The sequence below is a fragment of the Marinovum algicola genome, assembly GCF_900109145.1.
GTDB classification, from domain to species: Bacteria; Pseudomonadota; Alphaproteobacteria; order Rhodobacterales; family Rhodobacteraceae; genus Marinovum; species Marinovum algicola.
The window spans coordinates 111,373-166,368 of the sequence record NZ_FNYY01000001.1; the positions used below are offsets into that span (position 1 = coordinate 111,373).

Annotated in this window: 57 protein-coding genes (2 of these 57 cut by a window edge); 34 read left to right on the forward strand and 23 right to left on the reverse strand. The window is 65.8% G+C overall.

The window, feature by feature from the left end:
- On the forward strand, window positions 1–107 hold the 3' end of the coding sequence (locus BMW90_RS00560) for a lytic transglycosylase domain-containing protein (protein WP_074834284.1). 703 nt of this gene lie to the left of the window's left edge; 107 of the gene's 810 nt are visible here — the last part of the coding sequence; the start codon falls outside the window, past its left edge; it ends in the stop codon at window positions 105–107.
- A gap of 151 nt (window positions 108–258) precedes the next feature.
- Here BMW90_RS00560 and BMW90_RS00565 read toward each other — a convergent pair whose 3' ends face one another.
- Both BMW90_RS00565 and BMW90_RS00570 read right to left on the reverse strand, forming a co-directional pair.
- A complete protein-coding gene (locus BMW90_RS00565) occupies window positions 259–882 on the reverse strand; it encodes a 3-oxoacid CoA-transferase subunit B (RefSeq protein ID WP_074834285.1) in 624 nt (207 codons plus the stop codon).
- A complete protein-coding gene (locus tag BMW90_RS00570) occupies window positions 882–1,586 on the reverse strand; it encodes a CoA transferase subunit A (protein ID WP_074834287.1) in 705 nt (234 codons plus the stop codon). The genes BMW90_RS00565 and BMW90_RS00570 overlap by 1 nt, the downstream gene beginning before the upstream one ends.
- A gap of 163 nt (window positions 1,587–1,749) precedes the next feature.
- On the opposite strand from BMW90_RS00570, the gene BMW90_RS00575 reads away from it, so the two are divergent.
- Entirely contained in the window at window positions 1,750–2,112 is a 363-nt protein-coding gene (locus BMW90_RS00575) for an ArsR/SmtB family transcription factor (protein WP_048529737.1), read from the forward strand.
- Window positions 2,087–2,512: an SRPBCC family protein gene (locus tag BMW90_RS00580; RefSeq protein ID WP_048529739.1), complete on the forward strand. Its 426-nt coding sequence runs from the start codon at window positions 2,087–2,089 to the stop codon at window positions 2,510–2,512. The genes BMW90_RS00575 and BMW90_RS00580 overlap by 26 nt, the downstream gene beginning before the upstream one ends.
- Window positions 2,513–2,566: 54 nt before the next feature.
- Here BMW90_RS00580 and BMW90_RS00585 read toward each other — a convergent pair whose 3' ends face one another.
- A complete protein-coding gene (locus BMW90_RS00585; RefSeq protein ID WP_074834288.1) occupies window positions 2,567–3,118 on the reverse strand; it encodes a L,D-transpeptidase in 552 nt (183 codons plus the stop codon).
- A gap of 437 nt (window positions 3,119–3,555) precedes the next feature.
- Entirely contained in the window at window positions 3,556–6,273 is a 2,718-nt protein-coding gene (gene topA / locus BMW90_RS00590; RefSeq protein WP_074834290.1) for a type I DNA topoisomerase, read from the reverse strand.
- Between the two features lie 138 nt (window positions 6,274–6,411).
- Here topA and BMW90_RS00595 point away from each other — a divergent pair, with 138 nt between their 5' ends.
- The gene (locus BMW90_RS00595) at window positions 6,412–6,864 is read left to right on the forward strand and encodes a hypothetical protein (protein ID WP_139211145.1); all 453 of its coding nucleotides are present in this window, start codon (window positions 6,412–6,414) and stop codon (window positions 6,862–6,864) included.
- A gap of 106 nt (window positions 6,865–6,970) precedes the next feature.
- Here BMW90_RS00595 and dprA read toward each other — a convergent pair whose 3' ends face one another.
- Both dprA and tldD read right to left on the reverse strand, forming a co-directional pair.
- The gene (gene dprA, locus BMW90_RS00600; protein ID WP_074834291.1) at window positions 6,971–8,116 is read right to left on the reverse strand and encodes a DNA-processing protein DprA; all 1,146 of its coding nucleotides are present in this window, start codon (window positions 8,114–8,116) and stop codon (window positions 6,971–6,973) included.
- A 171-nt stretch (window positions 8,117–8,287) separates the two neighbouring features.
- Window positions 8,288–9,709, reverse strand: a complete 1,422-nt coding sequence (gene tldD, locus BMW90_RS00605; RefSeq protein ID WP_074834830.1) for a metalloprotease TldD — start codon at window positions 9,707–9,709, stop codon at window positions 8,288–8,290.
- 197 nt (window positions 9,710–9,906) lie between these two features.
- Here tldD and coxB point away from each other — a divergent pair, with 197 nt between their 5' ends.
- The 15 genes from coxB to BMW90_RS00680 all read left to right on the forward strand — a co-directional run bounded on the left by coxB (window position 9,907) and on the right by BMW90_RS00680 (window position 22,181).
- Window positions 9,907–10,770, forward strand: a complete 864-nt coding sequence (coxB, locus tag BMW90_RS00610; RefSeq protein ID WP_048533666.1) for a cytochrome c oxidase subunit II — start codon at window positions 9,907–9,909, stop codon at window positions 10,768–10,770.
- 76 nt (window positions 10,771–10,846) lie between these two features.
- Window positions 10,847–11,800 carry a heme o synthase gene (cyoE, locus tag BMW90_RS00615; protein ID WP_074834293.1) on the forward strand — a complete coding sequence of 318 codons (954 nt, stop codon included), beginning with the start codon at window positions 10,847–10,849 and terminating at the stop codon, window positions 11,798–11,800.
- Window positions 11,797–11,961 carry a cytochrome c oxidase assembly protein gene (locus tag BMW90_RS00620; protein ID WP_048529747.1) on the forward strand — a complete coding sequence of 55 codons (165 nt, stop codon included), beginning with the start codon at window positions 11,797–11,799 and terminating at the stop codon, window positions 11,959–11,961. Before cyoE ends, BMW90_RS00620 begins: the two co-directional genes overlap by 4 nt.
- Entirely contained in the window at window positions 11,961–12,536 is a 576-nt protein-coding gene (locus BMW90_RS00625; RefSeq protein ID WP_048529749.1) for a cytochrome c oxidase assembly protein, read from the forward strand. Before BMW90_RS00620 ends, BMW90_RS00625 begins: the two co-directional genes overlap by 1 nt.
- A 27-nt stretch (window positions 12,537–12,563) precedes the next feature.
- The gene (locus tag BMW90_RS00630) at window positions 12,564–13,370 is read left to right on the forward strand and encodes a cytochrome c oxidase subunit 3 (protein ID WP_048529751.1); all 807 of its coding nucleotides are present in this window, start codon (window positions 12,564–12,566) and stop codon (window positions 13,368–13,370) included.
- A gap of 198 nt (window positions 13,371–13,568) precedes the next feature.
- Window positions 13,569–14,246 carry an SURF1 family protein gene (locus BMW90_RS00635; RefSeq protein ID WP_048529752.1) on the forward strand — a complete coding sequence of 226 codons (678 nt, stop codon included), beginning with the start codon at window positions 13,569–13,571 and terminating at the stop codon, window positions 14,244–14,246.
- 3 nt (window positions 14,247–14,249) lie between these two features.
- Window positions 14,250–15,638, forward strand: coding sequence for a threonine synthase (thrC, locus tag BMW90_RS00640; RefSeq protein ID WP_074834295.1), 1,389 nt, complete (start codon window positions 14,250–14,252; stop codon window positions 15,636–15,638).
- A complete protein-coding gene (locus BMW90_RS00645) occupies window positions 15,635–16,897 on the forward strand; it encodes a M16 family metallopeptidase (protein WP_074834297.1) in 1,263 nt (420 codons plus the stop codon). Before thrC ends, BMW90_RS00645 begins: the two co-directional genes overlap by 4 nt.
- On the forward strand, window positions 16,897–17,484 hold the full coding sequence (locus BMW90_RS00650; protein WP_048529758.1) for a GNAT family N-acetyltransferase: 588 nt from the start codon (window positions 16,897–16,899) through the stop codon (window positions 17,482–17,484). The genes BMW90_RS00645 and BMW90_RS00650 overlap by 1 nt, the downstream gene beginning before the upstream one ends.
- Before the next feature lie 101 nt (window positions 17,485–17,585).
- Window positions 17,586–18,413: an MBL fold metallo-hydrolase gene (locus BMW90_RS00655; RefSeq protein ID WP_074834298.1), complete on the forward strand. Its 828-nt coding sequence runs from the start codon at window positions 17,586–17,588 to the stop codon at window positions 18,411–18,413.
- Window positions 18,414–18,457: 44 nt separating this feature from the next.
- Complete coding sequence (locus BMW90_RS00660) at window positions 18,458–19,876, forward strand: FAD-binding oxidoreductase (RefSeq protein WP_074834300.1); 1,419 nt, start codon at window positions 18,458–18,460, stop codon at window positions 19,874–19,876.
- Between the two features lie 40 nt (window positions 19,877–19,916).
- The gene (def, locus tag BMW90_RS00665) at window positions 19,917–20,438 is read left to right on the forward strand and encodes a peptide deformylase (protein ID WP_048529763.1); all 522 of its coding nucleotides are present in this window, start codon (window positions 19,917–19,919) and stop codon (window positions 20,436–20,438) included.
- A gap of 104 nt (window positions 20,439–20,542) precedes the next feature.
- Complete coding sequence (def, locus tag BMW90_RS00670; protein WP_048529766.1) at window positions 20,543–21,034, forward strand: peptide deformylase; 492 nt, start codon at window positions 20,543–20,545, stop codon at window positions 21,032–21,034.
- Entirely contained in the window at window positions 21,031–21,945 is a 915-nt protein-coding gene (gene fmt / locus BMW90_RS00675) for a methionyl-tRNA formyltransferase (RefSeq protein WP_074834302.1), read from the forward strand. Before def (BMW90_RS00670) ends, fmt begins: the two co-directional genes overlap by 4 nt.
- A complete protein-coding gene (locus tag BMW90_RS00680; RefSeq protein WP_048529770.1) occupies window positions 21,945–22,181 on the forward strand; it encodes a hypothetical protein in 237 nt (78 codons plus the stop codon). The genes fmt and BMW90_RS00680 overlap by 1 nt, the downstream gene beginning before the upstream one ends.
- Window positions 22,182–22,252: 71 nt before the next feature.
- On the opposite strand, the gene pdxR is transcribed toward BMW90_RS00680, so the two are convergent.
- Window positions 22,253–23,719 carry a MocR-like pyridoxine biosynthesis transcription factor PdxR gene (gene pdxR, locus BMW90_RS00685; RefSeq protein ID WP_074834303.1) on the reverse strand — a complete coding sequence of 489 codons (1,467 nt, stop codon included), beginning with the start codon at window positions 23,717–23,719 and terminating at the stop codon, window positions 22,253–22,255.
- 267 nt (window positions 23,720–23,986) lie between these two features.
- Window positions 23,987–25,381, reverse strand: coding sequence for an aminotransferase family protein (locus BMW90_RS00690; protein WP_074834305.1), 1,395 nt, complete (start codon window positions 25,379–25,381; stop codon window positions 23,987–23,989).
- Window positions 25,382–25,756: 375 nt separating this feature from the next.
- Between BMW90_RS00690 and BMW90_RS00695 the strand changes: the two genes are divergently transcribed.
- The 3 genes from BMW90_RS00695 to BMW90_RS00705 all read left to right on the forward strand — a co-directional run bounded on the left by BMW90_RS00695 (window position 25,757) and on the right by BMW90_RS00705 (window position 28,946).
- Window positions 25,757–26,767, forward strand: coding sequence for a taurine ABC transporter substrate-binding protein (locus BMW90_RS00695; protein ID WP_074834306.1), 1,011 nt, complete (start codon window positions 25,757–25,759; stop codon window positions 26,765–26,767).
- A gap of 110 nt (window positions 26,768–26,877) precedes the next feature.
- Window positions 26,878–27,684 (forward strand): taurine ABC transporter ATP-binding protein, encoded by an 807-nt coding sequence (locus BMW90_RS00700; RefSeq protein ID WP_048529778.1) that lies wholly within the window; start codon window positions 26,878–26,880, stop codon window positions 27,682–27,684.
- On the forward strand, window positions 27,681–28,946 hold the full coding sequence (locus BMW90_RS00705; RefSeq protein WP_074834308.1) for an ABC transporter permease: 1,266 nt from the start codon (window positions 27,681–27,683) through the stop codon (window positions 28,944–28,946). The genes BMW90_RS00700 and BMW90_RS00705 overlap by 4 nt, the downstream gene beginning before the upstream one ends.
- Window positions 28,947–29,046: 100 nt before the next feature.
- Here BMW90_RS00705 and BMW90_RS00710 read toward each other — a convergent pair whose 3' ends face one another.
- The gene (locus BMW90_RS00710) at window positions 29,047–30,618 is read right to left on the reverse strand and encodes a 2-isopropylmalate synthase (protein ID WP_048529783.1); all 1,572 of its coding nucleotides are present in this window, start codon (window positions 30,616–30,618) and stop codon (window positions 29,047–29,049) included.
- A gap of 348 nt (window positions 30,619–30,966) precedes the next feature.
- A complete protein-coding gene (locus BMW90_RS00715) occupies window positions 30,967–32,424 on the reverse strand; it encodes an MORN repeat-containing protein (protein ID WP_074834309.1) in 1,458 nt (485 codons plus the stop codon).
- Between the two features lie 277 nt (window positions 32,425–32,701).
- Between BMW90_RS00715 and BMW90_RS00720 the strand changes: the two genes are divergently transcribed.
- Window positions 32,702–34,360, forward strand: a complete 1,659-nt coding sequence (locus BMW90_RS00720) for an NAD+ synthase (RefSeq protein ID WP_074834311.1) — start codon at window positions 32,702–32,704, stop codon at window positions 34,358–34,360.
- 18 nt (window positions 34,361–34,378) lie between these two features.
- Here the strand turns inward: BMW90_RS00720 and BMW90_RS00725 are convergent, their stop codons facing one another.
- The 3 genes from BMW90_RS00725 to BMW90_RS00735 are packed head-to-tail and all read right to left on the reverse strand — an operon-like array spanning window position 34,379 to window position 36,403.
- Entirely contained in the window at window positions 34,379–35,029 is a 651-nt protein-coding gene (locus BMW90_RS00725; RefSeq protein ID WP_170850483.1) for an SGNH/GDSL hydrolase family protein, read from the reverse strand.
- Window positions 35,030–35,069: 40 nt separating this feature from the next.
- Window positions 35,070–35,456 carry a metallopeptidase family protein gene (locus BMW90_RS00730; protein WP_074834314.1) on the reverse strand — a complete coding sequence of 129 codons (387 nt, stop codon included), beginning with the start codon at window positions 35,454–35,456 and terminating at the stop codon, window positions 35,070–35,072.
- Window positions 35,453–36,403 (reverse strand): 1-phosphofructokinase family hexose kinase, encoded by a 951-nt coding sequence (locus BMW90_RS00735; protein ID WP_048529790.1) that lies wholly within the window; start codon window positions 36,401–36,403, stop codon window positions 35,453–35,455. The genes BMW90_RS00730 and BMW90_RS00735 overlap by 4 nt, the downstream gene beginning before the upstream one ends.
- 181 nt (window positions 36,404–36,584) lie before the next feature.
- Here BMW90_RS00735 and BMW90_RS00740 point away from each other — a divergent pair, with 181 nt between their 5' ends.
- Complete coding sequence (locus BMW90_RS00740) at window positions 36,585–37,136, forward strand: 2OG-Fe(II) oxygenase (protein ID WP_074834316.1); 552 nt, start codon at window positions 36,585–36,587, stop codon at window positions 37,134–37,136.
- 63 nt (window positions 37,137–37,199) lie between these two features.
- On the opposite strand, the gene BMW90_RS00745 is transcribed toward BMW90_RS00740, so the two are convergent.
- Window positions 37,200–38,123, reverse strand: coding sequence for an MBL fold metallo-hydrolase (locus BMW90_RS00745; protein ID WP_074834317.1), 924 nt, complete (start codon window positions 38,121–38,123; stop codon window positions 37,200–37,202).
- Between the two features lie 91 nt (window positions 38,124–38,214).
- Here BMW90_RS00745 and BMW90_RS00750 point away from each other — a divergent pair, with 91 nt between their 5' ends.
- On the forward strand, window positions 38,215–38,649 hold the full coding sequence (locus BMW90_RS00750; RefSeq protein WP_074834319.1) for a DUF1801 domain-containing protein: 435 nt from the start codon (window positions 38,215–38,217) through the stop codon (window positions 38,647–38,649).
- Between the two features lie 122 nt (window positions 38,650–38,771).
- Window positions 38,772–40,094, forward strand: coding sequence for a glutamate--tRNA ligase (gene gltX / locus BMW90_RS00755; protein WP_074834321.1), 1,323 nt, complete (start codon window positions 38,772–38,774; stop codon window positions 40,092–40,094).
- Window positions 40,095–40,213: 119 nt separating this feature from the next.
- On the opposite strand, the gene BMW90_RS00760 is transcribed toward gltX, so the two are convergent.
- From BMW90_RS00760 to BMW90_RS00785, 6 genes are all read right to left on the reverse strand, one after another.
- The gene (locus BMW90_RS00760) at window positions 40,214–40,552 is read right to left on the reverse strand and encodes a tRNA-binding protein (RefSeq protein ID WP_048529799.1); all 339 of its coding nucleotides are present in this window, start codon (window positions 40,550–40,552) and stop codon (window positions 40,214–40,216) included.
- Window positions 40,545–41,360: a pyrroline-5-carboxylate reductase gene (gene proC / locus BMW90_RS00765; RefSeq protein WP_074834322.1), complete on the reverse strand. Its 816-nt coding sequence runs from the start codon at window positions 41,358–41,360 to the stop codon at window positions 40,545–40,547. The genes BMW90_RS00760 and proC overlap by 8 nt, the downstream gene beginning before the upstream one ends.
- Window positions 41,361–41,394: 34 nt before the next feature.
- Window positions 41,395–41,895: a type III secretion system chaperone family protein gene (locus tag BMW90_RS00770; RefSeq protein WP_074834323.1), complete on the reverse strand. Its 501-nt coding sequence runs from the start codon at window positions 41,893–41,895 to the stop codon at window positions 41,395–41,397.
- 331 nt (window positions 41,896–42,226) lie between these two features.
- Window positions 42,227–43,879, reverse strand: coding sequence for a BCCT family transporter (locus BMW90_RS00775; protein ID WP_048529802.1), 1,653 nt, complete (start codon window positions 43,877–43,879; stop codon window positions 42,227–42,229).
- Window positions 43,880–43,930: 51 nt separating this feature from the next.
- Entirely contained in the window at window positions 43,931–44,347 is a 417-nt protein-coding gene (locus BMW90_RS00780) for a universal stress protein (RefSeq protein WP_074834326.1), read from the reverse strand.
- A gap of 230 nt (window positions 44,348–44,577) precedes the next feature.
- On the reverse strand, window positions 44,578–44,823 hold the full coding sequence (locus BMW90_RS00785) for an accessory factor UbiK family protein (RefSeq protein WP_048529805.1): 246 nt from the start codon (window positions 44,821–44,823) through the stop codon (window positions 44,578–44,580).
- Between the two features lie 92 nt (window positions 44,824–44,915).
- Here BMW90_RS00785 and lgt point away from each other — a divergent pair, with 92 nt between their 5' ends.
- The 5 genes from lgt (at window position 44,916) to BMW90_RS00805 (ending at window position 49,088) form a co-directional block, all read left to right on the forward strand.
- Window positions 44,916–45,800 (forward strand): prolipoprotein diacylglyceryl transferase, encoded by an 885-nt coding sequence (gene lgt, locus BMW90_RS00790; RefSeq protein WP_074834328.1) that lies wholly within the window; start codon window positions 44,916–44,918, stop codon window positions 45,798–45,800.
- Window positions 45,797–46,855 (forward strand): class I SAM-dependent methyltransferase, encoded by a 1,059-nt coding sequence (locus BMW90_RS00795; RefSeq protein ID WP_074834329.1) that lies wholly within the window; start codon window positions 45,797–45,799, stop codon window positions 46,853–46,855. The genes lgt and BMW90_RS00795 overlap by 4 nt, the downstream gene beginning before the upstream one ends.
- Entirely contained in the window at window positions 46,852–47,607 is a 756-nt protein-coding gene (pgeF, locus tag BMW90_RS00800; protein ID WP_074834331.1) for a peptidoglycan editing factor PgeF, read from the forward strand. The genes BMW90_RS00795 and pgeF overlap by 4 nt, the downstream gene beginning before the upstream one ends.
- A gap of 251 nt (window positions 47,608–47,858) precedes the next feature.
- Entirely contained in the window at window positions 47,859–47,996 is a 138-nt protein-coding gene (locus tag BMW90_RS26565; protein ID WP_158499006.1) for a hypothetical protein, read from the forward strand.
- 294 nt (window positions 47,997–48,290) lie between these two features.
- Window positions 48,291–49,088, forward strand: coding sequence for a Hint domain-containing protein (locus BMW90_RS00805; protein WP_083415902.1), 798 nt, complete (start codon window positions 48,291–48,293; stop codon window positions 49,086–49,088).
- Here BMW90_RS00805 and BMW90_RS00810 read toward each other — a convergent pair.
- The 3 genes from BMW90_RS00810 to gloB form a co-directional block, all read right to left on the reverse strand.
- On the reverse strand, window positions 49,085–50,032 hold the full coding sequence (locus BMW90_RS00810; protein ID WP_074834333.1) for a M23 family metallopeptidase: 948 nt from the start codon (window positions 50,030–50,032) through the stop codon (window positions 49,085–49,087). The genes BMW90_RS00805 and BMW90_RS00810 overlap by 4 nt on opposite strands.
- Entirely contained in the window at window positions 50,029–52,359 is a 2,331-nt protein-coding gene (clpA, locus tag BMW90_RS00815; protein ID WP_048529814.1) for an ATP-dependent Clp protease ATP-binding subunit ClpA, read from the reverse strand. Before clpA ends, BMW90_RS00810 begins: the two co-directional genes overlap by 4 nt.
- Before the next feature lie 176 nt (window positions 52,360–52,535).
- Window positions 52,536–53,306: a hydroxyacylglutathione hydrolase gene (gloB, locus tag BMW90_RS00820; protein WP_048529816.1), complete on the reverse strand. Its 771-nt coding sequence runs from the start codon at window positions 53,304–53,306 to the stop codon at window positions 52,536–52,538.
- A gap of 63 nt (window positions 53,307–53,369) precedes the next feature.
- Between gloB and BMW90_RS00825 the strand changes: the two genes are divergently transcribed.
- From BMW90_RS00825 to atpA, 3 genes are all read left to right on the forward strand, one after another.
- Entirely contained in the window at window positions 53,370–54,116 is a 747-nt protein-coding gene (locus BMW90_RS00825; RefSeq protein WP_048529818.1) for a methyltransferase domain-containing protein, read from the forward strand.
- 273 nt (window positions 54,117–54,389) lie between these two features.
- Window positions 54,390–54,956, forward strand: a complete 567-nt coding sequence (locus BMW90_RS00830; RefSeq protein ID WP_048529820.1) for a F0F1 ATP synthase subunit delta — start codon at window positions 54,390–54,392, stop codon at window positions 54,954–54,956.
- Window positions 54,957–54,996: the 5' portion of a F0F1 ATP synthase subunit alpha gene (gene atpA / locus BMW90_RS00835; protein WP_048529822.1), read on the forward strand. Its footprint extends 1,499 nt past the window's final position; the window shows 40 of its 1,539 coding nt (coding positions 1–40); it begins with the start codon at window positions 54,957–54,959; its stop codon lies beyond the right edge, outside the window. It abuts the gene before it with no gap.

Sequence of the window (54,996 nt, forward strand, 5' to 3'; positions counted from 1 at the left end):
GCGATTATATTCCCAAGGTGCTGGCGGCCTGGAAGGTGGCGCAGGGCCTGTGCAAGACCCCGCCGATGTTCATCTCTGACGGCTGCGTCTTTGTCACCATGAACTGAGCCGCCTCAATATGGCATGGAGGCCCCTCTGGGGCGGCCTGCTCAGCACCTGCGGGGCCGGATGGGGGCTCTACCGCCGGCCTGCGGCCTCCCCGCGGTATTTTCGAACAGAAGAAGGATCGGGGCGGCGCGGGGCCGCCCCGGTCGGGTGTCAGACGACCGTCGCCTCGGTGGCGGCGCGGATCTCGTCTTCGGTCACGCCGTCGGCGCATTCGACGATCTTCAGCCCGCCGTCGACCACGTCGAGCACGCCGAGATTGGTAATGATCCGGTCGACCACGCCGGTGCCAGTCAGCGGCAGGGTGCATTGCTTGAGCAACTTGCTGTCGCCGTGCTTGTTCTGGTGGTCCATCACCACCACCACGCGGCCGACGCCGGCCACCAGATCCATCGCGCCGCCCATGCCCTTGACGAGCTTGCCGGGGATCATCCAGTTTGCCAGATCACCGTTCTCGGCCACTTCCATCGCGCCGAGGATCGCGGCCGCGATCTTGCCGCCACGGATCATGCCGAAGGAGGTCGCGCTGTCGAAATAGGAGGTGCGCGCCAGTTCGGTGATGGTCTGCTTGCCGGCGTTGATCAGGTCCGGATCCTCTTCACCTTCGATCGGGAAGGGGCCCATGCCGAGCATGCCGTTTTCCGATTGCAGGGTGATGTCCTTGTCGCCGACGTAGTTCGCCACCAGCGTCGGGATGCCGATGCCGAGGTTGACATACATGCCGTCTTCGAGTTCCTGCGCGGCCCGTTCGGCCATCTGGTTGCGGTCCCAGGGCATCAGGCTTCCTCCCGCTTGCGCACGGTGCGCTGTTCGATGCGCTTCTCGTGCTGGCCTTGAATGATCCGGTGCACGTAGATGCCCGGCAAATGGATGTGATCGGGGTCGAGCGCGCCGCGTTCGACGATCTCTTCGACCTCGACGATGCAGACCTTGCCGCACATCGCCGCCGGCGGATTGAAGTTGCGCGCGGTCTTGCGGAACACCAGGTTGCCGGTGTCATCGGCCTTCCAGGCCTTGACGATGCTGATGTCGGCGAAGATGCCCTCTTCGAGGATGTAATCCTCGCCGCGGAACTGCTTCACTTCCTTGCCTTCGGCAATCTGGGTGCCGACGCCGGTCTTGGTGTAGAAACCCGGAATGCCGGCGCCGCCGGCGCGCATGCGCTCGGCCAGGGTGCCTTGGGGATTGAATTCGAGCTCGAGCTCGCCCGAGAGATACTGGCGCATGAATTCGGCGTTCTCGCCCACATAGGACGACATCATCTTCCTGATCTGACGGGTTTCGAGCAGCTTGCCCAGGCCGAAACCATCGACGCCGGCATTGTTCGACGCCACGGTCAGATCCTTGACGCCGCTTTCGACCAGCGCATCGATCAGCAGCTCGGGAATGCCGCAGAGACCGAAGCCCCCGGCGGCAATCAGCATGCCATCGTGCAACAGGCCATCCAGCGCCTCCGACGCCGAGCCATAGACCTTCTTCATCGAAAATCTCCCATGAAAGTGATGATTGGGCAGTTTGTGGGCGTTGGACGACGGAGAGTCAAATGGATTGCCGCAGTGCAGAGAGAGTTAGCGTTAGCAGCGGAATGCCCTTTCATTCATCCAAAAGGTTGACTGACGGGCGGCGAATCTGTTATTCAACCGTATGGCTAAGCGACCCGAGACTCATGATCTGAACGCAATTCTCAAGGCCGCCAGCGATCCCACGCGGCGGGATATCCTGACGCTTCTGGCGCAGGAGGGACCGCTGAAGGTGGGGGATATACACGCGCGGTTCGACATCAGCCTCAATGCCGTTTCCAAGCATATCAAGGTGTTGGAACGGGCCGGGCTGGTGCGGCGGCGCTGCGAATGGCGCGAGCATCTGATTGACGTCCAACTGGTGCCGCTGGCGGAGGTCGATCGCTGGTTCCGCGACTTGCGGTCGATCTGGGAAATGCGGCTGGACGCCCTGGACCGGGTGATAACGGAAGGAAAGAGAGATGACCGAACTGACGATGCAAGTTGAACGCTCGATTGCCGCCCCGCGCGAGGCGGTGTTCCGGGCCTGGCTCGATCCCGAGATGCTGCGCCGCTTCATGCTGCCGGGGCAGGACATGACGGTGCCGCGCGCCGATGTCGATGCCCGCGAGGGCGGGCGCTTCGAGATCGTGATGCGGGCGGGGGACAAGGACATGCCCCATGCCGGCACCTACCGCGAGATCTCGCCGCATGAGCGGATCGTCTTTACCTGGGAAAGCCCCTATTCCACCGAGACCGACAGCGAGGTGACGCTGGAATTTGCGCCCGAAGGCGACGGCACGCGGGTGACGCTGACCCATGTGCGGTTTCCCGATGCCGAGATGCGCGACAATCACAAGGCCGGCTGGAGCGCGATCCTGGCGGCGCTCGATACGGCGCTGGCCTGAGCGCCGGGCTGGCGGGACGGGCCGGGGCCGTCTGGCCCCCGCCCGCATCCTGCCTCAGATCAGGCGGACCTGGGTGCCGATCCGGGTGATCTCGAAAAGCTCGGCGACCTTTTCATTGTAGAGCCCGATGCAGCCATCCGAAGACCGGCGGCCGATCTTTCGGGTGTCATGGGTGCCATGGATCAGATAGGCCGGCCAGTCGAAATAGAGCGCATGGCTGCCCAGCGGATTGTCGGGCGCGCCGCCGGCCACCGGCCGCCAATCGGGAAAGCGCTCCATCTGGCTGGGGGTCGGCGTCCAGGAGGGGCCGACCTTCTTGCGCACGATCTTGGTATAGCCGCGCTTGGTCAGCTCGTCGGTCTTGGGCACCGAGGTCGGATAGACCCGGTAGTCGCTGCCGTCGCCGGCCCAGAAATGCAGGGCGCGCGAGAGGGTGTCGCAGACAATGGCGCCCTGGCCCAGCTCGCTGAAATGGTCGCGCCAGTCCTGTTGGGCAAAGCCCGAGACATTGTGTCGGACCGGCTCGGCGGCCCGCGCCACGGCGGGCAAAAGCAGCGTCGCGCCGGAGACGGCCAGCAGGCGGCGGCGACTGAAACTCTTGTGCATGTCAGGACCCTTCGATTGTCGTTCCGTGCAGCGCGACATGAACCCGAAAGCGCCGGACATGGCCACTCACGTATTCGCGAGCGTGAATGTGAGTGCGGAAAGGGCACATCGCGGGGGGGTGGAGAGCCGCGCGCGTCCCCGCGCCCCGGACTTGATCCGGGGCCGCTCGCGTTTTGTGCGCGAGGGTTTTTGCGGTGTCGAGGTCCCGGCGCGGGGCCGGGACGGGTGGGGTGTGCGGAGGGGCTTGCGCGTCCCCGCGCCCTGGACTTGATCCGGGGCCTCTTGCGTTTTGTGCGTGAGGGTTTTTGCGGCGGCGGGGTCCCGGCGCGGGGGCCGGGACGGGTGGGGTGTGCGGAGGGCATGCGCGTCCTCGCGCCCCGGACTTGTTCCGGGGCCTCCGGCCGCTCTGCGCCGTTCTGGGCCTGCGTAAGCGGGCGTTATTCTTCCTTGGCGGCGGCCTTTTTCGGCGCGGCTTTCTTGGCGGGCGCCTTTTTTGCCGCGGGCTTCTTGGCGGCTTTCTTCGCCGGGGCCTTCTTCTTGCTCTTGCCGGCCTTTTCCTCGATCAGCTTGACCGCCATCTCCATGGTCACGTCCTTGGGCTCGGTGTCCTTGGGCAGGGTCGCATTGACCTTTTCCCATTTCACATACGGCCCGTAACGCCCCTCCATCACGTTGACCGGACCGCCGTCGGGGTGATCGCCCAGCTCTTTCAGCGGCTTGACGGCGGTGCGCCCGCGGCCGCGACCGGGGTTGGCGCGCTTGTGCTCGAGCAGTTCCACGGCGTGGTTCATGCCGATCTCGAAGACCTCGATCGGGTCTTTCAGATTGACGTAGACCGGTTTTTCCTCGTCCGGCTTCTGATGCATGACATAGGGCCCGAAACGGCCGAAGTTCGACTTGATCATGCCACCTTCGGAATGTTCGCCGATCTCGCGCGGCAGGCTGAGCAGGGTCACGGCCTTCTCCAGCGTCAGGTCATCGGGCCCCCAGCCGGGCACATATTGGCCTTTCTGCTTGGGCAGCGAGGCGCGCGGCGGCTTCTTGTTCTCGGGCGTCGGTTCGCCGCGCTGCACATAGGGGCCGAAGCGGCCGGCTTTCAGCCAGATCTCGTCGCCCTGATCCTCGCCCAGCAGCTTTTCCTCGCCATCCGCGCCTTCGCCGGCAATCGGCCGTGTGTAGGTGCATTCGGGATAATTGCCGCAGCCGACAAAACCGCCGGTCTGCGAGGTCTTGAGGTGCAACTGACCGGTGCCGCATTTCGGACAAATCCGCGGATCGGTGCCATCCTCGCGCGGCGGGTAGAGCTGATCGGAGAGCGCCTCGTCGAGCACGTCGAGCACCTGGGCGATGCGCAGATCGGAGGTTTCGGCAATCGCGGCCGAGAAATCCTGCCAGAAGCGCTTGAGCAGTTCCTTGTAGTCGCCTTCGCCGGCCGAAACCTTGTCGAGATCCTCCTCGAGGTCGGCGGTGAATTCATACCCCACGTATTTGCGAAAGAAATTCAGCAGGAAGATGGTGACGATCCGGCCCTTGTCCTCGGGGATCAGCCGGTTCTTTTCCTTGAGTACATAGCCGCGCTCCTGGATCGTGGTGACGATGCTGGCATAGGTCGAGGGCCGGCCGATGCCGAGCTCTTCCATCTTTTTCACCAGCGTGGCCTCGGTATAACGCGGCGGCGGCTGGGTGTGGTGCTGCAAGGCCAGAACGGCGGTGTTTTCGCTGAGCAGCGCCTTGCCGTTGCGCTGGATGCCCGAGGTCTCGACCACCGCGGGGGCGCTGTCGCCGGCCTTGGTGTAGTCGCCCTCCAGCCCGGATTTGGCGAACTTTGCCGGTTCGCCCTCCATGATCTGCGGCAGGATACGGTCGTCATCGCTCTCGGCCACGTCGTCGCGGCCTTCCTCGTAGACCTTGAGAAAGCCTTCGAAGGCGATGCGCTGGCCATTGGCGCGCAGCCCGACCTGGCCGTCCTGGCTGGCGATTTCCACCACCGTGCGCTCGAGCCGGGCGCTTTCCATCTGGCAGGCCATGGTCCGCTTCCAGATCAGGTCATAGAGCCTGGCCTGGTCGCTCTCGCGCAGTTTCAGCGCCTCCATGTCCTTGGTCATGTCCGTGGGGCGGATGCATTCGTGGGCTTCCTGGGCGTTCTTGGCCTTGTTCTTGTAGATCCGCGCCTTGTCGGGCACGAACTCGGCGCCGTAGCGATCCTTGATCGCCGCGCGGGTGGCGTCGACCGCCTCGGGCGCCATGTCGATGCCATCGGTCCGCATATAGGTGATATGGCCGGCCTCGTAGAGCCGCTGCGCCGCGTTCATCGCCTGCCGCGCGCCCATGCCGAACTTGCGGCTGGCCTCCTGTTGCAGGGTCGAGGTCATGAAGGGCGGCGAGGGGTTGCGGGTGGCCGGCTTGGCCTCGACCGATTTCACGAAGAGATCACGCGAGGTGACAGCCTGCACCGCGAGCTCGGCGGCGGTCTCGTTTTCTAGGTCGTATTTGTCGAGCTTCTTGCCGGCATGCACCGTCAGCCGGGCCTCGTAGTCCTGGCCGCGCGGCGTGGTGAGCAGCGCCTTGACCGACCAGTATTCGCGCGGCCGGAACGCCTCGATCTCCATCTCGCGCTCGACGATCAGTCGCAGGCAGACCGATTGCACCCGGCCGGCGCTGCGCGCGCCGGGCAACTTGCGCCAGAGCACGGGGCTGAGATTGAAGCCCACCAGGTAATCCAGCGCCCGGCGGGCGAGGTAGGCCTCGACCAGCGGCGCATCGACCTGGCGGGGATTCTGCATCGCCTCGGTGACGGCGGTCTTGGTGATCGCGTTGAACACCACGCGGCTGACCGGCGTGTCCTTCTTGATCGCCCGGCGCTTGCGCAGCGCCTCTTCCAGATGCCAGGAAATCGCCTCGCCCTCGCGGTCGGGGTCGGTGGCGAGGATCAGCGCATTGTCGTCCTTGAGCGCGTCGGCGATCGCCTTGACGTGCTTGCGGCTGTCGGCGCCGATCTCCCATTTCATCTCGAAATCCGCCTCGGGATCGACCGATCCGTTCTTGGCGGGCAGGTCACGCACATGGCCATAAGACGCCAGAACGGTGTAATCCGAGCCGAGATATTTGTTGATTGTCTTGGCCTTGGCCGGAGATTCGACAACAACAACTGGCATGAAATTTCCTTTCGACTCAAACCGCCTGCTCTGGCGGCGGAACATGTGGGTGGAGTGGTGCAAAAGTCAATGCAGGCAAATCAGAGTTGTGAAACGCCCGCGCCTGCCGCTAGTCTGCTGCATCCGGGGAGAGAGGTCATGCCGCGCCATCTGACATGTTGCGCCGTTCTGGTTCTGGGTTGCGGCCTCGGGGCCGGGGCGGTCCCGGCCCAGGAATGGTCCGAGCCGGCCCGCGGCAGCGCCACCCGCAGCGCCCTGATGGACGCGCTGCGGCCGCATGCCGAATGGGAGCTGGGCGCGCCGGTGGAATTTGTCGTCGGCGAGCTGCGCGTGGCGGGGGATCTGGCCTTTGCCGCGTTGGCCGCTCAGCGCGCCGGCGGCGCGGCGATCGATCTGCGGGACACGCCGGGCTTTCTGCGCGGCACGCTCGACCCGGGGATGATGGATGGCACCAACATTCAGGCGCTCTATCGCAAGAGTGGCGCGACCTGGGTGGCGGTGCATCACGCCATCGGCGCCACGGATGTCTGGTTCGCCTGGGATCCGCTCTGCGAGGAATACGGGCCGGTGATTTCGGATTATTGTTTCTGACGGGCCGGGCCCGGGGATTTGCGTGCCCGGCCGGGGGCGGCGCGGCCGGCCGGGAGGCCCCGGATCAGGTCCGGGGCGGGGGGCTGCGGGGGGCAGCGCTTGCGTCTCAGGAGGCCAGCGAGACCAGCCCGCCGGGATGCCGCTTGATCCGGCCGCTGAGCTCCAGATCGGTCAATTGTGCCGCCACTTCGCGCGAGCGGCCGTCGAGGTCGCGGATCAGCTGATCCTCGGCCAGCGGCGAGGGGCCGAGCCGCGCCAGGATCTCGCCATGCAGCGCCGCGGTGTCGCGCAGGCTGCGTTTCTGCGGCGCGGCCTCGGGCACCAGCGGCAGCTCCGGTTGCGGCGCGGCGGCGGCGCAGATCGGGCCCAGCGCCTCGATCACGTCGCCGGCGTTGCGCACCAGGCGGGCGCCATCGCGGATCAGCAGATTGCAGCCGCTGGCGCGCGCGTCGAACGGATGGCCGGGCACCGCCAGCACGTCGCGGCCCTGGTCGAGCGCATTGCGCGCGGTGATCAGGCTGCCGGATTTCGCCGCCGCCTCGACGATCACCACGCCACGCGACAGGCCCGAGATGATCCGGTTGCGCTGGGGAAAGTGGCGGGCCTGCGGCGCCAGCCCCGGCCGCTGTTCCGAGAGCACCAGCCCGCGGGCCAGGATATCCTCGGCCAGCCGGGTGTTTTCCAACGGGTAGATCACGTCGACGCCGCCGCCAAAGACCGCAATGGTTCCACTGTCGAGCGCGGCGAGATGGGCGGCGGTGTCGACGCCGCGGGCCAGGCCCGAGACCACGACAAATCCGGCCTCTCCCAGCTCGGCCGCCAGCGCCCGGGCCATCCGCGTGCCCAGCGACGAGGCATTGCGTGCGCCGACCAGGGCGATCAGCGGTTTGTCCAGAAGGTCGATCCGGCCGCGGGCCCAGAGAAACGGTGGCGCATCGGCCAGTTGCGCCAGCGCGGCGGGGTATTCCGCCTCGCCCCGGCAGATCAGCCGGGCGCCAACGGCCTTGCCGCGCCGGTATTCACCTTCGGCATCGGCTGTCGAACAGGGGGTGTATCTGTCGATCTCGGCGGCCCGCGCCACATCGGGCAGCGCGGCAAGCGCAGCTTCGGCCGTGCCATGTTCGGCCATCAGCCGGTAAAAGGTCGAGACACCGACACGATGAGAGCGCAAGAGGCGGAGCCAGCCCAGCCGGTCATCTTCCGAGGTGGGTGGGAGTAGGGGGTGAGAGGAAGAAGAAACTGTGTCGGCCATCCTGATCCCGCCTGCTTGCAGAATCATGTCTACAATGTGGCTGGTTAACGGACGGTAAACCGTAATCGCTTGACCGGGACGGGGAGGCCTCTTCGTCCCGGCGCCCCGGATCGGAGGTCTGCGGCCCGCCGGCAACATGCCGGCAGGCCGCCCCGTGTCACGTTGGCCGGCTCAGGCGGCCGCGCCGCCGACGGTCAGCCCGCCGATGCGCACCGTCGGCTGGCCGACGCCCACCGGCACCCATTGCCCGGCCTTGCCGCAATTGCCCATGCCGGGATCGAGCGCCATGTCGTTGCCCAGCGCCTGAATGCGCATCAGTGCCGAAGGCCCGTCGCCGATCAGCGTCGCGCCCTTGACCGGCGCGCCGACCTTGCCGTTCCTCACCCGGTAGGCCTCGGTGCAGGAAAACACGAACTTGCCGTTGGTGATGTCCACCTGGCCGCCGCCGAAGCCCACCGCCCAGATGCCATCCTCCAGGCCCGCCACGATCTCTGACGGATCGGTGTCGCCGCCCAACATGTAGGTGTTGGTCATCCGCGGCATGGGAATGTGCTGAAAGCTCTCGCGCCGGCCGTTGCCGCTGGGCTCGACCCCCATCAAACGCGCGTTCTGACGGTCCTGCATGAAACCGGTCAGGATGCCGTCCTCGATCAGCACGTTGCGCCCCGAGGGCGTGCCCTCGTCATCGACCGAGAGCGAGCCGCGCCGGTCGGGCAGGGTGCCGTCATCCAGAACGGTCACGCCTTTCGCCGCGACCTGCCGGCCCATCAGCCCGGCAAAGGCCGAGCTGCCCTTGCGGTTGAAATCCCCCTCCAGCCCGTGGCCGATGGCCTCATGCAGGAGAATACCGGGCCAGCCGGGGCCAAGCACGATGTCCATTACGCCGGCCGGCGCCGGCTCGGCGTCGAGGTTGACCAGCGCGATGCGCAGCGCCTCGCGCGCCTTGGCCTGCCAGTCCGCGGGATCGAGCAGCCCGTCAAGGCCCAGCCGGCCGCCACCGCCGGCCACGCCGCTTTCGCGCCGGCCGTTCTGTTCGACGATCACCGAGACATTGACCCGCGTCATCGGCCGCACGTCGGTGACATGCAGCCCGTCAGGGCGCAGGATCTCGACCTCCTGATGCGAGGCCATGATCGTGGCCGAGACCTGCACCACCCGCGGATCGAGATCGCGCGCGAACGCATCGATCTCGCGCAGCGTCTCGATCTTGACCGGAAACTCCGCCCCGGCGATCGGGTCGGCATCGGTGTAGAGCCTGCGATTGGTGGGCTTGGGGCCGGGCGCCATGACGCCGCCGCCATCGCCCACCGCCAGCCGCGCGGTCTCGACCGCGCGTTTCAGCGCCGGTTCGGAGATCTCGGTGGCATGGGCATAGCCCGCCACCTCGCCCTTGACGGCGCGCAGGCCGAAGCCTTCGGAGGCGTCGTAACTGGCTGTTTTCACGCGGCCATCGTCGAAATGCAGCACTTCGGAGCGGCGCCGCTCCAGAAACAGCTCGCCATCCTCGGCGCCGTCCGTGGCCGCGCGCACAAGCGCCAGCGCCCGGTCCGGGTCGAGCGATGTCTGAAAGGGGCGAAACGCGGTCTCTGCCATGGGATATGCCTCGGGAAGTTTGATCCAAATCAAAAAAGCGGCCCTTTGACGCGGGCGTGGTGCTTTATCTCGTATCAAGAATATGATTTTAAACGCCTGCGTTACAATGGGCGGCGCGGCAATGGATTCGTATGCGCGAATTTCCCGCGCCCGCCCCCCGAACAGACGAACAGCATGAACCGACCAGGGTGTATATGATGCAACTTAAATCTCTGCTCACCGGCCTTGCGGCCTCGCTCGCCGCGGCGCCTGCCCTTGCGCAGGATCTCGAGATCGTGGGCAAGCCGGTCCCGAACGGGGTCGGCTTTCAGCCCGCGGCCACCGAATTGGCGCGCGATCTGCAATGGCTCGACGGCATGCTGCTGGTGGTCATCACCATCATTTGCATCTTCGTCGCCGGCCTGATGGTGTATTGCTTTGCGCGCTTCAACCGCAAGGCCAACCCGACGCCCAAGGCCTTTACCCACAACACCCCGATCGAGGTCGCCTGGACTGTGGGGCCGATCGCCATCCTGGTGCTGATCGGCTCGTTCTCGCTGCCGGTGCTGTTCAAGCAGCAGGAAATTCCCGAAGGCGACATCGTGATCAAGGCCACCGGCTATCAGTGGTACTGGGGGTATGAATATGTCGATCCCGGCGTCGAGGGTGTCGAGCCCAGCGTCATCGCGTTCGACAGCTTCATGCTGGGCCGCGAAGGTCTGGCGGATGCCGGCTATTCCGACGATCTCTACCTGCTGGCCACCGACACCGCCGTTGTCGTGCCGGTCGGCAAGACCGTGGTGATGCAGGTCACCGGCGCCGACGTGATCCACTCCTGGACCATCCCGGCCTTTGGCGTGAAGCAGGACGGCGTGCCCGGCCGGATCGCCGAGCTGTGGTTCGAGGCCGAGCGCGAAGGCGTCTACTTCGGCCAGTGCTCCGAGCTCTGCGGCAAGGACCACGCCTACATGCCGATCACCGTCAAGGTGGTGAGCGAAGAGGCCTACGAAGAATGGCTCGCCGGCGCGGTCGAGGAATATGCCGGCCTGCCGCTGCCCTACGATTTGGCTTCGGCCAAGTAAGTGACCGGGCCGGGCAGCCGCCCGGCCTACCCATCCGCCGTAGGCCGGGCGTCCGCCCGGCGCCCCGGAGACCAAGATGACCGACGCCAGCCTTCATAGTGCCAGCCGCGACAGCGAAGCCCAGTTCGGGGATTATTTCGCCCTGCTGAAACCGCGGGTGATGACGCTTGTCGTGTTCACCGCCTTTGTCGGCCTGCTGGCCGCGCCGGTTCCGGTGCATCCCTTCATCGCCTTCTGCGCGGTGCTCTTCATTGCGGTCGGCGGCGGGGCCTCCGGCGCGCTCAACATGTGGTGGGACGCCGATATCGACGCGGTGATGAAACGCACCGCCGGCCGGCCGATCCCCGCCGGCAAGGTCGCGCCCGAAGAGGCGCTGGCGCTCGGCATCGGCCTGTCCGGTTTCGCCGTGCTGCTGCTCGGGCTGGCGACAAACTGGGTGGCGGCGGGGCTGCTGGCCTTCACCATCTTCTTCTACGTGGTGATCTACACCATGTGGCTCAAGCGCTGGACGCCGCAGAATATCGTCATCGGCGGCGCCGCCGGCGCCTTCCCCCCGATGATCGGCTGGGCCGCGGCCACTGGCGGCATCGCGGTGGAATCGGTGCTGATGTTCTGCCTGACCTTCATGTGGACACCGCCGCATTTCTGGGCGCTGGCGCTGTTCATGCGCGGCGACTATGACAACGCCGGCGTGCCGATGCTGACCGTGACCCACGGCCGCAAGGCGACACGGGCGCATATCCTCGTCTACACCCTGCTGCTGGCGGCGCTGGCCGTGGCCATCGCCTTTACCGGGGCGGGCGGGCCGGTCTACCTCGTGGTTGCGGTGGTGCTCAACGCGCTGTTCATCAAGGGCGCGCTCCGCATCTGGCGCCGCACCGAAGAGGATGCCGAGGCCGACAATTTCGCCGCCGAGCGCGGTTTCTTCAAGCTGTCGCTGCTCTATCTCTTTGCCCATTTCGGTGCGATCCTCGTCGAGGCCGGGCTGGACCGGGCCGGCGTGGCGCTGTCGCTTGGAGGCCTGCTGTGAACTTTCCCCCCGAACATGAGCTGCACCAGCGCCGCAAGGGCCGCAACCTTGGCGTCGGCCTGGTGCTGGCGGCGCTGATCGTGATCGTCTTTGGACTGACCTACGTCAAGGTCACCAGCCAGGGCTTCCGCGACTCCGCGACCAGTGAAGGAGCTGAATGATGGCATTGAGCGGACCTGCGAAAACCGTGGCCCAGACTGTATCGGTGGTTGTGCTGATGGGCGGGCTGGCCTGGGCCTCGGTGCCGTTTTACGACTGGTTCTGCCGGGTGACCGGCTTTGGCGGCGTGACCAATGTCTCCGAGACCGGCAGCGACGTGATCCTCGACAAGACCATCAAGATCCGCTTCGACGCCTCGCTCGAGCGTGAGATGTCGTGGGAGTTCAAGGCGCTGCAACCCGAGATGACAATCCGTCTCGGCGAGACCGGCCTGGCCTTCTACGAGGCCTACAACCCCACCGACCGGCCGATCGCCGGGCAGGCGAGCTACAATGTGGCGCCGTATGACGCCGGGGCCTTTTTCACCAAGATCGAATGTTTCTGCTTCACCGAACAGGTGCTGATGCCGGGCGAGCGGGTCGAGATGCCGGTGACCTTCTACGTCGATCCCGAGATTGTCGAAGACCGCGATGCGAAGTACACCAAGCATATCACGCTGTCCTATACCTTCTACGAAATCGACATGCCCGAGACTGCCGCGCTTGACGCGGCGACGGAAACAACACAAACGAACTGAGCCTTTTGCACGAGGGAAGACACGACAATGGCCCATGTAAAAAACCACGATTATCACATTCTGAACCCCTCGATCTGGCCGCTGCTCGGGTCGGTCTCGGGCTTCGTGATGCTGTTCGGCGCGGTGCTCTGGTTCCACGACAATGGTCCGTGGATGTTCCTGATCGGCTTTGTCGGCGTGCTGTATGTCATGTTCGGCTGGTGGTCCGAGGTGATCGCCGAGAGCCGGGTCGGAGACCACACGCCGGTGGTGCGGATCGGCCTGAAATACGGCTTCATCCTGTTCATCATGTCGGAAGTGATGTTCTTTGCCGCCTGGTTCTGGAGCTTCTTCAAGCATGCGCTCTATCCGATGGACCCGGGCGGCATGAGCCCGGCCGTCGATGGCGTCTGGCCGCCGGTGGGCATCGAGACCTTCGATCCCTTCCACCTGCCGCTGATCAACACGCTGATCCTGCTCTGCTCGGGCGCCGCTGCCACCTGGGCGCACCACGCGCTGGTGCACGAGAACAATCGCGAAGACATGAAATGGGGTCTGATCATCGCCATCGTCCTGGGTGTGATCTTCACCATCTTCCAGGCCTATGAATACAGCCACGCGGCCTTCGGCTTCTCCGGCAATATCTACGGCGCCAACTTCTTCATGGCGACCGGCTTCCACGGCGCGCATGTGATCATCGGCACGATCTTCCTCTTCGTCTGCCTGCTCAGGCTGCTGAAGGGGCATTTCACCCCCGAAAAGCACATCGGCTTCGAGGCCGCCGCCTGGTACTGGCACTTCGTCGATGTGGTCTGGCTCTTCCTCTTTGCCGCAGTCTACATCTGGGGCGGCTGAGCCGAGCCGGAATTGAATGTCTAGACGCCCGCCGCATCGGCGGGCGTTTTCCTTTCCAGGGGCTGGCCGTGACACACCCGGCCCGGAACAAGGCGAGGCCAGCGCCGGCCCGGCTCGCCGGCCGCCTTTGCGGTTGCATAACCTGCCGGAACCATGGAAAACACGGGGCGCGCCATTTCCGTGCGACACCGGGACGTCATGACACGCATTCTCTTTGCCCTGATCATCGGAGTGGCCGGCACCGCGCTGCTGGTCTGGCTGGGCACGTGGCAACTCCAGCGCCTCGCCTGGAAAGAAGACATCCTCGCCGCGATCGATGCCCGCATCGCCGCCGATCCGATCCCGCTGCCCGAGGTGCCCGACATTGCCGCCGATACCTATGCCCCGGTCGCCCTCAGCGGGCAGATCGGCAGCGCCGAGCTTTTTGTGCTGGTCTCGCAAAAACACAAGGGCGCCGGCTACCGCGTCATCGCCCCGTTCCTGACCAATACCGGCCGCCACATCCTGATTGATCGCGGCTTTATCCCGGTTGCCGCCCGCGACGCCGCCCGGCGCACCGGCCCGACCGAGATCACCGGCAATATCCACTGGCCCGACGACCGCACCTCCGCGACCCCCGAGAACGATCGGCAAGCCAACATCTGGTATGCCCGCGACGTCGGCGACATGGCCAAGGCCCTGAAGACCGAGCCGCTGCTTGTCATCCTGCGCAGCGAGACGCCCCCGGCGCCGGGGATCGCGCCGTTGCCGGTCGACAGCTCGGCCATCCCGAACGATCACCTGCAATATGCCGTCACATGGTTCTCCCTCGCCGCGATCTGGCTCGGGATGACCGGCTATTACATCTTCCGCGCACGCCAGACCAAGGACGCTTGAGCGATGAAATACATCTCGACCAGGGGCCGCGCCCCGGAACTTTCCTTCGAAGAGGCAATGCTCAGCGGCCTCGCCCGTGACGGCGGTCTCTATGTGCCGGCCGAAATTCCGCAGATGTCACGCGCCGATATCGCGGCGCTGGCCGGTCTCAGCTACGAGGAATCCGCCTTTCGCGTGATGCGCCCCTTTGTCGGCGACAGCTTCACCGACGAAAGCTTCGGCGATATCATCGCCCGCGCCTATGCCGGATTTGGCCATGGCGCCCGCGCGCCGCTGGTGCAGCTGGCGCCCAACCACTTCCTGCTCGAGCTGTTCCACGGGCCGACGCTGGCGTTCAAGGATTTCGCCATGCAGTTGATCGGCCAGCTGTTCGAGGATGCGCTGAAACGCCGGGGCGAGCGGGTCACCATCGTCGGCGCCACCAGTGGTGACACCGGCTCGGCCGCGATCGAGGCCTTTCGCGGGCTTGATGCCGTCGATGTCTTCATCCTGTTCCCGTATGGTCGGGTTTCCGAGGTGCAGCGCCGGCAGATGACCACGCCCGCCGAGGCCAATGTCCACGCCCTCGCGGTGGATGGCAATTTCGATGATTGCCAGGCCCGGCTCAAGGACATGTTCAACCATTTCGACTTCCGCGACGCAGTCCGCCTCGCCGGGGTCAATTCGATCAACTGGGCGCGGGTGCTGGCGCAGGTGGTCTATTACTTCTCGTCCGCCGTCTCGCTTGGTGCGCCGGACCGCAAGGTCAGCTTCACCGTGCCCACCGGCAACTTCGGCGACATCTTTGCCGGCTACATCGCCAAGCGCATGGGGCTGCCGATCGATCGGCTGGTGATCGCGACCAACCAGAACGACATTCTGCACCGCTGCCTGTCGTCGGGCGACTACCGCAAGGGCGACGTCCATGCCTCGATCTCGCCCTCGATGGATATCGAGGTCAGTTCGAATTTCGAACGTGCGCTGTTTGACGCCTATGACCGCGACGGCAATGCCATCGGCCAGTTGATGGACGAGCTGGGGCAGGGCGGTTTCAACGTCAGCCAGGGCGCGCTGCAACGCCTGCGCGAGCATTTCGACAGCGGCCGCGCCAGCGAAGCGGAAACCCTGGCCACCATCGCGGCGGCGCGCAAGACCATGGGCGAACTGCTCTGCCCGCATTCCGCCGTCGGCGTGAAGGTGGCCGAAGAGCACCGCGATCCGGCCACTCCGATGATCACCCTGGCCACGGCCCACCCGGCGAAATTCCCCGATGCGGTGGAAAAAGCATCGGGCCAGCGGCCGGGGCTTCCCCAACGCATGGCAGATCTGTATGAGCGTGCGGAACGGGTGACCCGAGTGCCAAACGACCTCGCCGCCCTCGAAACCCACATCCGGGAGAAGATCGCCTCTTGACGGTAGAATTGCACACGCTCGCCAACGGTTTCCGCATCGTCACCGAACATATGCCGGGGCTTGAATCGGCCTCGGTCGGCATCTGGGTCGGCGCCGGCGGCCGCGCCGAACGCGAAGACCAGAACGGTATCGCGCATTTCCTCGAGCATATGGCCTTCAAGGGCACAGAGACCCGGTCGGCGTTGCAGATCGCCGAGGCGATCGAGGACGTCGGCGGTTATATCAACGCCTATACCTCGCGTGAGGTGACCGCCTATTACGCCCGCGTGCTGAAAAACGACGTGCCGCTGGCGGTGGACGTGGTGGCCGACATCCTGCTCAACCCGGTGTTCGATCCGCGCGAAATCGAGGTCGAGCGCGGGGTGATCCTGCAAGAGATCGGCCAGGCCAACGATACGCCCGACGACGTGATCTTCGATTGGCTGCAAGAGGCCTCTTATCCCGATCAGGCGCTGGGCCGCACCATCCTCGGCCCGCCCGAGCGGGTTCAGGCATTCACCCGCGAAGACCTCGCGCGTTTTGTCACCGAGCATTACGGCCCCGACCAGATGATCCTCTCGGCGGCCGGCGCCGTCGATCACGCGGCGCTGGTGAAACAGGCCGAGGCGCTCTTTGGCCACCTCGCCCCGCGCCACGCCGAGCTCGACAGCCCGGCCCGCTTTGGCGGCGGCGAAAGCCGGACGGTGAAATCGCTGGAGCAGGCGCATTTCGCCCTGGCGCTGGAAAGCCCCGGCTACCGCGACGAAAGCATCTATACCGCGCAGATCCATTCCGTCGCGCTTGGCGGCGGCATGTCCTCACGGCTGTTTCAGGAGATCCGCGAGAACCGTGGCCTCTGCTACACGATCTTTGCCCAGGCCGGCGCCTATGCCGATACCGGCATGATGACGATCTATGCTGGCACCTCGGCCGAGCAGTTGCCCGATCTGGTCGGGCTCACCATCGACGAGCTGAAACGCGCCGCCGATGACATGACCGAGGCCGAGGTCGCCCGCGCCCGCGCGCAGATGAAGGCCGGCTTGCTGATGGGGCTGGAAAGCCCGTCGAGCCGGGCCGAACGGCTGGCCCGCATGGTGCAGATCTGGGGCCGGGTGCCGCCGCTCACCGAAACCATCGCGCGGATCGATGCGGTCACTGTTCAGGGCGTGCGCGACTTCGGCGGGCATCTTGCCGCCAGCGCGCCGGTGGCCATGGCGCTTTACGGCCCGGTCGAGGCCGCCCCGGATCTCGCGGGGCTGAACGCGCGGCGCGCCGCCTGATGCTTCTGGCCCGACGCAGGATACGGCTCGAGACCGACCGTCTCACCCTGCGCGCGCCCCTGCATTCGGACTACCGCGACTGGTCGTCCCTGCGCGACAGCTCGCGCGGGTTTCTCACCCGGTGGGAGCCGACCTGGTCGAACGACCACCTGAGCCGCAAGAGCTTTACCAACCGGGTCTACTGGTCGCAGCGCGCCATCACCAATGGCACCGCCATGCCGCTGTTCCTGGTGCGCCGCGAGGATCAGGCGCTCTTGGGCGCGATCACCCTCGACAACATCCGCCGGGGCCCGGCCCAGGCCGGCACGCTCGGCTATTGGGTCGGCGCGCCGCATGCCCGCCAGGGCTACATGCGCGAGGCCATCCTCGCGCTGGTGCATCACGCCTTTACCAAGATGGACCTGAGCCGCATCGAGGCCGCCTGCCTGCCGGAAAACCACGCCTCGCGCGGGCTCCTGGAAAGCGCCGGCTTCAAATATGAAGGCGTGGCCCAGAGCTATCTGCAAATCAACGGCCGCTGGCGTACCCATGTGCTCTATGCCGCGCTGCGCATCGACCGCCGGGGCAAAACCGACGCCGGTCTTTGAGGCACGAGGGGCGTCTGCCCGGGCAAATGGGGCCCGGCGCCATCAACAGCCCGTGACCGATCGGCGAATCACGCTATCCTCGCGCCAGAGAGGTATGCCCCATGTTCCGATTTCTTTTGACGTTTCTGGTCTTCGCCACCGCCGCCACCGTCACTTCGGCCCAGCAGGACCGCCGGCCCTCGCATTGCATCGCCATCGCCGATGCCGCACCGGGGATCAGCTTTGTCCACAAGGCCGCCTGGACCGATCCGCTGCCCGATTACACGGTCGGCATTCAGTACATTCAGCATGCCTCCTTTTTGATCCGCACCCGCGGCGGGCTCAATGCCGTGACCGATTTCACCGGCTTCATCGGCACCACCACGATGATCCCCGATGTGGTCACCATGAACCACGCCCATTCCTCGCATTTCACCCGCGCGCCCGATCCGGCGATCCCGCATGCCCTGCGCGGGTGGGGCGAGCCGTTCGGCAGCGGCATCGAACATTATCTCGATCTCGGCGAAATGGTGGTGCGCAATGTCTCGACCGACATCCGCTCGGGCGCCGGCATCGAGCCGAAGGGCAATTCGATCTTCGTCTTCGAGGTCGAAGGGCTCTGCATCGGCCATCTCGGCCACCTGCACCATGAACCCGACGACCTGCAATATGCCGCGCTGGGCCGGCTGGATGTGGTGATGGCGCCGGTCGACGGCGGCATGACCCTCGCGCTGCCGGTGATGATCCGCGTCCTCAAACGGCTGAAATCCTCGATCGTCCTGCCGATGCACTGGTTCTCCGATTACGGCGTCGAACGCTTTGTCGCCGGCATGGCCGACGAATTCGACATCCAGCGGCCCGGCACTTCGGAAATCGAGGTCAGCCTCGCCACCCTGCCGGATCGCCCCACCGTGGTGATCCTGCGCCCCTCCTGGCTGCGCGACGAATAGCCATTGCCGCGCCGACGCGCTAGAACGCGGCCAAGGAGACCCCGATGACCGATCTATTGCCGGCCGATGCCGGATTCGCCGACCGTCTTGCGGCCGCGCTGCCCGAGGGCACGCTCCGCCCCGCCGAGCCGCGCTATCTCGAGGAACCGCGCGGCCGCTGGCAGGGGCAGGCGGGCCTCGTGGCGCTGCCGCGCACGGCCGCGCAGGTGGCGCAGATCGTTGCCGCCTGCCATGCCGCCCGCGTCGGCGTGCTGCCGTATGGCGGCGGCACCGGGCTGGTGGGCGGGCAAATCCAGCCCGAAGGTCCGCCGGCGCTGATCCTCTCGCTCGAACGGATGACCGCCATCCGCGCGCTGTATCCCGAGGAAAACGTGCTGGTGGCCGAGGCCGGCGCCATCCTCGCCGATATCCAGACCGCCGCAGCCGAGGCCGGCCGGCTGTTCCCTCTGTCGCTCGCCTCCGAAGGCAGCGCCCGGATCGGCGGCTGCCTGTCGACCAATGCCGGCGGCGTCAACGTGCTGCGCTATGGCAATGCCCGCGCGCTCTGTCTCGGGCTCGAGGCCGTGCTGCCCGACGGCAGCCTGTGGAACGGGCTGCGGCGGCTGCACAAGGACAACACCGGCTATGATCTCAAGCACCTGCTAATGGGCGCCGAGGGCACGCTGGGCGTGATCACCGCCGCCAGCCTCAAGCTCTCGCCGCGCCCCGCCGCCACCGGCACCGCGATGATCGTCGTCGAAAGCCCGGCCGCCGCCCTGCGCCTGCTGGCCCTGGCCCGCGACATCGCCGGCGAAGGCGTTTCGGCCTTCGAACTGATCCACCGCACCGGGCTCGATTTCCTCGCCGAGATGCTGCCGCAGGTGCGCCAGCCCTTTGCCGAACGGCCCGAATGGACGGTGCTGATCGAGCTTGGCCTGAGCGCCGGACAGGCGCCTGAAGCTGCGCTCGAGACGATCTTTGCCGAAGCGCTGGAGCAGGGGCTGGCCAGCGATGGCGTCATCGCCCAGAGCGAGGGCCAGCGCGCCGGGCTCTGGGCGGTGCGCGAGGAGATCCCCACCGCCAACCGGATGATCGGTGCCATTGCCTCGCATGACATCGCCCTGCCGCTGAGCCTGGTGCCCGACTTCATCGCCAGGGCGCCGGAGGCGCTGGCGGAATTTGCCGATATTCGCGTCAACTGCTTTGGTCACCTGGGCGACGGCAACCTGCATTACAACGTCTTTCCGGCCCCGGGCCGCAGCAAATCCGACTATGCGGCGCAGCGTGACGCCATCAGCCGGGCGGTGCATGATCTCTGCGTCGAGATGGGCGGCTCGTTCAGCGCCGAACACGGGCTTGGCCGGCTCAAGGTGGCGGATCTCGAACGCTATGGCGATCCGGCCAAGCTGGCGACGATGCGCGCGATCAAGGCGGCGCTCGATCCCCACGGCATCATGAACCCGGGCGCGGTGCTGCGCGGCTGAGACCGTTGCGCTTTTGCCGAAGCTGCACTAGATCACCGGCATGAAACGGCCCATTCTCATCCACCCCGACCCGCGGCTCAAGAAGCTCTGCACGCCTGTCGCCGATCTCTCGGACGATCTGCGCGCGCTGGCCGACGACATGCTCGAAACCATGTATGCCGCGCCCGGCATCGGCCTCGCCGCGCCGCAGGTGGGCGTGATGGACCGGCTGATCGTGATGGATTGCGAAAAGGACGAGACCCAGCCGCCGAAACCGATGGTGATGTTCAACCCCGAGATCATCGATACCTCCGAAGACCTCAATGTCTATGAGGAAGGCTGCCTGTCGATCCCCGACCAATACGCCGAGGTCACCCGCCCGGCCGAGGTCCGCGTGCGCTGGCTCGACCGCGACGGCAAGGTGCAGGAACAGGACATGGACGGGCTCTGGGCGACCTGTGTGCAGCACGAGATCGACCACCTCGACGGCAAGCTCTTTATCGACTACCTCAAACCGCTCAAGCGCCAGATGATCACTCGCAAGATGGTCAAGCTCAAGCGCGAGATGGCGCGGACGGGGTGAGACCGTCGGGCCGGGTCGGGATACGCCGATCCATTGACGGATCGGCGGAGATTTGTTGACAAATCGCCTTGCCCGGCGCCCAACGCTGGCTTACCCCGGCGTGCATGACCCGCAAAGTGATCCCCTGGCCCGACAAGCGCCTGCGCAGCCCCGCCGAACCGGTGAGTGACCTCACCGAGGCTCACCGCATCCTTTGGGAGCAGATGATCGAGGTGATGGAGGCGATGCCCGGCGTCGGCCTCGCCGCGCCGCAGCTGGGCGAGATGGTGCGGCTGGCGGTGGTCGATGCTTCGGAGACGCGCGGCCAGGTGGTGCGCATGGCCAACCCCGAGGTGCTGCATGCCTCGGTGCAGCTGCGCGAACACGAGGAGGCCAGCCCCAACCTTCCCGGCGTCTCGGCTAAGGTCAAACGCCCGCGCGCGGTGACCGTGCGCTTCCTGAACGAACATGGCGAGATCGAAGAACGTGATTTCGTCAGCCTCTGGGCGACCTCGGTGCAGCACCAGATCGATCACCTCAATGGCCGGATGTATTTCGACCGGCTGAGCAAGGTCAAACGCGACATGCTGATCCGAAAGGCGAGGAAACTGGCATGAGAGTGGTTTTCATGGGCACGCCGGATTTCTCGGTGCCGGTGCTCGACGCGCTGGTCGCCGCCGGCCACGAGATCGCCGCCGTCTACTGCCAGCCGCCACGCCCGGCCGGCCGTGGCAAGAAGGACCGGCCGACGCCGGTCCATGCCCGCGCCGTGGCGCTGGGCCTCGCGGTGCGCCATCCGGTGTCGCTGAAGGGCGCGGAGGAACAGGCGGAGTTTGCCGCTTTGAACGCCGATGTCGCGGTGGTGGTGGCCTATGGGCTGATCCTGCCGCAAGCGGTGCTCGATGCGCCGCGCCGGGGCTGCCTGAATATCCACGCCTCGCTCTTGCCGCGCTGGCGCGGGGCGGCGCCGATCCACCGCGCGATCATGGCCGGCGACGCCGAGACCGGCGTCTGCATCATGCAGATGGAGGCCGGGCTCGACACCGGCCCGGTGCTGTTGCGCGAGGCCACCGACATCACCCCGCAGGACACCACCGTACGGCTGCACGACCGGCTGAGCGCCATGGGCGCGCGGCTGATCGTGCAGGCGCTGGACCGGCTCGACACCCTGACGCCGGAGCCGCAGCCCGACGCTGGCGTGACCTATGCCCGCAAGATCGACAAAGCCGAGGCCGCCATCGACTGGACCCGCCCGGCGCAAGAGATCGACCGCCAGATCCGCGGCCTTTCGCCCTTTCCCGGCGCCTGGACCGCGGCGGGAGACACCCGCATCAAGCTCCTGATGTCGGAGCTGACGGAGGGGCAGGGCGCCCCCGGCACGCTGCTCGACGACGACATCACCGTCGCCTGCGGAACCGGCGCGCTGCGGCTGCATACCCTGCAACGGGCGGGCAAGGCGGCGCAGGACGCCGAAACCTTTCTGCGCGGCATGGCACTGCCGCGCGGGACCGTCCTGGGGGAAAGCTGATGTTTCCGGTTCTGATCGGCACCGTGGTGATTGCAGGGATCGTGGGCTATGTTTCTGAAAAGTCGGGGTTTACCCACAACGGCTATCTTCAGAGCATCATCATCTGCGTCGGTGGCGCCTTTCTGTTCTATTTCGTCCGTATCATGTTCGGCCTGGGCTTTGCCTCGCCCGGGCTCAACGCCATCGCTTCGTCGATCGGCGCGCTGATCATCGTGCCGACGCATTGGCGCCGCTAGAATCTTACCGGGCGTTCAGGGAAAATTAACTTATTATTCATACACTTATCCGCGGATAAGCTTGGGGCGGATCAGCTCAGCGCCGTGACCGCCTTTGCCACCAGTGCGATGCCTTCGGCAATCCGCGCCACCGGGATCGAGGAATAGCCCAGCCGGTAAAAATTGCGTGGCACCGAGGGGCCGGCAAAGAAATTGTGCCCCGGCTCGATCAGCACCGATTGTTCCTGCAAACGCTCGAACAGGCGGATGGTGTCCATCCGCTCGGGCGCGCGCAGCCAGAAGGACGAGCCGCCGACCCCCGGCAGCCCGGCCACCTCCAGCCTCTGGGCGGTGATCGCCGCCTCCATCGCCTCGCGCCGCTGGTGCAGGGCGCGGGCCTGGCGCCGCATCAACGCGTCGTAATGGCCCAGCGCCAGGAAATGCGCGGTGGTGCGCTGCACATGGCCCGGCGGATGGCGCAACACGCTGGCGCGCAGGCTGCGGACCTCGCGGATAAAGGTCTCGTCGCCCACCAGATAGCCCAGCCGCAGGCCGGGAAAGAGCGATTTCGAAAACGAGCCGACGTAGATCACCCGGCCGTCGCGGTCGAGCGATTTCAGCGCCGGTTGCGGGGCCGTCGGATAGGCCATCTCGAATTCGTAGTCGTCCTCGACGATCAGCGCATCAAGCGCCCGGGCCCTTTCGAGCAGCGCCCGCCGCCGGGCCATCGGCATGGTGGCCGAGGTCGGCGCCTGATGGCTGGGGGTGACAAAGATCACGTCGGTCTCTTCGGGCAGCGCCGCGGGCGGCAGCCCGTCGGCATCGACCTCGACCGGCGCCAGTCGGCAGCGTGCCTGAAGCAACATGTCGCGCAGCGCCGGATAGCCGGGGTTTTCCATCGCCGCCACCCGGTCGCGGGTCAGCAGCACCTGGGTCGCCAGCCAGAGCGCGTTCTGCGCGCCCAGGGTGACGAGGATCTCCTGCGGCCGGGCCTGGATGCCGCGCCGGGGCAGGGTGTGGCGGGCGATGAAGGCGATCAGTTCGGGATCGTCCTGATCGTAGTAATCCGAGGTCAGCGCATGGAAATCCGCCCCGCCAAGCGCGCGCAGGGCGCAGAGCCGCCAGTTGGCGTGATCGAACAGCCCCGGATCGGCCTGCCCGTAGACAAAGGGATATTTGTAGTGGTTCCAGTCGAGCGGCTTGGTCACCTCGGAGGTCTGGGCAAAGCGCTGGCCCAGCGCACGCGCCCAATCGACCCGGTCGGCGCTGGGCGCGGGACCGGCAAAGGCGGGCGGCGGCGTGGGGGCGTTTTCCGAGACGAAATAGCCCGACCGGCCGCGCGCCGCGAGGTAGTCATTGGCGACCAGCTCGGTATAGGCCAGCGTCACGGTGATCCGGCTGACCCCAAGGTGCTGGGCCAGCTTGCGGGTCGAGGGCAGCTTTTCGCCGTGTCTGATCCGGCCCGACAGGATGCCCTGGGCGATCATCTGCTGGATGCGCACCTGAAGCGTGCCCTGGGCATGCGGATCGAGAAAGAAGGCTTCGACTGGGACGGCCATGTCCCAGGGTAGACTGGCTTTATGGTGGGTGCAATCTGGACTGATGACGACCTGCGACCTTGGGGTTTGACAAGGCGGGCTTTGCCCGCAGTTTTTTGGGAGGGGGGCTTTGCCCGCAGTTTTTTTGAGGAGGGGGGCTTTGCCCCCCGGGCCTGCGGCCTCCCCCCAGGAATATTTACGGGCCAAGAGAAGCCAGGACGGGGATCGTGCCGAACCGTCCCGGCCGGGGAGCAGGAGACCGGAGAGGGACTTCCCCGGGGCGCCGGATCAGCCGGCGAAGACGCGGGTCAGGGCCTGGTCGACGGCGCTGACGATCTCGTCGATGTTGTCCTTGCTGGCGATCAGCGCGGGGCTGAAACACAGGGTGTTGTTGTAGCCCGGCACCGACCGGTTGGTGGCGCCGATGATCACGCCCTGACGGCCGCAATCGGCCACCACGGCCCCGACCTGCGCCTCCGGTACCGGTTGCCGGCTGTCGCGGTCGGCGACCAGTTCGGCGCCGAGGAACAGCCCCTTGCCGCGGACCTGGCCGATCACCGGGTGACGGTCGGCAAGCTCACTCAGCGCCTCGAACATATGCGTGCCCATGGCGGTGGTATTGGCCAGCAGGCCTTCCTCTTCGATGATCGCCATGTTTTCCAGCGCCGCCGCCGGCCCGGCGGTGCAGCCGCCAAAGGTCGAGATATCGCGGAAATAGTCGAGCGGATCGGCGGCGTTCGACTTGAAGGGGGAAAAGACATCCTCGGTGGTGACAAGGCAGGCGATGGCGGCATAGCCCGAGGCCACGCCCTTGGCCATGGTGACCATGTCGGGCTGGATGCCGTAGTGCTGATAGCCGAACCATTCGCCGGTCCGGCCCAGGCCGCAGACCACCTCGTCGATGTGCAGCAGGATGTCGTATTTGCGGCAGATTTCCTGAACCTTCTGCCAGTAGCCCTCGGGCGGGGTGATGACGCCGCCACCGGCGGTCACCGGCTCGAGGCAGAGGCCGCCGACGGTGTCGGGGCCTTCGCGCAGGATCACCTGTTCGATCTGGTCGGCGGCCCATTCGCCATAGTTCTCGACCGGCGCGCCGTCCTGTTCGTGGCGGCGGTATTCGAGACAATGCGGCACCCGGACAAAGCCGGGGGTATAAGGCCCGTATTGCGCGCCACGCTCGTCCTGGCCACCGGCCGACAGGCAGGAGATCGTGGTGCCGTGATAATCGCGGTCGCGATAGAGGATCTTGTGCTTCTTGCCGCCGTGGCGCTTGTGGGCGATCTGGCGGATCATCTTGAAGGCCTTTTCATTGGCCTCGGAGCCGGAGTTGCAGTAATAGACCCGGCTCATGCCCGGCATCTTGTCAAGCAGCGCCTCGGCGAAGTGCGAGCCCGGCACGGACCCGGCGGAGCCGGCGAAATAGTTCAGCTTGACCAGCTGGTCGCGCACCGCATTGGCAATGCGCTCGCGGCCGTAGCCGACGTTGACCGTCCAGACGCCGCCCGAAACCGCGTCGAGCAGGCGGGTGCCGTGCTGATCCCAGACGTGGATGCCCTTGCCCTCGATGATGATCCGCGGATCGGAGGTCTCGAAGGGTTTGTGCTGGGTCAGATGATGCCAGATGTGGGCCTTGTCGGCCTCGACAACACGGCTGATATCATTTGCGCTCAGAGTGCCATCCATGGCGTCACCTTTTGTTTTCGAGGTCAAGAAACAACGGCCGACGGGCCCGGTGAAGCCGGGCCGTCGTCCCTGTCAAGGAAGCCGCGAAAGACGGCGAATGATAGGGCCACATCCGGCCAGTCCTTGAGTCCAGTTGAAAGTTCGCCAACGGCTGAATTCAGAGCCATTCCGGCAAGGCGCTGAATTCGCGCCAGAAATTTTTCAAACCGGTTTTCGCAAGCCCTTTGGCACCTTTCGGCGCGCAAAGTTTTTCGTTGATCGCTGACAGGATTTCCGCTCGGATTGTGCCCACGTCCGGGCCACCCGCGACGTGGCCGGGCCAACCGGCAGATCACATGCCCGCAAAAGGGCAGGACCAACACGGGAGCTGAAGACATGACAATCACACGACGGGTTATGGGGACAGTCGCCGCCGCGGCGCTGATGGCCTCGGCGCAGGCCGGTTTTGCCGGCAGCCACAGCGAGGGCATCACGGTCGGCTATTTCCTCGAATGGCCGATGCCGTTCCAATACGCCAAGCAGGAAGGCATGTATGACGAGGCGCTGGGCATGCCGGTCAACTGGGTGAGCTTCGACACCGGCACCGCGATGTCGGCGGCGATGGCCTCGGGCGATGTGCAGATGTCGGTCAGCCAGGGCGTGCCGCCCTTCGTGGTGGCAACCTCGGCCGGGCAGGATCTTCAGATCCTCGACGTGGCGGTGAGCTATTCCGAGAACGACAACTGCGTGGTGCGCGAAGACCTTGAAATCGACAAGATGAGCGCGGCGGAACTCGAGGGCAAGAAGGTCGCAGTGCCGCTGGGCACCGCGGCGCATTACGGTTTCCTCAAGCAGATGAGCCATTTCGGCGTCGACGTCGGCTCGCTCGATGTGGTCGACATGGCGCCGCCGGATGGCGCCGCGGCAATCGCCCAGGGCTCGGTCGACATGGCGTGCGGCTGGGGCGGATCGCTGCGCCGCATGCTCGAGCACGGAAATTCCCTGCTCACCGGGGCGGAAAAGGAAGAGCTCGGCATCCTGGTCTTCGACGTGACCTCGGGCCCGGCCTCCTGGGTGGCCGAGAACTCCGACACCGTGGCGGCCTTTCTTCAGGTGACGGCCGAGGCCAATGCGATGTGGGCCGACGAGGCCAACCGCGACAAGATGCTGCCGGTGATCGCCAAGGATGCCGGTATGGACGAGGAGGCGACGATGTCGACGATCTCGACCTTCATCTTCCCGCCGGTCGACGAACAGCTCGGCGAGAAATGGTTGGGCGGCGGCGCGCAGGAGTTCATGAAAGGCGTGGCGGATGTCTTTGTCGAGGCCGGCTCGATCGACAGCGCGCTCGACAGTTATGAAGATGCGGTGAACACCGGACCGCTGCAATCCGCCAGCGGCATGTAAGCCTGACGGCAACGAGACCGGGCCGCTCCGCGTGCCCCTGCGGCTTGCTTCGAAAGAGGCCCGCAGGGCGCCGGGAGCGGCCCCACCAATAAGGGGCAGTAGGGCCGGCCATGTCGGGACTGATGATCGAAAAACTGTCGATGCGCTTCGACCTGCCGAACGGCAGTCACGTGCAGGCGCTCAAGGACGTGTCGCTGGACCTGGCCGAAGGCGAGCTGATGTCGGTGCTGGGGCCTTCGGGCTGTGGCAAGACGACGTTGCTCAACATCGTCGCGGGCTTTCTGGCGCCGACCTCGGGCGAGATACAACTCAACGGCCATGACGTCACCGGCCCCGATGCCGAACGGGGCATGGTGTTCCAGCAGGGCGCGCTCTTCGAATGGATGTCGGTGCGCGAAAACGTGAGCTTCGGGCCGCGGATGAAAGGCCAGGGCGAAAAGGAATACGGCGCCGAGGTTGATCACCTGCTGGATATCGTCGGGCTTCAGGATTTCAAGGAAAAGGCGATCTACGAGCTGTCGGGCGGCATGCAGCAGCGGGTGGCGCTGGCGCGCTGCCTGGCCAATGACCCGGATGTCATCCTGATGGACGAGCCGCTGGGGGCGCTGGATGCGCTGACCCGCGAAAAGATGCAATCGCTGGTGCTCAAGCTCTGGAAGGAGACCGGCAAGACCATCATCCTGATCACCCATTCGGTCGAAGAGGCGCTGTTGCTGGGCGAGCGCCTGCTTGTCATGGCGCCGCGCCCGGGCCGTATCCACCGCGAATACCGGTTGCCTTTCGCCGATCTCGGCGTCGGCCAGGATCTGCGCGAGGTGAAGAAACACCCTGAATTCGCCGAAAGACGCGAGGAGATCCTTGGCATGATCTGGGACATGGAAGAGGAAATCATGGGCCGGTCGGAGGACGAGAAATGATCATCTTCCTGATCTATATCGCGATTTTCGTGGGCTCCTTCTTTCTGGTGCGGCTGATCGTCGATCAGACCGCCAAGGGCTACAGCGCCCGCAAGACGGTGACCTTCGGCGACGAAAGCGCCGTGACCTCGAACCGGACCGCCAGCGTGGTCTCGATCCTGACGATCTTTCTGCTCTGGGGCGCCTTCACCGGCTCGTCGCTGCTGCCCCGGTTCCTGCATGCGCCGGGGCCGTTCGAAGGCGTGGCGACGATGACCTATACCGCCGAGGCCGACGACGGCAGCCGCGACGAGGCCACGATCACCGTGCTGGTGCATCCGGTGGGCGAAGACGCCGAGGTGCCCGAGGTCGATCCGGGCGACGGCTGGGCCAAGAACGACGCCTATACCATCGGCGCCTGGCGGTCCGGGCTGATGCGGGTCGACCGAAACGATGAAAAGGGCCGTGACCAAGGCCATCAGGTGGTGGCGGTCAATGGCGAGCCCATCGTGCCCGGCGGCGAGGTGCTGACCGAGTTCGGCCGGGTCGGCATGTCGCAGAAAGGCACGCTGAATTTCGAACCTGCCAAGGGCTGGCAGATGGAGCCGATCTGGCTGCCGCCGCCCGAGGCGGTGGTGCAGCGCCTGGGCGAAATCGCCAGCGACGGCTACCGCGACAGCACGCTCTGGGAACATCTGGGCTATTCGCTGTTCCGCGTGGTGGTGGGCTTTGTCGCCGGCGCGCTGGTCGGCATCCCGCTGGGCTATGCCATGGGGCTTTCGGCCTGGTTCCGCGGCTGGTTCGACCCGATCGTCGAATTCATGCGGCCGGTGCCGCCGCTGGCGCTGATCCCGCTGGTGATCATCTGGGCCGGCATCGGCGAGACCGGCAAGATCATCCTGCTGTTCCTCGCCGCGCTCTGGATCATGGCCATCGCGGCGCGGTCGGGGGTCTCTGGCGTGAACATCACCAAGGTGCATGCCGCCTATTCTCTGGGCGCTTCGAAATGGCAGATCATGCGACATGTGATCGTGCCCAACTCGCTGCCCGAGATCTTCACCGGCGCGCGGGTGGCGATGGGGGTCTGCTGGGGGACGGTAGTCGCCGCCGAGCTGGTCGCCGCCGAACAGGGCGCCGGCATGATGATCATGGTGGCCTCGAAGTTCCAGCTCACCGACATCGTGCTGATGGGGATCATCCTGATCGGGGTGATCGGCTTCGGCATCGACATGCTGATGCGCAAGGCCGAGCGGGTGCTGGTGCCCTGGAAGGGGCGGTCGTGACCGCCTGATCCCGGGGCCGCCGGCCCCCTGCTTCTTCTGGCCGGAAATATCCCGGGGGGTCTGGGGGGCTGGCCCCCCAGGTCGGGCCGGGCGCCCGGCCTCAGCCAAGCTCCTTGTAGCTGATTTCGCGCGCATCGGCGCCGGGGCCGAGCTTTTCACGCCGCACCAGAAGCCGGTTCAGGGCCTGCACATAGGCCTTGACCGAGGCCACCACCGTATCGGTATCGGCCGACTGGCCGGTGGCGATCATGCCATCCTCTTCCAGCCGGACCGAAACCGTGGCCTGGGCATCGGTGCCCTCGGTGACCGCATGCACCTGGTAAAGCTGAAGCCGCGCGGTGTTGGGGTGCAGGTCGCGCACCGCCTTGAAGGCGGCATCGACCGGGCCGTCGCCCTGGCAGGTCGCGGAGTGTTCCGTGCCGCCGATCTCCATCTCGATCGTCGCTTCCGCCGGGCCGCCGGTGCCGCAGACGACCTTGAGGTTGACCAGTTGCAACTGATCGGCATTGCCTTCGGTGGTGGCCGAGACCAGCGCCAGGATATCGTCGTCAAAGACCTCTTTCTTGCGGTCGGCGAGCTCCTTGAACCGCACAAAGATGTCCTTGAGCTGGTTGTCGCCCACGTCGACCCCCAGTTCCTTGAGCTTGGCGCGCAAGGCGGCGCGGCCCGAGTGCTTGCCAAGCGGCAGCGAGGTGCCCGAAAGGCCCACATCCTCTGGGCGCATGATCTCGAAGGTCTCGGCGTTCTTGAGCATGCCGTCCTGGTGGATGCCGCTCTCATGGGCAAAGGCGTTCTTGCCCACGATGGCCTTGTTGAACTGGACGTTGAAGCCCGAGACGGTGGCGACACGGCGCGAGATATGCATGATCTTGCGGCTGTCGATGCCGGTCTGGAACGGCATGATGTCATTCCTGACCTTCATCGCCATGACAACTTCTTCCAGCGCGGTATTGCCGGCGCGTTCGCCCAGCCCGTTGATCGTGCATTCGATCTGACGCGCCCCGGCCTCGACCGCGGCCAGCGAATTGGCCGTCGCCATGCCAAGATCGTTGTGGCAATGCGTGGCAAAGACCACCTCGTCGGCGCCGGGCACCGTCTCGATCAGCCGGCGGATCAGCTCGGCGCTTTCGCGCGGCGCGGTATAGCCCACGGTGTCGGGGATGTTGATCGTGGTGGCGCCGGCCTTGATGGCGATCTCGATCACACGGCAGAGGTAATCCCACTCGGTGCGCGTCGCATCCATCGGCGACCACTGCACATTGTCGGTCAGGTTGCGGGCATGGCTCACCGTCTGCTCGATGCGCTCGGCCATTTCATCCATCGACAGGTTGGGAATGGCGCGGTGCAGCGGCGAGGTGCCGATAAAGGTGTGGATACGCGGCCGGGCGGCCTGTTTCACCGCTTCGAAACAGCGGTCGATGTCGGGCAGCTGCGCCCGGGCGAGGCCGCAGATCACCGCGTTTTTCGAGCGCTGGGCGATCTCCGAAACAGCGGCGAAATCGCCTTCGGAGGCGATCGGAAAGCCGGCCTCGATGATGTCGACGCCCATATCGTCGAGCAGTTCGGCAATCTCGAGCTTTTCCGAATGGGTCATCGTCGCGCCGGGGCTCTGCTCGCCATCGCGAAGGGTCGTGTCGAAGATCAACACGCGGTTTCTGTCTGTCTGGGTCATGGTCACGTCTCTTGAAAATCTTCTCCGGGGTTCGGGCGCGAACGGGCCTCCTCTGAGCGGTCGCGCCTGACGGCACGCTCAGAGGCGGATTAGGAGAAGCAGGCCGCGCGACAGCGCCGCGCCGGGGGCGCGGGACAGGGTCGGGATATGGCCTCGGGTCAACATGAGGCGACTATACGCGGGTGTTTCCGAATGAAAAGTGTCTTTTTGCCGGGTTTGGCGGGCCGGGCGGCCTATTTTGCCCGCCGAGGACGGACAAAATGCGCTCACGCGTGCCGTTGATCGGCGCGACCGCGGGAATTGGCGGCGCTCCGGAGTTCGAGCAGACGGCCCCGGAGGCGCAGCGGATCACTCTGCGGTGGGCGCGTCCGGTGTGTCCTCGGCGCTCTCTTCTGCCGCAGGCTCCGGCTCGTCCGCCTGCATCAAGGCGCCGTTCTTCCATTCGCCGCTGGCCTCCTGACCGGCGGCATACCGCATGGTGCCCTCGCCCTGGCGCTTGCCGGCCACGAAGGTGCCCTCGTAGACATCGCCATTGGCATAGGTCGCCACGCCCTCGCCGGAGATCTCGCCGTTCTTCCAGTCGCCGATGTATTTGAAGCCGTCGGGCATCGAGATCTCGCCTTCACCGTGGCGCTGGCCGTCTTCGAACTGGCCGATATAGACCGTGCCGTCGGGATAGGTTGCGGTGCCCTTGCCATGCCGCCGGCCGCGTTCCCATTCGCCTTCGTAGCGGTAGCCGTCGGCATAGGTCATCACGCCGTAGCCATGGTTGCGCGCGTTCTGGAAGCCGCCTTCATAGACCAGGCCGTTGGGATAGGTGGCCCGGCCCTCGCCCTCGATCACGCCATCGACCCACTGGCCCTCGTAGGTGGAACCGTCGGGATAGGTGATATTGCCCTGGCCATGCGCCAGATCGTTGCGGAACTGGCCGACATAGATCGAGCCGTCGGGATAGGTCACGGTGCCCACGCCCTGGATCTTGCCGTCCTGCCAGTCGCCTTCGTAGCGATAGCCGTCCTCACCGGTGAACACGCCCTTGCCGTTGCGCTGGTCGTCGCGGAAGCTGCCTTCGTAGACGTCGCCATTGGCATAGGTCACCCGGCCCTGGCCCTCGCGGCGGCCGGCCACCAGCTCGCCTTCGTAGATATCGCCGTTGGGCTGGATCAGCTTGCCTTCGCCCGAGATCTGGCCTTCGCGCCAGAGCCCCTCGTAGATCAGCCCGTCGATCATCACCAGTTTGCCCTGGCCGTCGCGCTGCCCGTCCGAGACCCGGCCCTCGTAGGTCGAGCCGTCGGGATAGGAGATTGTGGCATTGCCTTCCTTGACGCCATTGACCCAGTCGCCGTCGTAGACATAGCCGCCGGGGCTGGTCATCACGCCGCGCCCGTGGTGCATGGCGTTGCGGAAACTGCCCTCGTAGCGCACGCCATTGGCATAGATCGCCACGCCCTGGCCGGTGATCTCGCCATCGGCCCATGTGCCTTCATAGGTGCCGCCGTCGGTAAAGGTGATCTTGCCCACCCCATGCGGCTTGCCCTTGGCAAACTCACCTTCATAGATCGACCCGTTGGGAAAGCGCGCCACGCCTTTGCCCTTGATCTCGCCCGCCACCCATTCGCCTCGGTATTCATAGCCGTTGGGCAGCCGGTAGCTGCCTTCGCCATGCTGAAGCCCGTCGCGGAAGGTGCCTTCGTAGACGCCGCCGTCGTCATATTGCTTGGTCAGCACCTCGCCATCCTGTGACAGGGCCGGCAAGGCGGCCAGAAGTGCCAGTGTCACGCCTGCGATGCGGATGGATTGCTTCATGTGGCCCCACTTGCCCCCGGTCTGTCCTTTCCGAGGACGGTAATGGAGCAGGCCAGTGCAGACAATGCCTTTTGATCGCAGGCGGTTGATCTGACGGGTTTGTTCACGAAGTGGTGGCCGACGTGCCAGCGGGCCGCCACCGCAGCGGCGCCCGAAGTTTGCGCGTTCGCGCCGGTGGCAGAGCGCTGCGGGCGGTTTTGCTGGGGTCCGGCGGTAGCAGGTCTTTTCCCTGCCGGTCGATCTGGTAAGGGAAGGCATGACACCGAAGGGGCAGGACATGGCCGACACATTCCGCATCACGCTGGCACAGCTCAACCCGACCGTGGGCGATATCGCCGGCAATGCCGCGCTGGCGCGCGATGCCTGGGCGGCGGGCAAATCCGCGGGCGCCGATCTGGTGGCCTTCCCCGAGATGTTCATCACCGGCTACAATGCGCAGGATCTGGTGATGAAGCCGGCCTTTCACACCGCCGCCATCGAGGCCGTGAGGGCGCTGGCGCGGGATTGCGCCGATGGGCCGGCCATCGCCATGGGCGCGCCCTGGGTCGAGGGCGCTGAGCTCTTCAACGCCTATCTGATTTGCAAGGGCGGCGAGATCGTCGCCACCCAGCTCAAGCATCATCTGCCCAACGAGACGGTGTTCGACGAAAAGCGGATCTTTGACACCGGGCCCATGGGCGGGCCTTATGCGCTGGGGCCGATCCGCATCGGCAGCCCGATCTGCGAGGACGCCTGGTATCCGGATGTGGCCGAGACCCATGCCGAGACCGGTGCCGAGTTTCTGCTGGTGCCCAATGGCTCGCCCTATTACCGCGGCAAATTCGATGTGCGGCTGAGCCATGCGGTGGGCCGGGTGGTCGAGACCGGGCTGCCGCTGATCTATCTCAACTGTGTCGGCGGGCAGGACGATCAGGTCTTCGACGGTGGCACCTTCGGGATCAACCCGCATGGCGAGATTGCGTTTCAGATGCCGGTATTCGAGGCCGGTCTGGCACATGTCGATCTTGCGCGTGGGGCGGACGGCTGGCGCATCGTGCCGGCCGAGGTGGCGCAGCATCCGGGCGAATGGGAGCAGGATTACTATTGCATGGTGCTGGCGCTGCGCGACTATCTGCGCAAGACCGGCTTCAAGAAGGTGCTGCTGGGGCTGTCGGGCGGCATCGACTCGGCGCTGGTGGCGACCATCGCGGCGGATGCCCTGGGGCCGGAGAACGTGCGCTGCGTGATGCTGCCGTCGGAATATACCTCGCAGGCCTCGCTCGACGATGCCAAGGCGCTGGCCGAACGGCTGGGCTGCCGCTACGATTTCGTGCCGATCACCGAGGGGCGGACGGCGATCACCAACACGCTGGCGCCGCTCTTCGAAGGCACGGAAGCGGGGCTGACCGAGGAAAACATCCAGTCGCGGCTGCGCGGGCTGCTGCTGATGGCCCTTTCGAACAAGTTCGGCGAGATGCTGCTGACGACCGGCAACAAATCCGAGGTCGCGGTGGGCTATGCCACGATCTATGGCGACATGGCGGGCGGCTACAACCCGATCAAGGATCTCTACAAGACCCGGGTGTTCGAGCAATGCCGCTGGCGCAACGCCAACCACCGCGACTGGATGAAGGGGCCCGGGGCCGCGGTCATCCCGGTGTCGATCATCGACAAGCCGCCCTCGGCCGAGCTGCGCGCGGACCAGAAGGACAGCGATTCGCTGCCCGATTACCCCGAGCTCGACGCGCTGCTGACGATCCTTGTCGATCAGGACGGTTCGATCGAGGATTGCGTCGCGGCGGGGTTTGACCGGGCCACGGCCAAGAAGGTGGAGCACCTGCTCTATATCAGTGAATACAAGCGGTTCCAGGCGGCGCCGGGCACGCGGCTGAGCAAACGTGCCTTCTGGCTCGATCGGCGCTATCCGGTGGTCAACGGCTGGCGCGACCCGTCGTAATCCCGCTCGGGCGCGGCCTCAGCGAGCCAGCGCCCGGGCGATCAGCCCGGCGATGCGCGCGCCGCCTCTGGGTGTCGGATGCACCAGATCACGCGAATACAGCGACAGATCGCGCGGGTCATAGACATCGCCGGCGTCGACAAAGGTCACCCAGGGCCGGCGCCCGGCGGCGCGAGACAGCCGCGTCTGATATTCCGCCAGTTCGTCGGTACAGGCGGCAAACGGCCCGCCGCGCACCGATCCGGGGTAATAATCCATCCACACCACGCGCTGTGCCCGCGACCGCAGCCGGTCGAGAAAGGCCGGCACCTCGCCGCGCGCCCCGTCGGCGCTGACCATGCGGTCGAGCGTCGTGGCGCATCTGTTGCAGTCGCATTCCCGCGCCAGATCATTGGCCCCGCCATTGAGCAGGATCACATCCCATTGGCCGCGTGGCAATTGCGCCCGGATCTCGCGCTGGAGCATGCTGCGCAGGTTGCCGGAATGCGAAAAGGCCGCCCCCGGAAAGGCGCGGCTGGTCACCTGATACTGCGGCATCCGGTCGAGGATCTGCGGGATGGAATTGCCGTTGAGCCGGTTCCAGGCGAGGATGGAATCGCCGATCACCAGCATCCGCTCCTGGGCCTGCGCCACGACCGGCAGCAGCAGAAACATCATAAAAACCAGCACGCGCGTCATCCTTCACCTCACGATCTTTCGGAAGTGCCGCTCACTCCCACCATCTGTCAATTAAGGCGATATCGTCGTCTGACCAGCCGAAATGATGTGCCAGTTCGTGCACCAGAACGTGACGCACCAGATCGCCAAGCTCCTCGTTGCCCCGGTCACGCCATTCGGCGAGGATCGGTTCGCGGAACAGCCAGATCATGTCGGGTGTCAGCGGCTGGTCGAAGCTCGACTTCTCGGTGAGCGGGATGCCCTCGTAGAGCCCGGTCAGCTCGAGCGGGTCGTGCATGCCCATGGCGCGCAGCATCTCGTCGGGGGGCCAGTCGACGACCTGCACGATGACCGCCTGCGCCGCCCTGTCGAAAGGCGCCGGCAGGGCGTCGAGCGCCTCTGCCGCTAGCCGCTCAAAGGTTTCTGCGTCAGGGCTCACAGCCGGGTCAGCACCGCGTCCGGCAAAAGCGCGTCGACGGTGGCCTTTTCACAGAGCCGCGTGCCCAGCGTCGTGCAGGCCGCCCCGGCCGCCACGACGCCGACCTTGAGGCAATCGGCCACCGGTTCGCCCCGCGCCAGCGCCAGCGCGAAGGCGCCGACAAAGCTGTCGCCGGCGCCGACCTTGCTCACCACCTCGATCCTGGGGCCCACCGCGTGCCAGGCGCCGTCGGCGCTGGACAACACCGAGCCATCGGCGCCGCGCGCCACGATGACGTTCTTGGCCACGCCGCGCTCGACCAGGGTGCGGGCGAATTCGGCGCTGTCTTCTCGGGTCGGCAGCGAACGGCCGGCCAGTTCCTCAGCCTCCGGCCCGTCCATGCGCAGGGCAAAGATCGTCTCATGCGGTTCGCGGGCGAGCTGAAACAGCGCCGGGCCCGAGGTGTCGACGATGATCTGCGCATTGCGGCCCTTGATATGGGCGGCGAGGATCGAGGGGAATTCCTTGGCCACGCCGGGCGGCTGCGAGCCCGACAGCACCACCAGCGTATTGTCCGCCGCCGCCTGGTCGATGCTGCGAAGACCCCGCGCGACGTCTTCCTCGCCCCAGGGGTCGCCGGGCAGGACAAAGCGGTATTGCTGGTTGTCCGCTTGGTCGGTGACCGAAAAGCTCAGCCGTGTCTCGCCCGGGCCCTGAAAGGCCACGGTCGGCACGCCCTCGAGCGCCAGCAATTGCAGGAGCTGCGCGCCGGTGGCGCCGCCAATGGCGATCAGCGCGGTGGCATGGCCACCCAGCATCTGCACCGCGCGGGCGACGTTGATGCCGCCGCCGCCGGGATCGATGCTGGGGTCGGTGCAGCGCAGCTTGTGCTCGGGATAGACCCGCGGCGCCGAGGTGGCGAAATCGACGGCGGGGTTGAGGGTGATGGTGAGGATATTGGTCTGCATCTCGGTTCCGAAGGGCGCGCGGCATGCCGCAGTTAGCGCTCACAGTCTCATTCTCCGGCGGCGTTTTCCAGCCCTTGGCGGGCAAATTTCTGTCGTTTTCCGCCCGACGCGTCGCAATTTGCGGCGCAGGCCGGGAAAATTCCGGGCAAGGCGAGCGCTGATCCGCAAACGGAAGGCCGACATGATCGCAGTCCATCAGGTGGCGGGCGCCTTTTCGCCCGCCGAATGCAATGAAATCGTGGCCCTCGCGGCTTCGGCCGACGCGCGCGATGCGCGGCTCGTGGGGCAGACCCGCGATCACAATCTGCGGCGCGCCGATTTGGTCTGGCTCGATGAGGTGGCGGGCGCCGAATGGGTGATGGACCGCATCATCGATGTGGTGCGCAGCGCCAACCGCGATGTCTTTGGCTTCGATCTCCAGGATTTCGCCGAAAGCGCGCAGGTGGCGCGCTATGGCGCCGAGCGCGAAGGCCATTTCGACTGGCATGCGGATATCGGCGACGGCCCGGTCGCGGCGCGGCGCAAGCTGACCATGGTGGTGCAACTGGCCGGGGCCGAGGTCTACGATGGCGGCACGCTCGAGGTGATGCCATCGGCCAATGTGGTGGCGGCCAACCGGGCCTGCGGGACAGCGACGCTTTTTCCCGCCTTCCTGCTGCACCGGGTGACGCCGGTGACCCGCGGCGCGCGGCAGTCGCTGACCATCTGGGCGCACGGGCCGGCCTTTCGCTAGGCGGGCCCAGGGCAATGCAGGCCGGCCTTTCGTCAGGCCGGCCCATGACGTCGCAAGGCAGGCTCAGAGCATCAGCTGATAGCTCATCGGCGTGTAGTGATAGCCGCTGTCGCGCATGTCGACATAGCCGATGGCCGGGAAGGGCATGTGGTAGCCGATGAAGGGCAGCTTGTCGGCGGCCATCATCCCGAGCAGCTCCTTGCGGGACGCGGCGGCGGCGGATTTGTCCATGTCGAAACGCACTTCCCAGTCGGGATAGGCCAGCGACCAGACGTAGTGGTTGGCGAAATCGGCGGCGACGATCAGGTTCTGCCCGCCGCTTTCCAGACGATAGACCATATGCCCGGGGGTATGGCCGAAGGCCTCGATCGCCTCGATGCCGGAGGCCACGCTGTCGCCGCCCGAGATCATCTCCATCCGCTCGGCCAGCGGCCGCACCTTGGCCTCGAAGCCCTCGTTGCCGGCATTCGACCAATGGTCGAATTCGGTGGCGCCGGTGACGTAACGCGCATTGCCAAAGGTGGCGGCGCCGCTGTCATCGGCCAGCCCGCCGATGTGGTCGCCATGCATGTGGGTGATGACAACCACGTCGACGTCCCCGGGCGCATGTCCGGCGGCCTCGAGCGCGGCGGTGATGCCGGCGGGGTTCAGCCCGGTGTCGAAGAGCACCAGTTCGCTGCCGGTGTTGACCAGCGTCGGCGTAAAGAAGAACTGCGCCTGATCTGTGGGGATATGGGCGGCCTCGGAGGCGGCGGCAAACTCCTCTTCGCTGGCGTTGAGGCCAAAGATGGTCTGCGGATCGGGGACGGCGCGGGTGCCTGCAAGCAGCGTCGTCACCTCGAAATCGCCCAGCTTCACGCGGCGGAAATCAACCGTGTTGATGCCCTGCTGCGCGGTCTGCGCCCGGGCACCTGTGGCGGCAAGCCCGGCCAGAGGGGTCGCGGCGGCCGAAGCCAGCAGGCCGCGTCGGGTCAGTTTCGGTGTCATGCAATATCTCCCTGTAATATGCGGACAGATGTAACACGTTGTGCAAAACTTATTCCGTCGCTCACGGCTTCGTGACGGGGAGGGAGGCGGAATGGCCAAGGCCGAGAACAAGACGCAACCGACCGGCGCCTCGGTGCGCGAATTTCTGGCAGAGGTGCACCCGGAGCGCCGGCGCGCCGATGCCCGGGCGCTGGATGCGCTGTTTCGCGAGGTGACCGGTTTTCAGCCGCAGATGTGGGGCGCGAGCATCATCGGCTATGGCCGCTACCACTATGTCTACGACAGCGGCCGCGCGGGCGATTTCCTGGCCACCGGCTTTGCCCCGCGCAAGACCGCCCTGTCGATCTACATCATGCCGGGTTATGCCGATTTCGGCGACATCCTGGCGCGGCTGGGCAAGCACAGGACCGGGGTTTCCTGCCTCTATGTCAACAAGCTGGCGGATATCGACTTGGCGGTCCTGGGCGAACTGATCGGCGCCGGGCTGCGGGATCTACAGGGGCATTGGCCGGTGGAGCCGAGCTGAGACAACCTGAGGCGGGATGGCTGCGCGGCTGACCTGTTCCTCCCGGGGGCGGTGTGGCGCGGGCGGGAAAGCTGGACAAGCGCGGCGGATCATGGGAAAGGCTCAGCCAACAGGAGACCCCCATGACCACCACCCGTTTCGCCCCGTCGCCCACCGGCTATATCCACATCGGCAACCTGCGCACCGCGCTGTTCAACTGGCTGATCGCGCGCAAGGCTGGCGGCACCTTCATCCTGCGCATCGACGACACCGATCCCGAGCGCTCGAAAGAGGAATATGTCGACGCCATCAAGCAGGATCTGGAATGGCTGGGCCTGACCTGGGACCGGGTGGAACGGCAATCCGAACGGCTTGACCGCTACGAGGCCGCCGCCGAGACGCTGCGCCAGAAAGGCCGGTTCTACGAGGCGTTCGAGACGCCCACCGAACTCGACCTCAAGCGCAAGAAACAGCTCAACATGGGCAAGCCGCCGGTCTATGACCGCGCGGCGCTGGCGCTGTCGGAGACCGACAGGGACCGGCTGAGGGAAGAGCGCGGCCAGGGGGTCTGGCGCTTCAAGCTCGATCAGGAACGGATCGAATGGACCGACGGCATTCTCGGGCCGATCTCGATCGATGCCGCCTCGGTCTCGGACCCGGTGCTGATCCGGCAGGACGGGCAGATGCTCTATACCCTGGCGTCGGTGGTGGATGACACCGAGATGGGGGTGACCCATGTGGTGCGCGGTTCGGACCATGTGACCAATACCGCGACGCAGATCCAGATCATCGAGGCGCTGGGCGGCACGCCGCCGGAGTTCGCCCACCATTCGCTTCTGACCGGGCCGCAGGGCGAGGCGCTGTCGAAACGTCTCGGCACGCTGAGCCTGCGTGACCTGCGCGCGCGCGGGGTGGAGCCGATGGCGCTGCTGTCGCTGATGGCGCGGCTGGGCTCCTCCGACCCGGTGGAGCTTCGCACCGAGATGGCCGAGCTGATCGAGGGCTTCGACCTGTCGAAATTCGGCTCGGCGCCGACCAAGTTCGACGAGCAGGACCTCTATCCGCTGACCGGCCGGTTCCTTCAGACGCTGGCCTATGCCGATGTCGCCGAAGACATCCGGGCGCTGGGCGTGCCCGATGCCCTGGCCGAGCGCTTCTGGACGGTGACGCGGGAGAATATCTCGACCAAGGGCGAGCTGAAAGCCTGGTGGGAGATGTTCCGCGACGGCGCCGAGCCGGTGATCGCCGAGGAAGACGCGGCCTTTGTGGCCGAGGCCATGGCGCTGCTGCCCGAGGGCCCGTTCGACGGCGAGACCTGGGGCGACTGGACCGGCGCGGTGAAAGCCGCCACCGGGCGCAAGGGCCGGGGGCTCTTCATGCCGCTCCGCAAGGCGCTGACCGGCATGGAGCGCGGGCCGGACATGTCGGACGTGATGCCGCTGTTGCAGGTGGTCAAGGCGCGCTGAGACGCCGCCCTACGCTGCTTCCCGCCCCGGACCTGATCCGGGGCCTCATCCCTCATCCGCCTTCCGGGCCGCCGCCGTGAGGCCCCGGCGCCAAGGCCGGGGCGGTGGCGCCTCTGAGCTCAGTGCATCCGCTGGCCGTTGGCGACCGGTTGGTCGGGGGCGAGCAGGATGATGCCGCCGGTGTCGTCGCTGAGACCGAGGGTCAGCACCTCGGACATGAAAGGCCCGATCTGGCGCGGCGGGAAGTTGACCACCGCCATGACCTGCCGCCCGACGAGGGCGTCCGGCGCGTAATGATCGGTGATCTGCGCCGAGGTCTTCTTTTCGCCGATCTCGGGGCCGAAATCGATCCAGAGCTTGAACGCCGGCTTGCGCGCCTCGGGAAAGGGTTCGGCGCGCAGCACGGTGCCGGCGCGGATGTCGACCTTGAGGAAATCGTCGAAACTGATTTCAGCCATCGCTCAACTCCTTCGAACGGGTGGTTGCTGCCGCGACGGCGCGCGCGAGCAAGGGCGGAAAACCGGTCTCTGCGTCCATCAGCACCTCGAGCGCGGCCTGGGTGGTACCATTGGGCGAGGTCACGTTCTTGCGCAGCTGTGCCGGGCTTTCCTCGGCCGCTTCGGCCAGCACGCCGGCACCGCCGACCGTGGCGCGCGCCAGTTTCATCGCCAGCTCGGCCGGCAGGCCCTGGGCCTCGCCGGCGGCGGCCAGAGTCTCGATCAGGTGAAAGACATAGGCCGGACCGGAGCCGGAGACGCCGGTCACCGCGTCCATCTGGCCTTCGTCGTCGAGCCGCACGGTCTGACCCACCGCCTGCAACAGGCTTTCGGCCAGGACCATCTGCGCTTCGGAGACCTTGCGGTTGCCGATCAGCGCGGTGATGCCGCGACCGACGGCGGCAGGGGTGTTGGGCATGGCGCGGATGATCGGATTGTCGGCGCCCAGCATCTCTTCATAGGTCGCCAGGGTGACGCCTGCGGCGACCGAGACAAACAGCGTCTTGCCGGTGGCCATGGCCTTGATCGCGGGCAGGGCGTCGCCCATCATCTGCGGCTTGACGGCGATCAGCACGATGGCGGGTGCGGCGGGCAGCTCGGCGTTGATATGGACGCCCTGGGCCTGCAACCAGTCGGACGCATAGGGATCGATCACATGCACCGACGTGGCGGGCAGGCCATCGGTCAGCCACCCTTGCAGCATCGCCGATCCCATCTTGCCGCAGCCCAACAACACCAGGCCGCGTTCGGCCAGATCCTCTGAGGTCATTGCCCCCTCCTGTCCTTGCATTCGGGGGCGAGTGTTACGCGCGGCCGTAGGCCTCTGCAATGGCAACCTGAAGCGCCTCTTTCGGGCTGCGATCACCCCAGACCACCAGTTGCAGGGCAGGGTAATAGCGCTCGGCGCTCATCACCGCGGCGCTGATCATCGTGTCGATCTGTTCCGGGCTGGCGACCTGTCCGCCGGCCAGTACCAAGCCGTAGCGATAGACCATCAGCTGGTTCTCGCCCCACCAGGTGAAGGCGCCGGCCCAGCATTGGTCGTTGATCGCGTTGATCGCCTCGCAAAGCTGCGGGGTCTTGTCCTTGGGCGGCTCCATCTCGAAGCTGCAAATCAGCCGCAGCGTCTCGTCATAGGCCGACCAGGCCAGGGTGATGGAATAGGTCCGCCACTGGCCTTCAACCGCCATGGCGATCTGGTCATCGTGGATGCGGTCGAAATCCCAATCGTTGTGGTCGGCGATATGTTCGACGATGTCGATCGGGTGGAGATCGTCCTCCAGGTATTGCTCGGAAAGTGCCATGCGCCACCTCTTTGTTTTGGTAGCGCGAGGGGGTGGCAGCGCCCCAAGCGCTAGGTGCCTGCTCTAGGGGCGGTGGGCTTTTCCGCTGCCCCTACTTGATATGGTGACGGGAGGCCTGTCTCAAGTAAAGCGATATTTCGGTGACACCCGCAATAAGTTGTGGATGGAATGCCATTGGGTACTAAAAGAATGCACAGACTGACCTGTCGGTGTTGATAACCCCGGCCTGCGCGGTGTGTCGCGGATTTCGACCCGGAAACAAGAACGCCCCCGCAGGTTCCTGCGGGGGCGCATCGGCCCCGGTCACGCCGGGGCCTGCAACAGGCAACGATCAGCCGCGCGGTTCGGCTCTCAGGCCCTTGATGATGGCCACGCAGATCAGCAGCAGGATCACCGTGAAGGGCAACCCGGTCGAGATCACCATCGCCTGAAGCGCGCCGAGCCCGCCGCCGATCAGCAGCGCAATCGCCACCAGCCCTTCGAAGGTGCACCAGAACACCCGTTGCGGCATCGGCGCATCGACCTTGCCGCCGGCGGTGATCGTATCGATCACCAGCGAGCCGCTGTCGGACGAGGTGACGAAGAAGACGATCACCAGAATGATGCCGATGGTCGAGGTGATGGCGGCAAAGGGCAGGCCTTCGAGCATCGCAAACAGCGACAGGGGCGGGTTGTAGCTGTCGATCACCTGCGCCTTGACGGCGCTGCCCGCGGGGTCGGCGATGACCTGTTCGATGGCCGCGCCGCCGAACACCGCCATCCACAGAAGGCAGACGAAAGACGGGATGATCAGCACACAGGTGACGAATTCGCGCACCGTGCGGCCACGGCTGACCCGGGCGATGAACATGCCGACGAAGGGGGACCAGGAAATCCACCAGGCCCAGTAGAAGGCGGTCCAGCCCTGCATGTAGCCGGTGTCTTCACGGCCATGCGGGTTGGACAGCGGAATGACCTCCTGGAAATAGGCGAGGATGCCACGGCCGAATTCCGACAGGATGGTGCCGGCGCCGGCTGCGACAAGCACAAAGACCAGCAGCAGCAGGGCAATCACCATGTTGATCTCGGAGAGCACCTTGACGCCGCCGTCAAGCCCGCGCAGCACCGAGATCAGCGCCACCGCGGTGATCGCGATGATCAGGATCACCTGCACGGTGATGCTGTTGGGCAGGCCGTAGACATATTCCAGCCCGGCGTTCGCCTGCTGCGCGCCAAAGCCCAGCGAGGTGGCGAGGCCGAAGAGCGTGGCAAAGACGGCCAGGGTGTCGATGATATGGCCGGTCCAGCCCCAGACCCGTTCGCCAAAGATCGGGTAGAAGGCCGAGCGGATGGTGAGCGGCAGGCCCTTGTTGTAGGTAAAGAGCGCCAGGGCCAGCGCCACCACGGCATAGATTGCCCAGGGGTGCAGTGCCCAGTGATAGGAGGTGGCGGCCAGGGCCATGCGGCGCGCTTCGGCGACGTTTTCCTCGATCAGGGCGCCGTCCTCGGTAAAGGGCCGCACCACGCCCAGCGGCTCGTCGCCCCAAGGGGTGCCGAAGTAATAGACCGGCTCGAGCACGCCAAAGAACATAAGGCCGATGCCCATGCCGGCGGCAAAGAGCATGGCGAACCATCCCGGATAGCCATAGTCGGGCGTGGCGTCCCGGCCGCCGAGCCGCACCGAGCCCCAGGGCGAGACGATCAGGAACAGGCAGAAGAGCACGAAGATATTGGCCGACCAGAGGAAGAACCAGTCGAAGTTGGAGGTCAGCGCCGGGCGCAGCCAGCCAAAGAATTCACCGGCCTGACCCGGCGCCACCAGGGCGTAGGCCACAAAGGCGACGATGGAGAGGCCCGAGATCAGAAAGACAGGATTGTGGATATCGAGGCCGATCGGGCCCATTTTGGTCTCGATATTGTCCTGCCCGATCTCGTAATCGGTTTCGATGATATCCGCCGCGCCCTCTGGCGCGGGGATACCCTGATCGGTGTTTATGTCTGTCATTGGACAGTCCCCTTGTAGTGTCGGTTCCGGGCCGGGGCCGGGCTGAGCGGATCAGCCGCGCACCAGCAGGACCGAGCATTTCGCGTGTTCGGCGACCTTGCCGCCGTTCGAAGGCCAGACGTATTCCATCAGTCCGGGCACATGGCTTTGCATCACGATGAGGTCGGCGCCGATCTCTTCGGCGGCCTCGAGCAGCGCGTCGTCGATCTCGGTCGCCGGGTCATGCGCCATTTTTGTGTGTGCCTCGGAAGAGATTCCAAGCGATGCCGCCTTGTCTTTGGCAAAGTCGGCGAGTTTTTCTTGGTATTCCGCCGGGTTGTGCGCCACCGAGGACGGTACGCCGGAGGTTACCCCGACATAAACCAGGCTGGCCTCGTAGAGCTTGGCGAGATCGGCCGCACATTGAAGCGAATGCGTCAGCTTTTCGCGGTGCGTCAGGTCGACGGGCACCATGATTTTCTTGAACATTTTCTTCCCTCCGTGTTGCGCGGTGTTTGTCTTGGATCACCGGGAACCTGGTTGGCGCCTTCGGCCAGCACGGGCCAAGTGGCCCTGCGCTGCGCCGCAGAGCCTATTTGTTGTGCAGCCGTGATGCAAACAGACAGCCGGCTCTGTTCGAAAGCTAGCGCGCCGGTTGCAAAGAAAAAGGCCGGGCAATTGGCCCGGCCTCCGCACTCCGATTGTCTGACAGGACGTCGTCAGCCGTCCTTGCGCTCGAGCTTGTCGAGCCGCGCCTTGAGCAGCTCGTTTTCCTCGCGGGCCTTCTGGGCCATGCCGCGCACCGCATCGAACTCTTCGCGGGTCACAAAATCGCGATCCGCCAGCCAGCGGTCCATCATCGATTTCATCGCGGTTTCCGCCTCGGTCCTGGCGCCCTGAGCCACGCCCATTGCGTTAGTCATCAGTTGCGACAGGTCGTCGAATACCTTGTTCCGGCTCTGCATGGGGTCTCTCCGTTACATTTGGTTACTATATGGCGGCCCCGGAGGCGGGCGACAAGGTTGACCTTGGCAAAAGCGAAAGGCAAAGGAGCGTCATGTCATCGGTCATCCCATTCCCCCCGCTCAGCCCCGAGATCTTCTCGGTCGATCTCTTTGGCATGAGCTTTGCTCTGCGCTGGTATGCGCTGGCCTATATCGCCGGGATCGTGCTTGGCTGGGTGCTGGCAGTGCGGCTGCTGAAACGCCCGACGCTGTGGCGCAACGACAGCCCGCCGATGACGCCGGCGCAGCTCGAGGACCTGATGACCTGGATCATCCTCGGCATCATCCTGGGCGGGCGGCTGGGCTTTGTGCTGTTCTATCAGCCGGGCTACTACCTCGCCAATCCGGGCGAGATCCTGATGATCTGGCAGGGCGGCATGTCCTTTCATGGCGGGCTTCTCGGGGTCATCCTCGCGGCCTGGATCTGGAGCGCCCGCAACAATGTCGAACGCCTGCCGATGGCCGACATGATGGCGCTGGGCACCTGGCCGGGGCTGCTCTTCGGCCGGTTGGCGAATTTCGTGAACGCCGAGCTTTGGGGCCGTCCGACCGATCTGCCCTGGGCGGTGGCCTTCCCCGGCACGGCGGCGCAGAATTGCGGCCAGCCGGCGGGCGAACTGTGCGGCCGGCACCCGAGCCAGCTTTATGAAGCCGGGCTCGAGGGCGTGCTGCTTGGCGTGCTGCTGCTCTGGCTGGCGCTGGCGCGCGGCTGGCTCAAGACGCCGGGGCGGATTGCCGCGATGTTCTTTGCCGGTTACGGCGCGGCGCGTTTCTTTGTCGAATTCTTTCGCCAGCCGGATGAACAATTCGTCAGCCCGGGCAACCCGCTGGGGCTGGCCTGGCACGTCGGCGGCTGGGGGCTGACCATGGGGCAGCTTCTGTCGCTGCCGATGATCGTCGTGGGGCTCTGGTTGGTGCTGCGGAAACGCCCGGCATGAGTGCACTTGCGCCGATCCTTCTGGAGCGCATCGCGGCCGAGGGGCCGATTTCACTGGCCGATTACATGGCCACCTGCCTAATGCACCCCGATCACGGGGTCTATACCGCGCGCGATCCGCTGGGGGCGGCGGGCGATTTCACCACCGCGCCCGAGATCAGCCAGATGTTCGGCGAACTCATCGGCCTGGCGCTGGCGCAGGCCTGGATCGATCAGGGGCGGCCGGCGTTCGCCCTGGCCGAGCTGGGGCCGGGGCGGGGCACGTTGATGGCGGATATCCTGCGGGCTGGACGCCGCGTGCCGGGCTTTCTCGAGGCCGCGCAGGTCATGCTGGTCGAGGCATCGCCGCTGCTGCGCGACCGGCAGAAGGCGGCGTTGCAAGGCCATGCGGTGGCCTGGGCCGACCATGTCGATGCGCTACCGCAGGCACCGCTCTGGCTGGTCGCGAACGAATTCTTCGACGCGCTGCCGGTGCGGCAGTTCGAACGCCAAGGTGCGGGCTGGTGCGAGCATCGGGTCGGCGCCCGCGACGGCGCGCTGGTGCTGGGGCGGACCGAACCGACGGCGGTTCCGGCGCTGGCCCATCGGCTGGCAGATACCGGCGAGGGCGATGTCGTCGAGCTGGCGCCGGGTCTGCCGGTGATCGCGCAGGCCATCGGCCAGCGGATCGCCGATCACGGCGGTGCGGCGCTGATCGTGGATTACGGCGATTGGCGGTCGCTGGGTGATACCTTGCAGGCGCTGAAGGCGCACCGGCGCGTCGATCCGCTGGCCAGCCCGGGCGAGGCCGATCTCACCACCCATGTGGATTTCGAGGCCATCGCCGCCGCCGCCGGCTGTGCCCATACCCGCCTGACCCCGCAGGGGGTGTTTCTCGAACGGCTGGGCATCACGCCGCGCGCGCAGCAATTGGCCGGTGCCCTGCAAGGTGCCGCGCTCGAGAGCCATGTTGCCGCACATCGCCGGTTGACGCACCCCGAGGAAATGGGGACGCTCTTCAAAATTCTGGGGCTGCTGCCCGAAGGCGCCCCGCCGATACCCGGATTGGACCTATGACGCTGGAAATCCTCACATCCGATCTTTTGGCCCCGGTCAGGCACGGGTTCTTTACCCGCCGCGGTGGCGCCTCTTCGGGTGTGTTTCACGGGCTGAACTGCGGCCAGGGCTCCTCGGATCAATCCGAGATCGTGGCGATCAATCGCAGCCGGGTCGCCGCCAGCCTCGGACTGGCGGCGCAAAGCCTGGTGACAGTGCATCAGGTGCATTCCGCCACCGCCGTGCCGGTCGAGACGCCGTTTGACACGCCGCCGCGCGCCGATGCGATGGTGACGGCGACGCCGGGCCTGGCGCTGGGCGTGCTGAGCGCGGATTGCCAGCCGGTGCTGTTTGCCGATGTCCGGGCCGGCGTGATCGGCGCCGCCCATGCCGGCTGGCGCGGTGCGCTCGACGGCGTGCTCGAGGCGACGCTGGACGCGATGGAGGCCCTGGGCGCCGCGCGCGAGGACGTGCATGCGGTGATCGGGCCCACGATCTCGCAAAGCGCCTATGAGGTCGGGCCCGAGTTCGTCGAGGATTTCATGGCCGAAGACCCGCAAAGCGCACGCTTTTTCGGCCAGGGCAAGGGCGACCGCTATCTGTTCGATCTGCCGGGGTTCGGCCTTTATCGGCTGCGCATGGCCGGGGTGGGCGAGGCCGAATGGTTGCGCCGCTGCACCTATGGCGATGCCGACCGGTTCTATTCCTACCGCCGCTCGGTGCATGCCGGCGAGGCCGATTACGGCCGGCTGATTTCGGCGATCCGACTGTGATTGCGGCACGGGCGGGGCAGGGGGCTGCCTTGTCCTTGCCACATTGCCCGGGCGCGGGATGCGGAGTGTCCGGTTAAGTTTTTGAAAAAATTTAATAAAATGCAGATTGACGCACCGCCGTTTTTCCAGCCTGCGGCCGGGCGGAATTAACCAGAAATCATTCGTCCTGCCGCACGCCTGCCGAAAACCGCGTGCATACTGTCGGGGACAGCGCGGCTCTTTCTGCCGCGGATCAGATCGAGGAATGCAATATGAAAACCCGGTTTATCCAATCCGCCGTTCAGCGTGCGCAACAGTCCAAGGCCGAGCTGCCCTTTGCCCGCGGCACCCGCCGCGCCGCAGCGATCGCGCGCCGCAAGCAAGCGGCCCCGCTGCGCAAGAGCGCCTGATAGCCACGCCAAGTCCCCCACGTGACAAGCCGTGCCCCTTGCCGAGGGCGCGGCTTTTGGCTGATGTCCGCTCCGATTCGCCAGCGTGCAGAATTGTGGCAGGCCGGTTTTCGCAGCCACGACAATCCAGCCGCATTCGCCGGGATTGGCCTGCCAGGGCCGCCCAATCGATGCAAGATTTTGACGGATCAACGGAATTCTGCTTCTTTGATCTCGTTGACTAGACGCAATCAGTCCGTCTGTCGTTGTCGGTGGGGGCCGGCGCGGATGTGACCCACACTCTGGGAGCATATCATGACGAGTCCCCTTTTGCCGCATCAGCGGCGCCTCTCCGCCACAGAGCGCATGCCGGTTACGGCGGTCCAACGCTTTGCCCGCGCCGGAGACCGGCCCCGACGCGACCTGCCGATGATGCGGCGCATGGAAGTGGCCGCGCTCAACGCCGATTTCTCCATCCAGGAACAGAGCTTTGCCGTGCCGCAGACCGAAGTCTTCGAGCGCGCGGTGTCGGGTTTTGCCCGCGGCACCGTGCTGGCCACGCCGAACGGGCCGGTGGCGATCGAGGATCTGCTGCCCGGCGACATGGTGCAGTCTTCCCAGGGGCCGCAGCGGGTGCGCTGGATCGGTTCGGCGGCGATCATGCCCGATCAGGCGCTGCCGGGCAGCATGCTTGATGGGTTGATCCGCGTCACCGCCGAGGCCTTTGGCGTCGGCCGGCCCGGCAGCGACGTCGTGCTGGGGCCGGGTGCCGCGATCCTGCACAACCCGCCGCAGTTCCGCGCCGCCACCGGCGAGGGCCATGTGCTGACGCCGGTGCAGGATTTCATCGACGGGGTGAGCGTCTTCAAGGTGACGCCGCCGAGTGCGGTCAAGATCTATCACCTGATGCTCGACCGGCATGCGGCGGTCCAGGCCGGGGGGCTCGAGGTCGAGAGCTATCACCCCGGCAGCGGCGCCGTGGGACGCATGGGCGAGAATGCGCAGCGGCTTTTCATGTCGCTCTTTCCCTTCCTGACGCATCCGCGCGACTTCGGAGCCCTCGGGTTTCCGCGGGTCGAACTGGAAATGCTCGAAGGCCTCCGGGTCGGTTAACGCAGGGTGAGCGTGGTGGCGCGGGTTTCCAGCGGGTCCGCGCCGCGCCGCAGCGTCACCGTCAGCCGGTAGTCGCCGGCCGGCCAGCCGCCGGCCTGCGCCTTGCGACCGGCGGCGCGAAACAGCGTCGCCTGCGGCTTCTCGATTGGCGCGTCATGGGCGATCACCCGGCCTTCGGGCCCGTCGATGACGATCCGCAGGACATCGCCGGCGCGCGCCCCGAAGGCATGGCCATAGCCCACCAGCGCGGTGTCGCGGCGTGGCGGTGTGTCGTCGGCGCTGCCCTCGGTCACCGCCGCCAGATCGGGCACCTGCGCCGCAAAGCCGAGCGACAGGAGGCCGCCGGGGCGATAGGCGGGCGGATCCTGCCAGAGCGTGGCGCCGCTGCCGCAACTGTCGGCGTTCTCGGGTGCAAAGGGATCGATCACCGTGCCGTTCCGGCGCAGGGTCATGTGCAGATGCGGAAACTGGGTGCGGCCGCTGAGCCCGATCTCGCCCAGCACCGTGCCGGCCGCGATCTCTTGGCCCTCGGTGACCGCGATGGTGCCCTGGCGCATGTGGCAATATTGGGTTTCCCAGCCATCGGCATGCCGGATGGCAACCCCGTTGCCGCAGTCCTTGCCCGCCAGATCACGGCCGTCGTGCAGCCGGTCGGCCACCCCGTCGCGGCGTGCGCGCACCACGCCCGGCGCGGCGGCGCGCACGCGCACGCCCTGGGCCATGGCCGCAAGCGTGGGCAGGGCGATGTCGGTGCCCTTGTGGCCGTCGTAACTCATCCCCTGACAGGTGAAATCCCGCGCGCCGGGGCCGGGATCGTGATCGACATATTGCTGGATGTAGCAGGTCTCGCCCAGGGTGCAGTCCACCGGGAAGTCCAAAGAAAAGGGCTCAGCCGCCGCGAGGGAGGCCGAGCCCAGAAGGCAGGCGCAGAGCCTGCGGATCATTCCGCCGTCAAAAGCGGCGGTTTTTTCCCGGCGAGGCGCGGATTGTCCGGCCCGCTCATTTGCAGGTCGATCTTGCCGTCCTTGATCGCCACGCGGACGACGCCGCCCTTGGCCAGCTTGCCGAACAGAAGCTCTTCGGCCAGCGGCTTCTTGATGTGTTCCTGGATGACGCGGGCCAGCGGGCGGGCACCCATCTTGTCGTCATAGCCTTTCTCACCCAGCCATTCGGCCGCCGGCTTGGTCAGCTCGATGGTGACATTGCGGTCCATCAACTGCGCCTCGAGCTGCAACACGAACTTCTCGACCACCTGGGCGATGACCGATTTCGGCAGCGGCTTGAAGCTGATGACAGCGTCCAGCCGGTTGCGGAACTCGGGCGTGAAGGTGCGTTCGATCGCCGCCGTGTCCTCGCCCTCGCGCCGGTCGCGGCCAAAGCCGATGGCGGCCTTGGCCTGTTCAGAAGCGCCGGCATTCGAGGTCATGATCAGGATCACGTTGCGGAAATCCACTGTCCGGCCGTTGTGGTCGGTCAATGTGCCGTGGTCCATCACCTGGAGCAGGATGTTGTAGACATCCGGGTGCGCCTTTTCCATCTCGTCCAGCAGCAGCACGCAATGCGGGTGCTGATCGACGCCATCGGTCAACTGGCCGCCCTGGTCAAAGCCGACATAGCCCGGAGGCGCGCCGATCAGACGCGAGACCGCATGTTTCTCCATGTATTCCGACATGTCGAAACGCAGCAGTTCGACGCCCAGCGTATCGGCGAGCTGTTTGGCCACCTCGGTCTTGCCGACGCCGGTGGGGCCGGCAAACAGGTAGTTGCCGATCGGCTTCTCCGGTTCGCGCAGGCCGGCGCGGGCCAGCTTGATCGCCGAAGAGAGCGCCACGATGGCATCATCCTGACCAAAGACCACGCGCTTCAGGCTGGTTTCCAGATCCTTGAGCACCTCGGCATCGTCCTTGGAGACGTTTTTCGGCGGGATGCGCGCGATCTTGGCCACGACATCCTCGATCTCCTTGGTACCGATGGTCTTGCGACGGCGGCTCTCGACGATCAGATGCTGCGCCGCGCCGGCCTCATCGATTACGTCGATGGCCTTGTCGGGCAGTTTCCGGTCGGTGATGTAGCGCGCCGAGAGCTCCACCGCGGTCTTGATTGCGTCAGCGGTGTACTTGATGTGGTGGTGGTCCTCGAAATAGGGTTTCAACCCCTTGAGGATCTTGACCGAATCCTCGACCGAAGGTTCCACCACGTCGATCTTCTGGAACCGGCGGGCCAGCGCGCGGTCCTTCTCGAAGTGCTGGCGGAACTCCTTGTAGGTGGTCGAGCCCATGGTGCGCAGCTTGCCGCCTTGAAGCGCGGGCTTCAGCAGGTTGGAGGCATCCATCGCCCCGCCAGAGGTGGCGCCGGCGCCGATCACGGTGTGGATTTCGTCGATGAAGAGCACCGCGTTGGGATGTTCCTCAAGCTCGTTGACCACCGCCTTGAGCCGTTCCTCGAAATCGCCGCGATAGCGGGTGCCGGCCAGGAGCGCGCCCATGTCGAGCGAATAGATCGTGGTGCCGGCAAGCACCTCGGGGGTTTCGCCGGCCTCGATCTTGCGCGCCAGACCTTCCGCGATGGCGGTCTTGCCGACGCCCGGATCGCCCACCAGAAGCGGGTTGTTCTTGCGCCGGCGGCAGAGCACCTGGATGCAGCGCTCGACCTCGCTCTCGCGGCCGATCAGCGGATCGACATCGCCAAGGCGGGCCTTTTCGTTCAGGTCGACGCAGTATTTGCCAAGCGCGCTTTCCTTCTGGTCGGCCTCGGGGGTGCTGTCGGTGGTTTGCTGGTCGTCGTCCATGTCCTGGGCGCCGGTCACCGGCCGGGCCTCGCCATAGGCGGGATCCTTGGCGACACCATGGGCGATGAAATTCACCGCGTCATAGCGCGTCATGTCCTGCTCTTGCAGGAAATAGGCGGCGTTGGACTCGCGTTCCGCAAAGATCGCCACCAGCACGTTGGCGCCGGTCACCTCGGTGCGGCCCGAGCTCTGGACATGGATCGCGGCGCGCTGGATCACCCGCTGGAAGGCCGCCGTCGGAACCGCCTCGGATCCTTCGATGTCGGTCACCAGGTTCGACAGGTCGGTGTCGACATATTCCACCAGCTTGGTGCGCAGCTCCTCGGTGTCGACCGAGCAGGCTTTCATCACCCGCGTCGCGTCGGGTTCGTCGATCAGCGCCAGAAGCAGATGCTCCAGCGTTGCGAATTCATGCGAGCGGCTGTTGGCCAGGGCCAGGGCCGCGTGGATCGCCTGTTCAAGCGTATTTGAGAATGAAGGCACTTTATTCGTGCTCCTTCTAATCTGTGTCGGCGGCGAAAGACGCCAAGCCAACCGTGGCCTCATAAGGTTAAAGTTTGGTCGATCTCAGGCCCGCTTCAAGTTTTTTCTTTGCGAACCCGCTCACATTTCCAAACACTGTGTGCACAGCGCCGTGATATGCGGCAGCGCGGCGAGGGCTAGGAAAAGCTGTCGCGACGCTTGCGTACCTCGGCAAAAACGGCCAGGGGATCACCGTCTGCCAGACCGACCGAGGCCTGAACCGCCGGGATATGGCAGCGCAGGAACGGGTTGGTGTCCAGCTCGAGTGCAAGGGTTGTGGGGACAGTGGCGCGCCCCGCTGCGCGCGCCGCCGCAATCTCGTCTCTGCGAGAGATAAGGCGGGAATTCTCCGGTTCAATGGTCAGGGCAAAGCGGACGTTGGTTTCGGCGTATTCATGGCCCGAACAGACGATTGTTTCCGGCGGCAGGACGGCCATCCGGCCCAGGCTGTCGAACATCTGCGCCGCGGTGCCCTCGAACAGCCGGCCACAGCCCAGGTGCATCAGGCTGTCCATCGTCACCAGGATGGCCGAGGTCGGCAGGTGATAGGCGACATGGCCGGTGGTATGACCCGGCACCTCGATCACCTCGACGCTTTCGCCGCCAAGCGGCACCACATCGCCCTGGCCGACCTGCTGGTCGAGCGAGGGCAGGCGGTGGGCATCGGCGGCGGCGCCGATCACCCGGGCCGGCGCCTTGGCCAGAAGATCGGCGGTGCCCTGCACGTGGTCGGGGTGGTGGTGGGTCAGGAAGACATGGCTGAGGCGCCAGCCGCGCGCCTCCAGCGTCTCCAGGATCGGCCCGGCTTCGGGCACGTCGAACACCGCCGTTTCGCCGCTTTTGTCGTCGTGCACGAGATAGGCGTAATTGTCCGACAGACAGGGGATGGTCACAAGCTCAAGGGGCATGGCAATTCGCGGCTCCGTTGCTAGAGTGGCCCTCAAGTCTGACCCAAGCCGACGCGGATCGCAATGCACCTGGATGTACAGGACCTGAGGAATTTCTATTACCGCAGCGCGCTTGGCCGTGCGGCGCAGCGGGCGGTGAGTACCCGGATGCTGCGGCTCTGGCCCGAGGCCAAGGGCCAGACGGTGGCGGGCTTTGGATTTGCCGTGCCGCTGCTGCGGCCCTATCTGGCCGAGGCGCGCCGGGTCATGGCGCTGATGCCGGGGCCGCAGGGGGTGATGCGCTGGCCGGCCGGGATGCCCAATGTCTCGGTGCTGACCGAAGAAACCTCCTGGCCGGTCGAGACCGGGCGGATCGACAAGCTGGTGGTGATGCACGGGCTGGAAACCTCGGAGCGGCCCTCGGTGCTGCTCGAGGAATGCCATCGGGTGCTGGGGCCGGGGGGCAAGATCCTCTTTGTCGTGCCCAACCGCGCCGGGCTCTGGTCGCGCAGCGATGCCACGCCTTTCGGTTATGGCCGGCCCTACACGCAGAGCCAGCTCGAGACCCAGTTGCGCAGCCATGGCTTCATGCCGGAAAAACATGCCTCGGCGCTGTACCAGCCGCCGTCGCCACGGCGGTTCTGGATGAAGACCGGGCGGCTCTGGGAAAGTTCGGGCCAGCGCTTTGGCCTGCCGCTGCCCGCGGGGGTGCTGATGGTCGAGGCCTCCAAGCGCGTGCAGGCGCCGCATGACCCCGGTCTGCGGGTCCGGGTGCCCAGCCCGCTCGACGTCCTCAGCCCGAAGCCCGCAAAAGAGGCAAAGCCCGTTTAGGCGCTAACAGCGGAAAATCCACCCCGGGAATCGTCGCAGTTCACGAAAATGAAAGATTTTTGAGACGCTTGCAGGTGCGCATTCGGTCGCACATGCGGCAAGCTGCTGATAACACTTATTTATCCACGCGGCTTAAAAACCCTCAAGTATGTTGCGGGGTTGAGAAGGCTCTGCTACATCCGGCGTGATTTAGCGCCTTGAGAGATGTCAGGGCCGGGAAACGTCCCCGGACGCCACAGGAATGCGGCAAACCGGGGCCAGACAGTCGGAAGGGTGGACGTGTCCGAACCAGCTTCGATTTCCTCGGGTATTGCCGATCGCTATGCGTCGGCCGTGTTCGAGATTGCCAACGAGAACGGCACTATCGCCGAACTTGAAACCAGCCTCGACGATCTGGCTGCCGCACTCGACAGCAGCGAGGAACTGCGCGACCTGATCGGCAACCCGCTGTATTCCCGCGACGATCAGCAGAACGCCATCATCGCAATCGGTCAGAAGATGAAGCTCCTCCCGGTGCTCGTCAATACCATGGGCCTGATGGCGGCCAAGCGCCGCCTGTTCGTCCTGCCTCACCTGGTCGCCCGGCTGCGCGCCAAGATTGCCGCCCACAAGGGCGAAGTGACCGCGGATGTGACCAGCGCCACGGCCCTGAGCCCGGCGCAGGCCGATGCCCTGGCGGCATCGCTGAAGAAATCCGTGGGCAAGGATGTCAAAGTAAATGCGACCGTCGATGAGAGCCTCATCGGCGGTCTTGTTGTCAAGGTGGGCTCGAAGATGATCGATACCTCGATCCGCTCGAAGCTCAATTCCCTCCAGAATGCAATGAAAGAGGTCGGATAAATGGGTATCCAAGCAGCCGAGATTTCTGCGATCCTAAAGG

What these genes read in the sequence shown, in the direction of transcription:
- proC (WP_074834322.1), bottom strand. Translation starts at nt 41,360, where the DNA reads ATGACCTCAGAGGATCTGGCCGAACGCGGCCTGGTGTTGTTGGGCTGC.
- BMW90_RS00750 (WP_074834319.1), top strand. Translation starts at nt 38,215, where the DNA reads ATGGCCAAGGCCGAGAACAAGACGCAACCGACCGGCGCCTCGGTGCGC.
- BMW90_RS00575 (WP_048529737.1), top strand. Translation starts at nt 1,750, where the DNA reads ATGGCTAAGCGACCCGAGACTCATGATCTGAACGCAATTCTCAAGGCC.
- topA (WP_074834290.1), bottom strand. Translation starts at nt 6,273, where the DNA reads ATGCCAGTTGTTGTTGTCGAATCTCCGGCCAAGGCCAAGACAATCAAC.
- coxB (WP_048533666.1), top strand. Translation starts at nt 9,907, where the DNA reads ATGCAACTTAAATCTCTGCTCACCGGCCTTGCGGCCTCGCTCGCCGCG.
- tldD (WP_074834830.1), bottom strand. Translation starts at nt 9,709, where the DNA reads ATGGCAGAGACCGCGTTTCGCCCCTTTCAGACATCGCTCGACCCGGAC.
- dprA (WP_074834291.1), bottom strand. Translation starts at nt 8,116, where the DNA reads ATGGCCGACACAGTTTCTTCTTCCTCTCACCCCCTACTCCCACCCACC.
- BMW90_RS00780 (WP_074834326.1), bottom strand. Translation starts at nt 44,347, where the DNA reads ATGTTCAAGAAAATCATGGTGCCCGTCGACCTGACGCACCGCGAAAAG.
- BMW90_RS00660 (WP_074834300.1), top strand. Translation starts at nt 18,458, where the DNA reads ATGACCGATCTATTGCCGGCCGATGCCGGATTCGCCGACCGTCTTGCG.
- BMW90_RS00805 (WP_083415902.1), top strand. Translation starts at nt 48,291, where the DNA reads ATGACGAGTCCCCTTTTGCCGCATCAGCGGCGCCTCTCCGCCACAGAG.
- BMW90_RS00680 (WP_048529770.1), top strand. Translation starts at nt 21,945, where the DNA reads ATGTTTCCGGTTCTGATCGGCACCGTGGTGATTGCAGGGATCGTGGGC.
- BMW90_RS00650 (WP_048529758.1), top strand. Translation starts at nt 16,897, where the DNA reads ATGCTTCTGGCCCGACGCAGGATACGGCTCGAGACCGACCGTCTCACC.
- def (WP_048529763.1), top strand. Translation starts at nt 19,917, where the DNA reads ATGAAACGGCCCATTCTCATCCACCCCGACCCGCGGCTCAAGAAGCTC.
- BMW90_RS00785 (WP_048529805.1), bottom strand. Translation starts at nt 44,823, where the DNA reads ATGCAGAGCCGGAACAAGGTATTCGACGACCTGTCGCAACTGATGACT.
- BMW90_RS00690 (WP_074834305.1), bottom strand. Translation starts at nt 25,381, where the DNA reads ATGGATGGCACTCTGAGCGCAAATGATATCAGCCGTGTTGTCGAGGCC.
- BMW90_RS00715 (WP_074834309.1), bottom strand. Translation starts at nt 32,424, where the DNA reads ATGAAGCAATCCATCCGCATCGCAGGCGTGACACTGGCACTTCTGGCC.
- fmt (WP_074834302.1), top strand. Translation starts at nt 21,031, where the DNA reads ATGAGAGTGGTTTTCATGGGCACGCCGGATTTCTCGGTGCCGGTGCTC.
- cyoE (WP_074834293.1), top strand. Translation starts at nt 10,847, where the DNA reads ATGACCGACGCCAGCCTTCATAGTGCCAGCCGCGACAGCGAAGCCCAG.
- BMW90_RS00580 (WP_048529739.1), top strand. Translation starts at nt 2,087, where the DNA reads ATGACCGAACTGACGATGCAAGTTGAACGCTCGATTGCCGCCCCGCGC.
- BMW90_RS00700 (WP_048529778.1), top strand. Translation starts at nt 26,878, where the DNA reads ATGTCGGGACTGATGATCGAAAAACTGTCGATGCGCTTCGACCTGCCG.
- pgeF (WP_074834331.1), top strand. Translation starts at nt 46,852, where the DNA reads ATGACGCTGGAAATCCTCACATCCGATCTTTTGGCCCCGGTCAGGCAC.
- BMW90_RS00625 (WP_048529749.1), top strand. Translation starts at nt 11,961, where the DNA reads ATGGCATTGAGCGGACCTGCGAAAACCGTGGCCCAGACTGTATCGGTG.
- def (WP_048529766.1), top strand. Translation starts at nt 20,543, where the DNA reads ATGACCCGCAAAGTGATCCCCTGGCCCGACAAGCGCCTGCGCAGCCCC.
- lgt (WP_074834328.1), top strand. Translation starts at nt 44,916, where the DNA reads ATGTCATCGGTCATCCCATTCCCCCCGCTCAGCCCCGAGATCTTCTCG.
- BMW90_RS00695 (WP_074834306.1), top strand. Translation starts at nt 25,757, where the DNA reads ATGACAATCACACGACGGGTTATGGGGACAGTCGCCGCCGCGGCGCTG.
- BMW90_RS00585 (WP_074834288.1), bottom strand. Translation starts at nt 3,118, where the DNA reads ATGCACAAGAGTTTCAGTCGCCGCCGCCTGCTGGCCGTCTCCGGCGCG.
- BMW90_RS00760 (WP_048529799.1), bottom strand. Translation starts at nt 40,552, where the DNA reads ATGGCTGAAATCAGTTTCGACGATTTCCTCAAGGTCGACATCCGCGCC.
- BMW90_RS00735 (WP_048529790.1), bottom strand. Translation starts at nt 36,403, where the DNA reads ATGCAGACCAATATCCTCACCATCACCCTCAACCCCGCCGTCGATTTC.
- BMW90_RS26565 (WP_158499006.1), top strand. Translation starts at nt 47,859, where the DNA reads ATGAAAACCCGGTTTATCCAATCCGCCGTTCAGCGTGCGCAACAGTCC.
- BMW90_RS00825 (WP_048529818.1), top strand. Translation starts at nt 53,370, where the DNA reads ATGCACCTGGATGTACAGGACCTGAGGAATTTCTATTACCGCAGCGCG.
- BMW90_RS00810 (WP_074834333.1), bottom strand. Translation starts at nt 50,032, where the DNA reads ATGATCCGCAGGCTCTGCGCCTGCCTTCTGGGCTCGGCCTCCCTCGCG.
- pdxR (WP_074834303.1), bottom strand. Translation starts at nt 23,719, where the DNA reads ATGGCCGTCCCAGTCGAAGCCTTCTTTCTCGATCCGCATGCCCAGGGC.
- thrC (WP_074834295.1), top strand. Translation starts at nt 14,250, where the DNA reads ATGAAATACATCTCGACCAGGGGCCGCGCCCCGGAACTTTCCTTCGAA.
- BMW90_RS00570 (WP_074834287.1), bottom strand. Translation starts at nt 1,586, where the DNA reads ATGAAGAAGGTCTATGGCTCGGCGTCGGAGGCGCTGGATGGCCTGTTG.
- gloB (WP_048529816.1), bottom strand. Translation starts at nt 53,306, where the DNA reads ATGCCCCTTGAGCTTGTGACCATCCCCTGTCTGTCGGACAATTACGCC.
- BMW90_RS00720 (WP_074834311.1), top strand. Translation starts at nt 32,702, where the DNA reads ATGGCCGACACATTCCGCATCACGCTGGCACAGCTCAACCCGACCGTG.
- BMW90_RS00795 (WP_074834329.1), top strand. Translation starts at nt 45,797, where the DNA reads ATGAGTGCACTTGCGCCGATCCTTCTGGAGCGCATCGCGGCCGAGGGG.
- BMW90_RS00630 (WP_048529751.1), top strand. Translation starts at nt 12,564, where the DNA reads ATGGCCCATGTAAAAAACCACGATTATCACATTCTGAACCCCTCGATC.
- BMW90_RS00740 (WP_074834316.1), top strand. Translation starts at nt 36,585, where the DNA reads ATGATCGCAGTCCATCAGGTGGCGGGCGCCTTTTCGCCCGCCGAATGC.
- BMW90_RS00705 (WP_074834308.1), top strand. Translation starts at nt 27,681, where the DNA reads ATGATCATCTTCCTGATCTATATCGCGATTTTCGTGGGCTCCTTCTTT.
- BMW90_RS00710 (WP_048529783.1), bottom strand. Translation starts at nt 30,618, where the DNA reads ATGACCCAGACAGACAGAAACCGCGTGTTGATCTTCGACACGACCCTT.
- BMW90_RS00565 (WP_074834285.1), bottom strand. Translation starts at nt 882, where the DNA reads ATGCCCTGGGACCGCAACCAGATGGCCGAACGGGCCGCGCAGGAACTC.
- BMW90_RS00635 (WP_048529752.1), top strand. Translation starts at nt 13,569, where the DNA reads ATGACACGCATTCTCTTTGCCCTGATCATCGGAGTGGCCGGCACCGCG.
- BMW90_RS00595 (WP_139211145.1), top strand. Translation starts at nt 6,412, where the DNA reads ATGCCGCGCCATCTGACATGTTGCGCCGTTCTGGTTCTGGGTTGCGGC.
- BMW90_RS00775 (WP_048529802.1), bottom strand. Translation starts at nt 43,879, where the DNA reads ATGACAGACATAAACACCGATCAGGGTATCCCCGCGCCAGAGGGCGCG.
- gltX (WP_074834321.1), top strand. Translation starts at nt 38,772, where the DNA reads ATGACCACCACCCGTTTCGCCCCGTCGCCCACCGGCTATATCCACATC.
- BMW90_RS00655 (WP_074834298.1), top strand. Translation starts at nt 17,586, where the DNA reads ATGTTCCGATTTCTTTTGACGTTTCTGGTCTTCGCCACCGCCGCCACC.
- BMW90_RS00770 (WP_074834323.1), bottom strand. Translation starts at nt 41,895, where the DNA reads ATGGCACTTTCCGAGCAATACCTGGAGGACGATCTCCACCCGATCGAC.
- BMW90_RS00745 (WP_074834317.1), bottom strand. Translation starts at nt 38,123, where the DNA reads ATGACACCGAAACTGACCCGACGCGGCCTGCTGGCTTCGGCCGCCGCG.